We start from the raw sequence: 57399 nt of genomic DNA on the forward strand, positions 1-57399 counted from the left end.
CATGCCGGACACGGGGGAGGCCAGGCCGCGGTAGTCGCGTCCGCCGTCGACCGGGACGACGAGCAGGGCCGAGACGTGGCGCGGCCTCACCCGGGTGAGGGCCACCGGCGGCGGCGTGCCACCCGGCGGACGCCTCGACGTCGCACTCACCGGCGCGCCCCCTCGCGCTCCCGCGTCTTCCGCGCCCCGTGCGGCGCGGACGGCTCCGGCGACCGGTCCGCGGGCCCCTTCTTCGGCCAGATCGCGTACGACAGCGCGATCAGCCCGTGGATGCCCGCCGCCCGCCAGGCCGTGGCCTGCCAGCTCTCCAGCGAGGTGGTCCGGCCCGGGTCGCCCACGTACCAGACGGCGAGCTGGAGCAGACCGGTCGCCACCGCCGCCGCCAGCAGCGTGCCCAGCCAGACCGAGCCCTCGTGGCGGGCGCGGGCCATGCCGTACCGCGGGGGTCCGGCCGGTTTCGGGCCGCCGCCGAGGCGGTGCGCGGCGTGGCCGTCGAGCCACTTCACCGTGCGGTGCCCGTGACCGACGGTGTACCCGATGTACAGCGCCGCCAGGCCGTGCTTCCAGCTCGGATCGGCGCCGTTCTTCAGGTCGACCGCGGTGACGACCAGCAGCACGACCTCCAGCAGCGGCTCGCACAGCAGCAGGGCCAGGCCCGTGCGCGGCATCTTCAGCAGGTAGCGGAAGGTGACACCGGCCGCCAGCAGCACCCAGAAGCCGATCTCGCAGGCGACGATCAGGGTGACGATCACGGTTCGCTCCTCTCGGTCACCCTTCCAGGCTCCCGTGGACGGCGGCCGGATACGTCGTCGCGGGTGACGAACCCGCGGTACATCGAAGGATGCAGTGCGGGACCCTTCCCGGGGATCAGGCGGGCGGGGCGGCCCCCGTGTTGGATGGGTCCATGGCCGTACGACTCCCCCGCCCGCACCGCTTCGACGCCTGTGCCGCGCTCGGCGGGCTGCTCGGCGGAGTGCTGCTGTGGGGCATCGGCCTGGGCACCCGGCCGGCCGACGAGCCGATCGTGCTCTTCGACGGCCGCTGGCCGCTCCTCGTGCCCCTGGCGGTGATGGCCGGGTGCGAGCTGCTGCGCCGGGCCGCCCCGCGCACCGCCCTGCTGACGGCCACGGCCGCCCTGGCGCTCGACACGGTCACGCAGGGCAGCCTGGTCACGGTCCTGATGTTCACCGACGTGATGTACGCGGCCGTCCTGTACGGCCCGCCCGCCTCGGCGCGCCGCATACCGTGGATCACCGGGCTGCTGTCGGTGGCCGCGACGGTGGTGCCGTTCGCGGTGTGGCGGGTGCCCGAGGCGCTGCTGATCGGGGTGGCGGTCGGGGTCGTGGCCTTCGGCCCGGCGGCCACCGGTCTGATCGTCCGCAACCACCGCGAGGCCGCCGACGCCGCCCGGCTGCGCGCCGAGCAGACGGCGCTGCTCGCCGAGATGGACCGCGTCCAGGCGGTCACCGCGGAACGGTCCCGGATGGCGCGCGAGTTGCACGACATGGTCGCCAACCACCTGTCCGCCATCGCCATCCACTCCACGGCCGCGCTGTCCCTGGACGACCCGGCGACGACCCGCCGGGCGCTGGAGGTCATCCGCCAGAACAGCGTCGAGGGACTGGCGGAGATGCGGCGGCTCATCGGCATCCTGCGGGACGCCGGCGGCGCCGGACCGGCCGCCTCCCCCACCCTGGACGGCCTCGGCGCCCTGGTCGACGGTGCCCGCGCCAACGGGCTCGACGTCGTCTGCGAGGCCCGGCACGGTCCCGTCCCGGCCCCGGTGGAACTGGCCGCCTACCGGATCGTGCAGGAGTCGCTGACCAACGCCCTCAAGCACGCCCCACCAGGACCGGTCAGGGTGTCGCTGACCAGCGGCGACGGCCTGCTGGACGTGACCGTCACCAGCCCGTACGGCGACCGGGACACCCCGCGCGCCCCCGGTTCGGGCGCCGGACTGGTCGGCATGCGGGAGCGGGTCGCGCTGCTGCGCGGCACCTTCGAGGCCGGGCCCGAAGCGTCGGCGGACGGCATGATCTGGGCGGTCCGTGCCGCTCTGCCCCTGACCGAAGGAGATCTCCCATGAACCGACCCGTCCGGGTCCTGGTCGCCGAGGACCAGGCCGCCGTGCGCGCCGGGCTGGTGCTCATCCTGGACAGCGCGCCCGACATCGAGGTGGTGGGCGAGGCGGCGGACGGCGAGCGGGCGGTGGCGCTCGCCCGGGCGCTGCGGCCCGACCTGGTCCTGATGGACGTGCAGATGCCCCGGCTGGACGGCGTGTCGGCGACCCGGCAGGTGGTGGCGGAGCAATGGGCCGACGTGCTGGTGCTGACCACGTTCGACCTCGACGAGTACGTCTTCGGGGCCCTGCGCGCGGGGGCCGCCGGATTCCTGCTGAAGAACACCGAGGCCCGGGATCTGATCGAGGCGGTGCGCACGGTGGCACGCGGGGAGGGGATCGTCGCCCCGGCCGTCACCCGGCGTCTGATCGCCGAGTTCGCGGCGGGGGCGGCCGCCCGGGAGTCGTCCGCCGATCCGGCCGTTCTGGAGTCCCTCACACGGCGCGAATGCGAGGTGCTGTCGTGCCTGGGCGAGGGACTGTCCAACGCCGCCATCGCCGACCGCCTGGACATGGCCGAGGCGACCGTGAAGACGCACGTCAGCCGCCTGCTGGGCAAGCTGGGGCTGCGCAGCCGGGTGCAAGCGGCGGTGCTCGCTCAGGAGTTGGGGATCTAGTTCCGCGACCGGAACAAAGGTCCAGACCTATTGACCGGTGGTCCAGACCTTTCTATTCTCGCGGCACTGCGGGCCTGATGCTCAGTCACGCCCACGACATCCCCGCGACATCCCCACATAAGGAGGCGCACCATGCGCTTCAGGCACAGAGCGGCGGCAGGGTTCGCGACCCTGGCACTCCCCCTGGCCGGTCTGGTCGGCCTCGCCAGCCCCGCCCAGGCGGCGACCAGCGCCACGGCCACCTACACCAAGGCATCGGACTGGGGCTCCGGCTTCGAGGGCCGCTGGACGGTGAAGAACACCGGCACCACCGCCATCAACTCCTGGACGGTGGAGTGGGACTTCCCGGCCGGCACCAAGGTCACCTCCGCCTGGGACGCCACCGTCACCAACTCCGGCGACCACTGGACCGCCAAGAACCTCGGCTGGAACGGCACCCTCGCCCCGGGGGCGTCCGTCACCTTCGGCTTCAACGGCTCCGGCACCGGCTCTCCCAGCGGCTGCAAGCTCAACGGCGGAAGCTGCGACGGCACCTCCGTCCCCGGTGACGCGGCCCCCTCCGCGCCCGGCACCCCCACCGCCTCCTCCGTCACCGACACCTCGGTGAAGCTGTCCTGGTCGGCGGCGACGGACGACAAGGGCGTCAAGAACTACGACGTGCTGCGCGACGGCGCCAAGGTCGCCACCGTGACCGGCACCACGTACACGGACACCGGCCTGACCGCCGGCACCGACTACTCGTACTCGGTGCGGGCCCGTGACACCGCCGACCAGACCGGCCCGGCCAGCGGCTCGGTCAAGGTCCGCACGACCGGTGGCGGCACCGAGCCCGGCCCGCAGCCCGGCGAGAAGGTCAAGCTCGGCTACTTCACCGAGTGGGGCGTCTACGGCCGCAACTACCACGTCAAGAACCTGGTGACCTCCGGCACGGCGCCGAAGATCACGCACATCAACTACGCGTTCGGCAACGTCAAGAACGGCAAGTGCACCGTCGACGACACCTTCGCCGCGTACGAGAAGTCCTACACCGCCGACCAGTCCGTCAGCGGCACCGCCGACACCTGGGACCAGCCGCTGCGCGGCAACTTCAACCAGCTGCGCCAGCTGAAGGCGAAGTACCCGCACATCAAGGTGCTGTACTCCTTCGGCGGCTGGACCTACTCCGGCGGCTTCGGCCAGGCCGCGGCCAGCCCCGCCGCCTTCGCCGCCTCGTGCAAGCAGGTCGTCGAGGACCCGCGCTGGGCCGATGTCTTCGACGGCATCGACATCGACTGGGAGTACCCGAACGCCTGCGGTCTGACCTGCGACACCTCCGGGCCCGCGGCCTTCACCAACCTGTCGAAGGCGCTGCGCGCCGAGTTCGGCAAGGACTACCTGATCACCGCCGCGATCACCGCCGACGCCTCCAGCGGCGGCAAGATCGACGCGGCCGACTACGGCGGCGCGGCCCAGTACCTCGACTGGTACAACGTGATGACGTACGACTACTTCGGCGCCTGGGACAAGACCGGACCGACCGCTCCCCACTCGCCGCTGACCTCGTACGACGGCATCCCGAACCCGGCCTTCAACTCGGCCTCCGCCATCGCCAAGCTCAAGGCGAAGGGCGTCCCGGCGAGCAAGCTGCTGCTCGGCATCGGCTTCTACGGCCGCGGCTGGACCGGCGTGACCCAGTCCGCGCCCGGCGGCACCGCCACCGGCCCGGCGGCGGGCACCTACGAGGCGGGCATCGAGGACTACAAGGTCCTCAAGGCGTCCTGCCCGGCCACCGGCACCGTCGCCGGCACCGCGTACGCGCACTGCGGCACCAACTGGTGGTCCTACGACACCCCCGCCACCATCGGCTCCAAGATGGCGTGGGCCAAGAACCAGGGCCTGGGCGGCGCCTTCTTCTGGGAGTTCAGCGGTGACACCGCCAACGGCGAACTGGCCACCGCCGTCGACAGCGGACTGAAGTAAGACGCTGCCGCACACACCGTCTGACATCCGCCCTCCCCGGCATCGTCCGGGGAGGGCGGACGCGGCTCAGGGCCTGTCCGGCACCCACCCGTCGTCCGCCCCCAAGGGCGCGCCGGACGGCAGGCGGGGAGGTGCCGGACAAGCCCTACGCCACGTTCACCCGCTGTCCCGGAGGGGCCGCCTCCAGCCACGCGAGAAAGCCGGTCAGCGCGTCCTCACTCATCGCGAGCTCCAGCCGGGTCCCCCGGTGCAGACAGGCCAGGACCACGGAGTCCGACAGCAGCGCCAGCTCCTCCTCGCCCTCGGGGAGACGACGGCCGGCCACCTCGATCGAGTCGCGCTCCAGGACGCGGCGCGGGCGGGGGGAGTACGAGAAGACACGGAACCACTCGACGCGGTCACCGTTGTAGCGGGCCACCCCGTAGGCCCAGCCCTTGCCGCCGGCGTCGCCCCGCTCGGGCGCGTCCCAGCGCAGGGAGCAGTCGAAGGTGCCGCCGGACCGCTGGATCAGCCTGCGGCGCAGACCGAAGACGAACAGTCCCACCACCACGAGGGCGACGACAATTCCGCACACAGTCAGAGCGAGGACCATCGGCACCGACCTCCTCGTCTCCTAGGTAACGGAACGTAAAAATCACCCACATCTGCCTCAGCCGCGACCGGGTCCGGATCACTCCGGTCCCAGCCGCGGCTGAGTCACGTCATAGCACAGCGCTGTGGGTCAGCGCGCCGCCACCGCACGCAGTCGGACGTCCGCGCGGCGCTCGGCCGCGGTGTCGCCCTCGGCCTTCGCACGCTCGAGCTCCCGCTCCACATGCTGGACATCGATCTCGTCCGACAGCTCGGCGATCTCGGCCAGCAGCGACAGCTTGTCGTCCGCGAAGGAGATGAAACCGCCGTGCACCGCGGCGACGACCGTCCCGCCGTCACTCGTACGGATGGTCACCGGGCCCGACTCCAGCACACCGAGCAGCGGCTGGTGACCGGGCATGACGCCGATGTCGCCGGACGTGGTGCGCGCGATGACCAGGGTGGCCTGGCCGGACCAGACCTCACGGTCGGCGGCGACCAGCGCGACGTGCAGCTCAGCAGCCAAGGGTGGCTCCTCGGGTCACCACCCGGCGGGGGAGCCGGGTGTTGGTTACAAGTCTAGTAGGCGTGAAGGAGGGGGCGGGACGCGCCCGCCCCCTCCTCAAGAGCGCGAGGCTCAGGAGACGCCCAGCTCCTTCGCGTTCTTCTTCAGGTCCTCGATACCACCGCACATGAAGAACGCCTGCTCGGGGAAGTGGTCGTACTCACCGTCGCAGATCGCGTTGAACGCGGCGATCGACTCGTCCAGCGGCACGTCCGAACCGTCCACACCGGTGAACTGCTTGGCCACGTGGGTGTTCTGGGACAGGAAGCGCTCCACGCGACGGGCACGGTGGACGACGAGCTTGTCCTCCTCGCCGAGCTCGTCGATACCGAGGATCGCGATGATGTCCTGGAGGTCCTTGTACTTCTGGAGGATGTTCTTCACGCGCATCGCGGCGTTGTAGTGGTCCGCCGAGATGTAGCGCGGGTCCAGGATCCGGGACGTGGAGTCCAGCGGGTCCACGGCCGGGTAGATGCCCTTCTCGGAGATCGGACGGGACAGAACCGTCGTCGCGTCGAGGTGGGCGAAGGTGGTGGCCGGAGCCGGGTCGGTCAGGTCGTCCGCGGGGACGTAGATCGCCTGCATCGAGGTGATCGAGTGACCGCGGGTCGAGGTGATGCGCTCCTGGAGGAGACCCATCTCGTCGGCCAGGTTCGGCTGGTAACCCACCGCGGAGGGCATACGGCCGAGCAGGGTCGACACCTCGGAGCCGGCCTGGGTGAAGCGGAAGATGTTGTCGATGAAGAACAGCACGTCCTGCTTCTGGACGTCACGGAAGTACTCCGCCATCGTCAGACCGGCCAGCGCCACGCGCAGACGGGTGCCCGGGGGCTCGTCCATCTGGCCGAAGACCAGCGCGGTCTTGTCGATGACGCCCGACTCGCTCATCTCGTCGATGAGGTCGTTGCCCTCACGGGTGCGCTCACCGACGCCCGCGAAGACCGACACACCGTCGTGGTTGTTGGCAACGCGGTAGATCATCTCCTGGATGAGCACCGTCTTGCCGACGCCGGCGCCGCCGAACAGACCGATCTTGCCGCCCTTGACGTACGGGGTCAGCAGGTCGATGACCTTGACGCCGGTCTCGAACATCTCGGTCTTCGACTCGAGCTCGTCGAAGTTGGGCGCCTTGCGGTGGATCGGCCAGCGCTCGCCGTCGTAGCTCTCGTCGACGTTCAGCACCTCACCGAGGGTGTTGAACACCTTGCCCTTGGTGAAGTCGCCGACCGGGACGGAGATGGCCGTGCCCGTGTCGGTCACCGGGGCCTGGCGGACCAGGCCGTCGGTGGGCTGCATGGAGATAGTGCGGACCAGGCCGTCACCCAGGTGCTGGGCGACCTCCAGGGTCAGCGTCTTCAGCTCGCCGGCGTTGGCCGGGTCGGCCACCTCGACGTGCAGCGCGTTGTAGATCTCCGGCATCGCGTCGACGGGGAACTCCACGTCGACGACCGGGCCGATGACCCGCGCGACGCGGCCAGTGGCCACGCCAGCAGGAGCGGTCGGCTCAACAGTGGTGGTCATTAGTTGTCACTCCCCGCGGTCGCGTCGGCCAGAGCGCTCGCGCCACCGACGATCTCGCTGATTTCCTGGGTGATTTCGGCCTGGCGGGCCGCGTTGGCAAGACGGGAGAGCGTGTTGATCAGCTCGCCCGCGTTGTCGGTGGCCGACTTCATCGCGCGCCGCGTGGCGGCGTGCTTGGAAGCGGCCGACTGGAGCAGCGCGTTGTAGATCCGGCTTTCCACGTAGCGCGGCAGCAGGGCGTCGAGAACGTCCTCCGCCGAGGGCTCGAAGTCGTACAGCGGGAGGATCTCGCCCTTGGTGGCGGTCTCCTCCGCGACCTCTTCGAGGCGCAGCGGAAGCATCCGGGAGTCGACCGCCGTCTGCGTCATCATCGAGACGAACTCGGTGTAGACGATGTGGAGTTCGTCCACGCCGCCGTCCGCCGTCTCCGCCTTGATGGCCTCGATCAGCGGGGCCGCGATCTTCTTGGCGTCCGCGTACGTGGGCTCGTCGGTGAAGCCCGTGAACGACTCCGCGATCTTGCGCTCACGGAAGTTGTAGTGGGCGACACCCCGCCGGCCGACGATGTACGTGTCGACCTGCTTGCCCTCGCGCTCCAGGCGCTCGGTCAGCTGCTCCGCCGCCTTGATGGCGTTGGAGTTGAAGGCGCCGGCCAGGCCGCGGTCGCTCGTGAGGAGCAGCACCGCGGCACGGGTCGGGTTCTCCGCCTCCGTGGTCAGCGCATGCCTGGTGTTCGAACCGGTACCGACCGCCGTGACCGCGCGGGTCAGTTCCCGCGCGTACGGCGTGGAGGCCGCCACCTTGCGCTGCGCCTTGACGACGCGCGAGGCGGCGATCATCTCCATCGCCTTCGTGATCTTCTTGGTCGCGGTGACGGATCGGATGCGACGCTTGTAGACCCGGAGCTGGGCTCCCATGAGTCAGGTCCCTTCCTTACGTCACTTGGAGGCGCTGGTCGCCTTCGGAGCGGCCGAGGCTTCCTCGCCGAGCAGCTTGCCGTCGCTCGTCTCGAACTGCTTCTTGAACTCCGCCACGGCGTCGGCGATCGCCTGGATCGTGTCGTCGGACATCTTGGCGCCCTCCTTGATGGAGGTCATCAGACCCTGCTCCTTGCGGTGCAGGTAGTCCAGCAGCTCCTTCTCGAAGCGGCGGATGTCGGCGACCGGCACGTCGTCCATGCGGCCCGTGGTACCGGCCCAGATCGAGACGACCTGGTCCTCGGTGGCCATCGGCTCGTACTGGTTCTGCTTCAGCAGCTCGACCATGCGCTGACCGCGCTCCAGCTGCGCCTTCGACGCGGCGTCCAGGTCGGAACCGAAGGCGGCGAACGCCTCCAGCTCACGGAACTGGGCGAGGTCGACACGCAGACGGCCGGAGACCTGGCGCATCGCCTTGTGCTGCGCGGAACCACCGACTCGGGAGACGGAGATACCGACGTTCAGCGCGGGGCGCTGACCGGCGTTGAACAGGTCCGACTCCAGGAAGCACTGGCCGTCGGTGATGGAGATGACGTTGGTCGGGATGAACGCCGAGACGTCGTTGGCCTTGGTCTCGACGATCGGCAGACCGGTCATCGAGCCGGCACCCATGTCGTCGGAGAGCTTGGCGCAGCGCTCCAGCAGCCGGGAGTGCAGGTAGAAGACGTCACCCGGGTAGGCCTCGCGGCCCGGCGGGCGGCGCAGCAGCAGGGACACGGCGCGGTAGGCGTCGGCCTGCTTCGACAGGTCGTCGAAGATGATCAGGACGTGCTTGCCCTGGTACATCCAGTGCTGGCCGATGGCCGAGCCGGTGTACGGCGCCAGGTACTTGAAGCCGGCCGGGTCGGACGCCGGGGCGGCGACGATGGTCGTGTACTCCAGCGCGCCGTTCTCCTCCAGCGCGCGGCGGACCGACGCGATGGTGGAGCCCTTCTGGCCGATGGCGACGTAGATGCAGCGGACCTGCTTCTTCGGGTCGCCGGTGCGCCAGTTGTCACGCTGGTTGATGATCGTGTCGACGGCCAGGGCGGTCTTGCCGGTCTGGCGGTCGCCGATGATCAGCTGACGCTGACCACGGCCGATCGGGGTCATGGCGTCGACGGCCTTGTAGCCCGTCTCCATCGGCTCGTGCACCGACTTGCGCTGCATGACCGTGGGGGCCTGCAGTTCGAGGGCACGGCGGCCCTCGGTCTCGATCTCGCCGAGGCCGTCGATCGGGTTGCCGAGCGGGTCGACCACGCGGCCCAGGTAGCCCTCGCCCACGGCGACGGACAGAACCTCGCCGGTGCGGGTGACCGGCTGGCCCTCCTCGATGCCGCTGAACTCACCGAGGACGATGGCACCGATCTCGCGCTCCTCGAGGTTGAGGGCGAGGCCGAGGGTGCCGTCCTCGAACTTCAGCAGCTCGTTGGCCATGGCCGAGGGAAGACCCTCGACCTTCGCGATGCCGTCGCCGGCCAGGGTGACCGTACCGACCTCCTCGCGCGAGGCCGCGTCCGGCTTGTACGACTGGACGAAGTTCTCCAGTGCGTCCCGGATCTCCTCCGGCCGGATCGTGAGCTCCGCCATCTGAGTTCCCTGCTCTCCTTGTTGGGCCCGAAGTTTCTTTGGGGGATCTGGGGGCTCCCCCCAGAAACTTTGCATCCTCTGCACGGCCCAACCAGGGCCGTAAGTACGTACTGCGTGTTCTGTTGCCGCGCTGTCGCTAGCTCGCCAGGCGGCGGCCGGCGTCCTCGAGGCGGTCCGCGATGGAACCGTTGATGACCTCGTCGCCGACCTGCACCCGGATCCCGCCGAGGACCTCGGGGTCCACGTCGAGGCTGAGGTGCATCTGGCGGCCGTAGAGCTTCGCCAGGGTGGCGCCCAGGCGCCGCTTCTGCACGTCGCTCAGCGGTACCGCCGACGTGACGACGGCGACCATGCGGTCACGCCGCTCGGCGGCGAGCTTGGACAGGGACTCCAGTCCTGACTCAAGGCTACGTCCCCGCGGCGCGGTGACCAGGCGGGTGACCAGACGCTCGGTGCCCGGCTTGGCCCGGCCGCCGAGCAGACTGTGCATCAGCGCGGTCTTGGCCGAGGCCGTGGCCTTGCGGTCGGTCAGCGCGGCCCGCAGCTCGGTGCTGCCGGAGACGATCCGGCCGAACCGGAACAGCTCGTCCTCGACGTCGTCGAGCGTGCCGTCCTTCTGCGCGGCGGTGAGGTCGGCGGTGTTCGCCAGCTCCTCCAGCGCGTCCACCAGGTCGCGCGACTGCGACCAGCGGGAGCGCACCATGCCGGCCACCAGGTCGGCGGCCGGGCCGCTGACCTGGGTGGCGAGCAGGCGCTGGACCAGCTCGGCCTTGGCCTCGCCGGACTGCGCCGGGTCGGTCAGGACCCGACGCAGCGACACCTCGCGGTCGAGCAGCGCGGTGACGGCGGCCAGCTCGTCGGCGAGCCGCGCCGCGTCCACGGACGTGGAGTCCGTCAGCGCGTCGAGACGCTCGCGCGCGGCTGCCAGGGCCTCGCGGCTCGCTCCGTTCATCGCGTGGCCTCGGCCTTCGTCGCCTTGTCGTCGAGCTCGTCGAGGAACCGGTCGATGACGCGGCTCTGCCGAGCGTGGTCCTCGAGGGACTCGCCGACGAGCTTGCCGGCCAGCTCGGTGGCGAGCTTGCCGACGTCCTGACGCAGCGAGGACGCGGCGGCCTTGCGGTCGGCCTCGATCTGGGCGTGACCGGCGGCGATGATCTCCTCACGCTGCCGCTGGCCTTCCGCGCGCATCTCGGCGATGAGCGCGGCGCCCTGCTCCTGCGCCTCCTGGCGCAGACGCGCGGCCTCGTGCCGGGCCTCGGCGAGCTGGGCCTTGTACTGCTCGAGGACGCTCTGAGCTTCGGTCCGCGCGGCGTCGGCCTGCTCGATTCCGCCCTCGATGGCCTCGCGACGCTGCTCCAGAACCTTGTTGATGTTCGGAAGGAGCTTCTTGCCCAGGACGAAGAAGACGATCGCGAAGGCGATCAGGCCGATGATGAGCTCGGGGATCGCGGGGATGAGAGGGTTCTGTGCCTCTTCCTCGGCCGCCAGCTGTACCAAGGGCGGGATCACATCAGTTCCTTCCGTCGAAGTTTCTCGTCGGCCGGGACCGGATCAGGAAGGCACCGGGTAGACGAAGCCCATGACCAGACCGATCAGGGCGAGCGCCTCACAGAGCACGAAGCCCAGGATCTGGTTCTGGCGGATCAGGCCGGCGGCCTCGGGCTGCCGGGCGAGGGCCTGGGTACCGTTACCGAAGATCACGCCCACGCCGATGCCGGGGCCGATGGCAGCCAGGCCGTAGCCGATCGCAGCGAAGTTGCCCTGGATGTTGGTCGCGGCGAGGGTCTGGAGAGCGGACATGCCGTTTCTTCCTTCTTTATTCATGGGCCGGTGGGGGTTGGCCACCGGATGAACGAGGGTCTGTGGTGCTCAGTGGTGCTCGGCGAGCGCGCCCTGGATGTAGCTGCAGGACAGGAGGATGAAGACGTAGGCCTGGAGCGCCTGGATGAAGAGCTCGAAGACCGTCATCACGATGACCATCACGAACGAGACGGCCGAGTAGGCGATGCCGATGCCATTGAGCAGATACCAGCTGCCGATGGTGAAGATCAACAGCAGCACGTGCCCGGCGAACATGTTGGCGAAGAGTCGGACCGCGTGCGTGAAGGGCCGGATGAGCAGGTTCGACAGGAACTCGAAGAACATGACCATCGGGAACACCGGGCCGAGCGACTTGTCGTAGCCGGTGATGTTCTTCCAGCCCCCGACGAAGCCGTGCCGCTTGAAGGTCAGGCTGACCCACAGGATGTACACCAGGGCGGCGAGACCGGCCGGGAAGGCGATGACCGAGGTGACCGGGAACTGTGCGAGCGGGATGATCGCCCACAGGTTCATGATCCAGATGAAGAAGAACAGCGAGACCATGAGCGGGACGTACTTCTCGCCCTCCCGCTTGCCGATCGTCTCGTAGACGACGCCGCGACGCACGAAGTCGTAGCCGGCCTCGCCGATCATCTGGAGCTTTCCGGGGATGATCTGCGGCTTGCGGAAAGCGGCCCAGAAGAACCCGATGACGACGACAGTGCTCAACAGGGCCAGCAAGATCGGCTTGTTGAACTCGATGCCGGCGACCGTGAACATCGGCTTGAAGAGGAAGGAGTGCAGGCCGGGGGTCGGGAAACCGCACCCTTCGAAGATGTGACAGTCGGTCTCGAAGGCGAGCATCTTGGCGTTACTCACCCGGAGCTCCTTCAGCGTGGCGCATGGGTACGGCAACCTCGATGTGTCGGCGCGGCACACGACCGCGGAACGGCACTGGACTGGACTTGCGGATATGGGGGCGGCGACTGGGCTCCGAGCCGTGAGGCGTCACAGGCACGGCTGCCGCCCGCGCCAGCTCTGCCGCAGTTGTGGCGAGACCATAGCAAATGAGCAGAGGCCTCTTTACACCGGCCCTACAGGTCACGATGTGGTCCGGGCGGAATCCGGCTCGACGTAAAGGATCTTGGCCTTCATATGGGCACGCACCTGGGCCCCGATCCACACCAGGGTGGCGGCGAGCAGCGTGAAGGCGAAGCACTTCGGGTTGAACGCGGACGTGCTCCGCAGCGTGGTCAGGACGACCATCAGCAGCAGGATCTGCGTCGTGTAGACGAGCAGCCCCATCATCTGGAAGAGGTGGGGCAGCGAGCGCGCGGTGCGCAGCAGCACGACGAGACCACTGGTCATGAACAGCACGACGAGCAGAGTGCCGGCCGCGGCGCCGATCGCACCCTTGCCGCCGGCCACGGCGGCACTGACTGCGACTCCCACGGCGCCCGCGGCGACGGTGGGCAATGCGCAGTGCAGGAGCGTTCGAACGTCGTGGGACTGCATGGCGGCAGCTCCTCCGGCGAAGTCTGAGTGGGGATGGTGCGGTCGTCGAGGGACGACCCTAGCCCGAGAACGGAGAGGCGTGCCTCGTCCAGGCGGCCCGCTGGGCGGGCGCCCGACTCTACTCCCGGGGTTCTCGTGAACGGTATCACAAACTATTTGATGAGGTCTTTACCTGAGGGTGTGCTTACCGTCACGCATGAGAGTGACCCCGCGCGTTCGTGCAGAAACACCGCCTCTTTGTGTGCTATTAGGGCAGTTCGTTCCCCCACGACTTGGCAATGCTCTAGTCAGATTCTTACCTTGGCGCTGTCGACGGGCTGTCAGTAACGGGGGAAATCCCGGGCCCGTTTCGCGGCCCGGCTAAGCGCCGCCGCCCCGGCGCGACAGCGGCGGCGGTGCGGGCACCGCGCCGCGGCGAAACCGGGCGCGCACCACCAGATCGCCGACAAGAGGTAAGGGTCCGGCGGGGCGTTGACCGCGAAGCCGGACCGGTCGGGGCGCGGGCGGCCCGCTGCCGGGCACCGGGGTCACGGACTGCCCGGCGGCGTGGCGGCCGCGCCCGCCCGGGTGAGCGGGGAGCCGCGCACGTCACACTGCCGGGCTGCCGGTGGGCCGCGCCTTCCGCTACAGGCCGGCCGACGCCCCCACCTTGGCGATCGCCTCGATGAGGCGCGGCGCCTCGTCGTTGAGGTAGAAGTGGCCGCCGGGGTAGCCGTGCAGCTCGAAGGGGCCGGTCGTGTGCTCGGCCCAGGCCGCCGCCTCCTCGCGGCTGACCCGCGGGTCGTCCACCCCGAAGTGCGCCTGGATCGGCGTGCTGAGCGGCGGGCCGTCGACGTAGCGGTAGGTCTCGGCGGCCTTGTAGTCGCTGCGGACGGCCGGGAGCACCATGCGCAGCAGCTCCTCGTCGGCGAGCACCTCCGCCTGCGTCCCGCTCAGCGCCTTCAGCTCGGCGACGAGCTCGTCGTCGCCGCGGCGGTGCACACCCTCGTCGCGGTGGCGGGAGGGCGCCCGCCGGCCCGAGGCCAGCAGCGCCAGCGGCACGATGCCGCGCCGCTCCAGCCGGCGGGCCACCTCGAAGGCGAGCGTCGCGCCCATGCTGTGGCCGAAAAGCACCAGCGGCCGGTCGGTCACCGGGAGCAGTTCGGCCGTGACCGCGTCCGCGAGCTCGGCGATGGAGTCCGCGCACCGCTCGTCCCGCCGGTCCTGCCGGCCGGGATACTGCACCGCCAGCACGTCGAAGCCGGGGGACAGCGCCTTGGAGACGGGGAAGAAGTACGAGGCGGAGCCGCCGGCGTGGGGCAGGCAGACCAGCCGCACGGCGGCGGTCGGCGCCGGGTGGTACCGGCGGATCCACCGGCTGCCGTCAACGCGGTTGGCACTCACCTTGGAACCTTCCCCCTACAGAGGCCGGACGCTGCGGCCCGTCGGTCGCCGTCTCGGGTCACCATGCTTCGCGGGGCACCCGCCACGCCGCAACCCCCTATTCCTGCCACCCCTAGGAGGGCCTCCCGCTCGGACCAGCCGGGCTCGCGGGGTCCGGCCTGGTCCGAACGGACGTCCCCGGCTCCCTTGCTCCCCCGTGCCATCCACGGATTCCGCCGCTCTCCTCCGGCGCTTCGCCCTCCGCTCGCCGGCCCCGGAGACCCGCCCCGCACCGGGCGGCGGGACCGCCGCGCGACCCCCTGTGGGGTGGGGGCACCCCGACCCCTTGTGGGGTGGCGGCACCTCGTGTCGGGGGTGAGTCAGGGGTTCCCCCGGTGTCGCCGCCCGCCGCAGACTGGCCGCAGGCCGCCGCCACCCTGCGGCCGGAAGCCGTCACGGGGGGAGGGCAGCGGTGAGCCGGGACGAACGCGTCGACGCCATCCGCGCGTCCACCGCCCCGCCGCGCGACCGCTTCCCGGCCGGGCACGACGGGCCGGGCCGGCCCGACCGGACGGGCGCGCCGTCCTGAAGTCCGCCGCCCACGCGCCCCGCACCCCGGACCCGGAGCCATGACCGAGCAGACACCGCCGCCGCCGTACTCCGCCGCCCGCGACGTACACCCCGCCGCGCCGGCCTTGACGCCCCCGCCCGGGGCCGCCCGGGCCGGGGACGGCCGGGTGCGCCACCGCGCGCCCGCGCGCGGAGGGGACCGTGCCCGGCGCGCACCGTCGTCACCGGACGCGCCCGCCGGAGCCCGCCGGACGGTCACGCGCCGCACCGGTCACCGGTCCGCCGCCCGCCCGACCGTCGCGGTACCGCACCCCGCGGCGTGCGCCGCCGCTCCCGCGCGGACATCCCCTTGGAGCGCCGCGCGCCCGCCGGCGCCATGACCGGCTGTGACACCGCGGCGGCGGCCAACGCCCGGCTGCACCACCTCGTCGCCGCCGGTGCCCGGGTGCTGCCGCTCGCCTTCGACCTGGCCACGCTCACCGGCCTCGACTCCGACGCGCCGGCCGCCTGGGGACTGGTCGGCCACCGGGGCGTGCCCGTCGACTCGGTCGACGACATGCGCGTCCTGCTGGGCGGGCTGCCCCTGCACCGGGCCTTCACCGCGCTGGCCGCCGACACCTGCGCGGCCCCCCTGCTCGTCCTGCACCAGCTCGTCGCCGAGGAGCACGGCGCGCCGGTCCGCCGGCTGTCGGGAAGCGTCGGCAACGACGTCCTGAAGGACCTCGTGCTGCACGGGCCCGGCCCGTTCCCGCCCCGGGCCGCGCTGCGGCTGGCCGGGGACGTGGCCGCGTACTGCCTGGCCGAGCTGCCCCGGTGGCGGTTCCTGTCCGTCGCCGGCCACCACCTGGCCCGGGCCGGGGCCGACCCGGCCCGGGAGATCGCCTACACGGTGGCCGCCGGCACCGAGTACCTGCGGGCGGCGCGGACGGCGGGCCTCGATCCGCGGGCCGTCGCGGCCCGCGTGACCCTGTCCCTGGCCCCCGCCGCCACCCGCCGCGCGACCCGGGCGAAGCTCAGGGCGCTGCGCCGCCTGTGGGCGCGCGCGGCCCGGGACGGCCTCGGTCTCCCCCCGGGCCCGGGCCCGCTGCTGCGGGTGGCCGCGCCGATCCCCGGCGGCGGCCCCGCCCCCGGGCGTCACGACCTGTACGCCCCCGGCGACGGCCGTCCGGAGCGGGCCGCCGCCCTGGAGGCCGAGGCGGCCGCCGTGCTGGAGCGGGTGGCGCGGTTCGGCGGGATGCTCGCGGTCGTCGAGGCGGGTATGGGCCCCGGCCTGTTCGGCATCCGCGGTGCCGCCCGGAACGGGTCCCACCCCCGTGTGGCCCGCCCCTGGAGTTCCTCCCGGACCGTCCGGGCCGACCAGACCGAGCGCCTGGCCAAGCTGCGGGCCTGGCGGGTACAGGCGGCCGTCGACGACCGCCTGCGCCGCCTCGGCGGGGCCGCGCGGGGCGACGGGAACGTGCTCCACCCGATACGCGAGGCGCTGGCGGCCAGGGCCACGGTGGGCGAGGTGTGCGCCGCCCTCCGCGAGGCGTGGACCGGCTGACCCCCGGCCCCCGCCGAGACCGCTTCTAGGCGCGCTCCTTCTCCTGCGCCAGGAAGCGCGGGGAGCGTTCCAGCTCGGACAGCGCCGTACTGCCGTGCGCGTGCACGCCGCTGCCGGCGGGCACCGGGGCCGGCGCGGGCGCCGCCTCCGCGGGCACCGCCCGGCGCCGGTAGCGCGGCGGTACGAACCGCTGCGCCCACAGGGGCACGCGGGGCGTGAAGCGCGGCAGCAGGAGCAGGACCAGCCCCACCGCGCTGAGGAAGACCACGCCGAGCACGATCCACATGGACGCGGAGTTGACGGAGTAGGCCAGCGCCCCGAAGCCGATCAGCGCCGACCAGAAGTACATGATCAGCACGGCCCGGCTGTGCGAGTGGCCGATCTCCAGCAGGCGGTGGTGCAGATGGCCGCGGTCCGCGGCGAACGGGGACTGTCCGCGCCAGGTGCGCCGCACGATGGCCAGCACCAGGTCCGCCGCCGGCACGGCGATGATCGTCAGCGGGAGCAGGAGCGGGATGTAGACCGGGACCGTCTGATGGACCGCCGCCTTCTCCGACCCGGTGAACAGGGCCAGCGCGTCCGGGTCGACCTGTCCCGTGATCGAGATCGCGCCCGCCGCCAGCACCAGCCCGATCAGCATCGAGCCCGAGTCGCCCATGAAGATCCGCGCGGGGTGGATGTTGTGCGGCAGGAAGCCCAGGCACATGCCCATCAGGATCGCCGCGAACAGCGTGGCCGGGGCCGCGGCCTCGATCCCGTACGAGTACCAGATCCGGTACGCGTACAGGAAGAACGCGGTCGCCGCGATGCACACCATGCCCGCCGCGAGACCGTCGAGGCCGTCCACGAAGTTGACCGCGTTGATCGTGATGACGACGAGGGCCACCGTCAGCAGCGTGCCCTGCCACTGGGTCAGCGCCACGTTGCCGACGCCCGGGATGGGCAGCCACAGGATGGTCAGGCCCTGTACCACCATCACGCCCGCGGCGATCATCTGGCCGCCCAGCTTGATCAGGGCGTCGATCTCGAACTTGTCGTCGAGGACGCCGATCAGCCAGATCAGCGCGGCCCCGGACAGCAGCGCCCGCGGCTCGTTCGACTCGGCGAAGACCTGGTTGAGGTTGGTGAGATGGTCCGCGACCAGCAGGCCCGCGCACAGGCCGAAGAACATCGCGATACCGCCGAGGCGCGGAGTGGGCTCCCGGTGCACGTCGCGGGCCCGGATCTCCGGCATCGCCCCGGCCACGATCGCGAACTTCCGTACCGGACCTGTCAGCAGATACGTCACCGCGGCCGTGATGCAGAGCGTCAGCAGGTATTCACGCACGGGCTTCCCCACAGGTCTCGCTGGCCATCACAGCCTCACACCCTAGCGACGCGCGCATGGCGATGAGGACTGCCGGGTAGTGACGATGGTTGCACGCGGGCCGTGCGCGGCGGTGCCCGCCCGGGTGTACGCGGGTACGTCCCCTCCCCGCTCAGACCGGATACGGCGGGAACGCACCGGTCAGCTCCCGCACCCGTGCCCGCGCCCCCGCGGGGTCCGTTCCGCCCCGCAGCACGGCCGCGAGCAGGGCGCCGATCCGGGCCATCTCCGCCTGCCCCATCCCCTGGGTGGTCACGGCGGCGGTGCCCAGCCGCAGCCCGCGGGCGTCCCCGTGCGGCAGCGCGCAGCACTCCAGGACGATCCCGGCCGCCGCCAGCCGGCCCCGCGCGGTCCGTCCGTCGACGCCGAGCGGCGCCGGGTCGCAGGTCAGCAGATGGGTGTCGGTGCCGCCGGTGGTGACGGCGAACCCCGCGGCGGTCAGCTCCGCGGACAGGGCGCGCGCGTTGGCGACCACCTGACGGGCGTAGGCGGCGAAGGCGGCCGTGGCCGCCTCCCCGAAGGCGACCGCCTTGGCGGCGATGGTGTGCATCTGCGCCCCGCCCTGGGTGAACGGGAAGACGGCCCGGTCCACCCGCTCGGCCAGTTCGCCGCCGCACAGGATCATCCCGCCGCGCGGACCGCGCAGCACCTTGTGCGTGGTGGCGCACACCAGGTCCGCGTACGGCACCGGACTGGGCGCCGCTCCCCCGGCGACGAGCCCGATGGGGTGCGCCGCGTCGGCGATGAGATAGGCCCCCACCTCGTCGGCGACCTCGCGGAAGAACGCGTAGTCGATGTGCCGGGGGTAGGCGATCGAGCCGCACACGATCGCCTTGGGCCGGCGCGCGCGGGCCAGGGCCCGCACCTGGTCGTGGTCGATCAGCCCGGACTCGGCGTCGACGCCGTACCCGACGAAGTCGAACCAGCGGCCGGAGAAGTTGGCGGGCGAGCCGTGCGTGAGGTGCCCGCCGTGCGGCAGGCCGAGGGCCAGGACGGTGTCGCCGGGGCGCAGCAGCGCGGCGTAGGCGGCCAGCACCGCCGAGGAGCCCGAGTGGGACTGCACGTTGGCGTGCTCGGCGCCGAAGAGGGCCCGGGCGCGGTCCACGGCGAGGGTCTCGGCGACGTCGGCGATCTCGCAGCCGCCGTGGTGCCGGGCCCCGGGGTATCCCTCGGCGTACTTGTTGGCGAGCGGCGAGCCGAGGGCGGCCAGCACGGCCGGCGAGGCGAAGTTCTCGGCGGCGCTCAGCTGGAGCGTGGTGGACTGCCGGTGGCGTTCCGCGAGCAGGATCTCGGCCAGCTCGGGGTCCTGGCGCCGCAGGACATCGGCCTCGACGGCGTGGGTGACCGACATGGTGCGCTCCGGGCGTGCGTCGACGGTGACGTACGTCCAATGTAGGCCCGGGGCGCCGGGGGCGCCCGGCCGCCTACGCCGGCGCGGGCACGCCCGTCAGAGCGGTGACGACCGGGTCCAGCGCCTGGTGTATCTCCTCGCCGATCGACCGGAAGAACGTCAGCGGCGCCCCGTACGGGTCGAGCACCTCGTCGGCCTCCGCGTTCGGCGCGAGCAGCCAGCCGCGCAGCGCGGCGGCGGCGCGCACCAGCGCGCGGGCGCGGGCGACGACGCCTTCCTCCAGGGGCGGCAGGGTGGCCGGGTCGATGGCGTTGACCAGGCGGGTGAACTCCTTCAGCGTGAAGGTGCGCAGGCCCGCCGAGTGGCCCATGGAGATGACCTGCGCCCGGTGGTCGCGGGTGGCGGTCAGCACCAGGTCGGCGCGGATGACGTGCTCGTCGTGGAGTTCACGGCCGGTGAAGCCGGAGGTGTCCGCGCCGAACTCGGCCAGGACGGTCTCGGCGTGGGGCTCCATGGGCGCGCCCTCGTGGCCCCAGGTGCCCGCGCTCTCCACGATCAGGCCGCCGCCCAGCACGCCGAGCCGCTCCGACACGAAGTGCCGGGTCAGCCGTTCGGTGATGGGCGAGCGGCACACGTTGCCGGTGCTGACGTGAAGGATGCGGAAGCTGTCGCGCGGAAGGCCGAACGTCGTCGTCTCCTCCGCGGCCCACTGCCCGATGCCTATGCCACGCCCCGTGTCAGGGGGTGTCAATTGGCCACCTCGAGGTCGGGTACGACCTTGCGCAGCTCGTCCGGTGACAGGGCGCCCTCGCGCAGCAGCACGGGCACGGGGCGGGTGACGTCGACGATCGACGACGGGACGTTGCCGGGGGTGGGGCCGCCGTCGAGGTAGACGGAGACGGAGTCGCCGAGCATCGCCTGCGCGGCGTCGCAGTCCTCCGGCGCCGGGTGGCCGGTGAGGTTGGCGGAGGACACCGCCATGGGGCCGACCTCGGTGAGCAGCTCGATGGCGACCGGGTGCAGCGGCATGCGCACGGCGACGGTGCCGCGGGTCTCGCCGAGGTCCCAGGCCAGGGAGGGCTGGTGCTTGGCGACGAGGGTGAGCGCGCCGGGCCAGAAGGCGTCGACCAGCTCCCAGGCGAGCTCGGAGAAGTCGGTGACGAGCCCGTGCAGGGTGTTCGGGGAGCCGATGAGGACGGGGCTGGGCATGTTGCGGCCCCGGCCCTTGGCCTCCAGCAGGTCGCCGACGGCCTCCGGGGAGAACGCGTCGGCGCCGATGCCGTAGACGGTGTCGGTCGGCAGCACCACGAGTTCGCCCCGGCGGACGGCGGACGCGGCCTCGCGCAGACCGGTCACGCGGTCGGTCGCGTCGTTGGTGTCGTATCGCCGTGCCATGTCTAGCGGGCCTCCTCGTGCACGTACTGCGGCTGCGGGAACTGCGGGGTCTTCGGGAAGGGGGTGGTCGGGGGCGTGCTCACGGCAGCGCCTTGCGGGCGGTGGCGAACCGCGGCCGGTTGTTGAGGTCGGGGTGGTCGGCGGCGTCGGTCCAGCCGCGGTCCTCGGCGAAGATCCACGGCACCTGGCCGCCCTGGGTGTCGGCGTGCTCGACGACGACCACGCCGCCGGGGCGCAGCAGCCGGTGCGCGGTGCGTTCCAGGCCGCGGATCAGGTCCAGGCCGTCCTCGCCGGAGAACAGGGCCATGTCGGGGTCGTGGTCGCGGGCCTCGGGGGCGACGTACTCCCACTCGGTGAGCGGGATGTAGGGCGGGTTGGAGATGACCAGGTCGACCTGGCCGTCGAGGTCCGGGAAGGCCGTCAGGGCGTCGCCCTGGCGCAGGTCGACCCTGGACCCCTCGACGTTCCTGCGGGCCCACACCAGGGCGTCCTCGGACAGCTCCACGGCGTGCACGCGCGAGCGCGGCACCTCCTGCGCGAGGGCGAGCGCGATGGCGCCCGAGCCCGTGCACAGGTCGACGATGCAGGGCTCGACGACGTCCATGGCGCGCACGGCGTCTATCGCCCAGCCGACCACGGACTCCGTCTCGGGCCGCGGCACGAACACGCCGGGGCCGACCTGGAGCTCCAGGTAGCGGAAGTAGGCCCGCCCGGTGATGTGCTGGAGCGGTTCGCGGGCCTCCCGGCGGGCGACGACCTCCCAGTACCGGGCGTCGAAGTCCGCGTCCTTCACGGTGTGCAGCTCGCCGCGCTTGACGCCGTGCACGAACGCGGCGAGCTCCTCGGCGTCGGTGCGCGGCGAGGGCACGCCGGCGTCGGCGAGCCGCTGCGTGGCCTGCGCCACCTCCGCGAGCAGCACGCTGCGGGGGCTTGGGGGTCGCCCCCCAAAGGATTGCTGCACGCGCGTCCTCCGGTGATCGGTGCTTCCTACGGTTCCTGGCTGTCCTGGCGCCGCGTCCTCACGCGGCGGCGAGCTTGGCCGCCGAGTCCGCGTCGACGCACGCCTGGATCACCGCGTCGAGGTCGCCGTCCAGGACCTGGTCCAGGTTGTACGCCTTGAAGCCGACGCGGTGGTCCGAGATGCGGTTCTCCGGGAAGTTGTAGGTGCGGATCTTCTCGGAGCGGTCGACGGTGCGCACCTGGCTGCGGCGGGCGTCGGCGGCCTCCCGCTCCGCCTCCTCCTGCGCCATGGCGAGCAGCCTGGAGCGCAGGATACGCAGAGCCTGCTCCTTGTTCTGGAGCTGGCTCTTCTCGTTCTGGCAGGAGGCGACGACTCCGGTGGGGATGTGCGTGATGCGCACGGCGGAGTCGGTGGTGTTGACGGACTGGCCGCCGGGGCCGGAGGACCGGTAGACGTCGATCCGCAGGTCGTTGGGGTTGATCTCGACGTCGACCTCCTCGGCCTCCGGGGTGACGAGCACGCCGGCGGCGGAGGTGTGGATGCGGCCCTGGGACTCGGTGGCGGGGACGCGCTGCACGCGGTGCACGCCGCCTTCGTACTTCAGCCGGGCCCACACGCCCTGGCCGGGCTCGATCTGCCCGCGGGCCTTCACGGCGACCTGGACGTCCTTGTAGCCGCCCAGCTCGGACTCGGTGGCGTCGATGATCTCGGTCTTCCAGCCGACCCGCTCGGCGTACCTGAGGTACATCCGCAGCAGGTCGCCGGCGAACAGCGCCGACTCGTCGCCGCCCGCGCCCGCCTTGATCTCCAGGATGACGTCCTTGTCGTCGCTGGGGTCGCGCGGGACGAGCAGCAGGCGCAGCTTCTCGGTGAGCTCCTCACGCTGCTTGTCCAGCTCCTTGACCTCGGCGGCGAAGTCGGGGTCGTCGGCGGCCAGCTCGCGCGCGGTCTCCACGTCGTCGCCCGTCTGCCTCCAGGAGCGGTACGTGGCGACGATCGGGGTGAGCTCGGCGTAGCGCTTGTTCAGCTTGCGCGCGTTCGCCTGGTCGGCGTGGACCGACGGGTCGGCGAGCTTCTTCTCCAGGTCGGCGTGCTCGGCGACGAGTTCCTCGACGGCCTCGAACATCTTGGGGCTCCTGATACTGCGATGAGGGGGAAGGCGGGCGACCAAAAACGCCGGTCCCGGCGCTCCCCCGGCTGGGGGCGCGGCCATGGACCGGCGGTCTGGGGCTCGCTACTTCTTGGAGCCGGCGGCAGCCTTGCCGAAGCGGGCCTCGAAGCGGGCCACACGGCCACCGGTGTCGAGGATCTTCTGCTTGCCCGTGTAGAACGGGTGGCACTCGGAGCAGACCTCGGCCCGGATGGTGCCGGACTCGATGGTGCTGCGGGTGGTGAACGACGCGCCGCAGGTGCAGCTGACCTGCGTCTCGACGTACGCGGGGTGGATGTCGCGCTTCAAGGTGTCTCCTAGGTTCCGGGAGGGCGCCGGGTCGCAGCCGCGGGTTGCGGAGGCGTGAACCGGAGCCGACGTACCAGTCTGCCAGGACTGGGGCCATCACCCAAAACCGGGGGTTGCCGTCGTTTGTTCCCCGGGGCCGGAGCGGTCGTCCCGCCGGTGTGCCACCTGACCGCCGTGGGCGGCCGCGGGCGCCGTCAGGGCGCGCCGACCACGTCGCCGGCCTCGCCGGTGGCCGTGCCCTCGGTGGCCGCCCTGGGGACCGGCCGGTCGTTCTTCAGCGCGTTCCAGACCTGCCGGGCCTTGGCCTCCTGGACGAGGACGCGGTTGCCGTCGGCGGGGTCGTACCGCACCGGCATGGTGACCATGTGCAGGTTCGAGGAGTCGATGCCCTTGAGCCCGCTCGCGAACGCCATGAGGGAGTTCACCGAGCCCAGGCGGGAGTCGGTGGTGACGGTCCCGGTGGCGGTGTCGGCGAGGTCGTAGAGCTTCTTGGGGCTGGTGAGGACGCCGATGTCCTTCACCTGGGCGACCAGGGCCCTGACGAAGGCCTGCTGGAGCTGGATGCGGCCGAGGTCGGAGCCGTCGCCGACGCCGTGCCGGGTGCGGACCAGGCCGAGGGCCTGCGCGCCGCTCAGCCGGTGGGTGCCGGCCTTCAGGTCGAGATGGCTGTCGGGGTCCCGGATGTCCTCGGTGGTGGTGACCCGGACGCCGCCGAGCTCGTCGACCAGCCGCTGGAAGCCGGCGAAGTCGATCTCCAGGTAGTGGTCCATGCGCAGGCCGGTGAGGGACTCCACGGTCTTCACGGCGCAGGCGGCGCCGCCGGTGGAGTACGCCGAGTTGAACATCACCTGGTGCGCGGCGGGGTACTGGCGGCCGGCGGTGTCGGTGCAGGCGGGACGGTCGATGAGGGTGTCGCGCGGCACGGAGACCACGCTGGCCTTCCGGTGGCCCTCGTGGACGTGCACGATCATCGCGGTGTCGGAGCGGGCGGTGCCGTCGTCGGCGCCGCCGCCAATCTTCCCGTTGCCGCCGGAGCGGGTGTCGGAGCCGAGGACGAGGATGTTCTCCGAGCCGTTGCCGGCCTTGCCGGGCCGGTCGGTGCCGAGGGCCTGGTCGATGTCGACGCTCTTGAGGTTCCCGTTGAGCGTGAAGTACAGGTAGCCGGCTCCGGAGCCGCCGAGGACGACGATGCCCGCGGCGGTCCACGCCACGACGAGCAGGCCGGTGCGCCGCCTGCTGCGCGGCTTGCGGCGGCGGCCCTTGGCGCGGTGGCGCGGGCGCCTGCCGGGCGCGCCCGGTATGCCGGGGCCCGGCGTGCTGTCGGCGGGCATGTGCTCCTCGGTTCTCCTACGGATCCATCATCGCTCTGACAGGTCTGACGGGTGAACTCCGCGAGAAGTTGCGCTTCCCCGCATGTCCGCCCTGTGGTGATTCGCACAGACGGCACGCACAGGCAGCACGCGCGAGCGGTACGCGCAGGCCGCACCCGCGGGCGGGCACGCGAAGGGCCGCCTCCGGTGAACGGAGGCGGCCCGGGGCGCCCCGGTCGGGCGCGGAGTGCGTGCCGTGCGGCACCAGCGGATCAGCCGAAGAGGTTGAAGGCTCCCCAGCCGCCGCCGACCCTGATCCGGGTGCCGAACGGCGCCGAGGAGACGCCGCGGCCCTGGTACAGCCACAGCACGCCGGAGCCGTCGCGGGCCAGCAGGTCGGCCTTGCCGTCGCCGTTGATGTCACCGGTGGCGGCGTAGGCGTTGTAGTTCCAGCCCCCGCCGACCTTGACGCGGGTGCCGAAGGCGGGCGACGCGACGCCGCGGCCCGGGTACAGCCACAGCACCCCGGAGGTGTCCCGGGCCAGCAGGTCGGCCTTGCCGTCGCCCGTGTAGTCGCCCTTGCCGGCGATGGTGAGGCTGCCCCAGCCGCCGCCGACCCGGACGCGGGTGCCGAAGCGGCCGTCGCCCTTGCCGGGGTAGAGCCACAGGACCCCGGACTTGTCCTGGCCGATCAGGTCGGGCAGGGCGTCGCCGGAGAGGTCGCCGGGGACGACGATGTTCTTCATCGCGTTCCAGCCGCCGCCGACGCGGGTGGTCTCGTAGCGGTCGACGCCGTTGAACGCGAGGCGGTACAGGACGCCGTCGGAGGCACGCCGCAGGTAGTCCTGGTAGAAGTCCCGGTCGAGGTCGGCCTGCCGGACCAGGGTGTTCCCGCTGAAGTCGCCGAGGGCGAGGCGGTCGCCCAGCCACGGCGCCTTGCCGAGGGAGTAGTACTCGTAGGCCTGCCCGCCGGGCGTGCGGACGAACAGGTCGGCCCGGCCGTCGAAGTCGAGGTCGGTGTCGTCGATCCGCGCGTTGAGGGCGCCGACGTAGGTGCGGGTCTTGGCGTAGACGCCGCGGGCGCCCGTCGCGACGCAGTCCTCCACGCCCCACGACACGACACCGGCGATCCGCCCGTTGACCACCAGCGGGCCGCCGGAGTCACCGTTGCACGGGGAGACCGTCCCGGCGTCCTGGCCGGAGGCCGGGTCGCCGGCGCAGGCCATCTGGCCGGGCACGAAGGCGGATCCGAAGTACGAGGCGCAGGCGGAGTCCGACCGCATCGGGACGGACGCCTTCTTCAGGGTCGGCGAGATGTCGTCGCTGGTGGAGCTGGTGCGCCCCCAGCCGTAGACCGTCGCCGGGGTGCCGTTGCCGTACGAGGCGGTGTCCGTGCTCGACGTCACCTGGAGCGTCTTGTACGGCAGCGGCTCGGTCAGCGTCAGCACCGCGAGGTCGCCGCCCGCGGTGGTGGCGTTGTTGTACGTGGGGTTGATCCACTGGCGAAAGACGCCGACGGCCCGGCCGCCGTGCAGGTCCGCGCCGTCCGCCGCCCGGCTGGTGCCGGCGACGACGGTGCCCTTCCTGGTCCAGTCCAGGCCGTAGACGCAGTGCGCGGCGGTGAGGACCTTCGCCGGGGCGACCAGGGTGCCGCCGCAGAAGTAGCCGTCCCTGTGGTACAGCTGCACCATCCACGGCGCCTCGGTGATGGTCGCGTCCTTGCCCCCGATGATCTTCGGATCGACGGTGCCGGAGGTGGCCTCGGGGCGGGCGGTGGGCTTCGGCTGCGCCGCCGGGGCGGCGGTGAAGTCGTCCTTGAGCGCTTCCTGGGCGTCCTGGACGCGCTGGAGCAGTTCCGCCTGGGAGGCGCTGGGCAGCCCTCCGACGGTCGTCTGCCGGGCGGCCGGGACCGGGGGCGCCTCGGTCGCCTCGGCCGGAGCGGCCGCCAGGACGGCGCCCGACAGCGCGAGCGCGGCCGCGGCCGCGGGGAGAGCTCGGTGCGCTCTCCGGGAAGTAGATGTCACTCAGATCTCCTGTCGAAAGGCAGCGCGGCGGCGCACGCGATCGGTGCGGGCGCGACGCCGGGCGGTTTCGCGCGCAGGAGAGAGAAGGACCACCGGTGCGGGCGGGCCCGAGGGCGGCCCGGAGCATCCCGGTGGCGTATTGGAAAATACGTTCCCCCCACTACGGCTCGGTGATCTTACAAAGCAGAAAGTCCGCCCCGTCACTCGGGTGACGGGGCGGACTTCCGGAAAGCGCCGCGGACGCGGCCGGCCGAGGGCTCAGTCGCCGTTGCCGGGCGCCGGCGTCGTCTTCTGGATCTGCATCAGGAACTCGACGTTCGACTTGGTCTGCTTCATCTTGTCCAGCAGCAGCTCGATCGCCTGCTGCTGGTCGAGGGCGTGCAGCACCCGGCGCAGCTTCCAGACGATGCCCAGCTCCTCGGCGCCCAGGAGGATCTCCTCCTTGCGGGTGCCGGAGGCGTCGACGTCGACGGCCGGGAAGATGCGCTTGTCGGCGAGCTTCCGGTCGAGCTTGAGCTCCATGTTGCCGGTGCCCTTGAACTCCTCGAAGATCACCTCGTCCATGCGGGACCCGGTGTCCACCAGGGCGGTGGCGAGGATGGTCAGCGAGCCGCCGTCCTCGATGTTGCGGGCCGCGCCGAAGAAGCGCTTGGGCGGGTACAGGGCGGTGGAGTCGACACCACCGGACAGGATGCGGCCGGAGGCCGGGGCGGCGAGGTTGTACGCACGGCCCAGACGCGTGATCGAGTCCAGCAGCACGACGACGTCGTGACCCAGCTCCACCAGGCGCTTGGCGCGCTCGATGGCGAGCTCGGCGACCGTGGTGTGGTCCTCGGCCGGGCGGTCGAAGGTCGAGGAGATGACCTCGCCCTTGACCGACCGCTGCATGTCGGTGACCTCTTCCGGACGCTCGTCGACGAGGACGACCATCAGGTGGCACTCGGGGTTGTTGTGGGTGATCGCGTTGGCGACCGCCTGCATGATCATGGTCTTGCCGGTCTTCGGCGGGGCCACGATCAGACCGCGCTGGCCCTTGCCGATGGGCGAGACCAGGTCGATGATCCGGGTGGTCAGCACGCCCGGGTCCGTCTCCAGGCGGAGGCGGTCCTGCGGGTACAGCGGCGTCAGCTTGTTGAACTCCGGGCGGCCGCGGCCGTGTTCGGGGGCCATGCCGTTGACGGAGTCCAGGCGCACCAGCGCGTTGAACTTCTCGCGGCGCTCGCCCTCCTTGGGCTGGCGCACGGCACCGGTGATGTGGTCGCCCTTGCGCAGGCCGTTCTTGCGGACCTGGGCGAGGGAGACGTACACGTCGTTCGGGCCGGGCAGGTAGCCGGAGGTGCGGATGAACGCGTAGTTGTCGAGGATGTCGAGGATGCCCGCGACGGGGATCAGGACGTCGTCCTCGGCGATCTGCGGCTCGGAGGCGATGTCGTCGCGGCCGCGGCGACCACGGCGGTCGCGGTAGCGGCCGCGACGGCCCCGCCGCCCGCCGGCCTCGTCGTCGTAGTCGTCCTGGCGGTCCTGCCGGTCCTGCCGGCCGCCGCCCTGCTGCTGACGCTGCTGGTTGCCCTGCTGCTGGTCGTCGCCCTTGCCGCGGCGGTCGCGATCGCGGTCCCGGCCGCGCTCGCGCCGGTCACGGCGGCGGCCCTCGCCGCCCTCGCCGCCCTCGGACCGGCCCTCGCCCTGGTTCTGCTGCTGGGGCTGCGCCTGCTGCGCGGGCGTCTCGGCCTTCGGCTCGCTCTTGGCCTCGGCGGCGACCGTCTCGGGGGCGGCGGCCGGGCTACCGGCGTCGGCGGTGGCGCGGCGACGACGGCGCTCGGAGGGGGCGTCGTCACCGGCGGCGCCACCCTGCTCGGCCGGAGCCGAGAGCTTGGGGGACGGCTGGCCGGGGATCTCGATCTGCTGCTGGGTCGCGGCCTTGTCGGCGGGGGCGTCGGCGGACGCCTTGTCGGCCTTCTTCTGGGCCTTCCCGGCCTTCTCGCCCTTCTCGGCGGCGGCCTCCTCGCCCGTACGGGCCCGGGAGGTGGCGCGGCGCTTCGGCTTGGTCTCGGTGGCGGCCTCGGCCTTGGCCGGGGCGGCCCCGCCGGCGGCCTGCGCCTCCTTGATGACCTCGATCAGCTGGCTCTTGCGCATGCGCGCGGTGCCCCTGATGCCGAGGCCGGATGCGACCTGCTGCAGCTCGGCCAGCACCATGCCCTCGAGGCCGGTACCGCGGCGCCGCCGGGAGCCGGCACCGGTGGCAGGCGCGGCAGCGTCCGTGGCGGGCGCGGCAGCGGTCTCCTCGACACGTGCGCCCATCAGATCGGTGGTGTCGCTCACGAAGGGTCCTTCCCTGGAGCGGGCGTCGGCCTGTCTGGCTCGGCGACCGGTTGTGCTGTCCGGCTTCGGTCCTTGCTGTGCGGACCGTGCCGGGGCGGTAATCCGCCGAAACGGCGGAAGAGATATCTGGTGATGGCGCTTCCTTGAGCCGTGGCACCCAGTGTCTGTGTCACGCGGCGTGGTCGCACCGGTTCCGGAGCGTGCCCGGCGGACCGCTCAGTGCCTGTGTACGCCGTACTGCCCGCGTTCGGCGTGCACCACACAAGGCGGCTTGGGAGGCTCCCGGAAGAATGTCTGTCCCGGACGGGGACACGAGGCACCTCGCCATGGTGGGGTCGGGTGCAGACTTGAGGTTAACACTACCGGATCCAACAAACATTCCCCCTCTCCAATCCGGCAACCGTGTGTCAGGTCGCGAGCGGCAGCACGCTCGCACCCCGCAGATCGAGGCTCAGCCGGTTGGCGGCCCAGTCCTGGCCCGCCAGCGCCTCGACCTTGTCGGCCGTGCCCACGTCGGCCAGCGCCATCACCGTGGGCCCGGCGCCGGAGATCACCGCGGGGATGCCGTCGGACCGCAGCCGCTCCACCAGCGCCGCGCTCTCGGGCATCGCGGGGGCGCGGTACTCCTGGTGCAGGCGGTCCTCGGTGGCGGGCAGCAGCAGCTCGGGGCGCCGGGTGAGGGCCTCGACGAGGAGGGCGGCGCGGCCGGCGTTGGCGGCGGCGTCCGCGTGCGGCACGGTGCGCGGGAGCAGTCCGCGTGCCGTCTCGGTCAGCACCGGCTTTCCGGGCACGAAAACCACCGGAACGATGGAATCGGCGGGCTCCATCCTGATCGCCCGGGCGGCGCCGGCCTCCATCCAGGACAGGGTGAAGCCGCCCAGCAGGCAGGCCGCCACGTTGTCGGGGTGGCCCTCGATCTCGGTGGCGAGGTCGAGCAGCGCCGCGTCGTCGAGGCGGGTGTCGCCGCCTATGGTCACCGCGCGGGCGGCGACGAGGCCGGCGCAGATGGCGGCGGAGGAGGAGCCGAGGCCGCGGCCGTGCGGGATGCGGTTGGCGCAGACGATCTCCAGGCCGCGCGGCTGTCCGCCCAGGGCGTCGAAGGCGGTGCGCAGGGAGCGGACCAGGAGGTGCTTCTCGTCGCGCGGGAGCGTCTGGCTGCCCTCACCCGCGATGTCGATGTGCAGCCCGGAGTCGGCCACCCGGACGACGACGTCGTCGTACAAGCCCAGCGCCAGGCCGAGGGCGTCGAAGCCCGGGCCGAGGTTGGCGCTGGTGGCGGGGACGCGCACCCGGACGGCGGCGGCGCGGAACGCTGGACCGGCCATCGCTCGATGACTCTCCTTGAGCTGCGTGGTCGAATGACATGCGGGGACGTACGAACCCGGGGACCGCTGCCGGCCTGGCGGGCCGACCGTTTCCGGTCCACTTCCGTTCCGCTTCGGTCCGCTTCCGGTCCACGAAAGGCGGCGCGGCCCGTGCCGTATGCGCGGCATATGCGGCGGGCGGGTTCGGTACAGCCTATCGAAGGTAGGTTCTGTGGCGACATAGGGCGCACGGGAGGCGCACGATGCGTGTCGCAAGCCCCCTGTGACACCCCTGCGAGGAACTTCCCCAGGTAAGCGACCTCTTACGCCTTCCCGTGCCGCGCGGCGCCGGGCGGGCGGGGGCTCGGCGGGGTGGTCCGCGCCGGCCGGGGCGGGCGGCGCGCGCCGGGGCGCCCCGGGGAGCGGGGAGCGGCCGGAAGCGGCACGGCCTCTTCCGGCCGGATCGCGCGGAGCGGGCGCCGGCCGGGCGCCGGGGGCGCCGGACCCCCGCGTCCCCGCCCGGTCACGCCGTACGGGCACCTGCCCGGCCGCCCGGCAGTGGGAACCGCCGCCCGCGGAGCGGCCGGGACCGGCTAGACCAGGCCGAGCCGTTCCGCCGCCGTCGCCGCGTCGACCGGGACGGTGACCGGCTGCGGAGCGCCGGCGACGGCCCAGTCGGGGTCCTTCAGGCCGTTGCCGGTGACGGTGCACACGATGCGCTGCCCGGGGTCGACCCTGCCCTGCTCGGCCGCCTTCAGCAGACCGGCGACGGACGCGGCGGAGGCGGGCTCGACGAAGACGCCCTCCTGCGCGGCCAACAGCCGGTAGGCGCGCAGGATCTCACGGTCCGTCACCTCGTCGATGAGGCCGCCGGACTCGTCCCGCGCGGCGAGCGCGTACTGCCACGAGGCCGGGTTGCCGATCCGGATGGCGGTGGCGATGGTCGACGGGTCCTTGACGACCTCGCCGCGCACGATGGGCGCGGAGCCGGAGGCCTGGAAGCCCCACATGCGGGGGGTCCCGGAGGCGACGCCGTCGGCGGCGTACTCCTTGTACCCCTTCCAGTACGCGGTGATGTTGCCCGCGTTGCCGACCGGCAGCACATGGATGTCGGGGGCGTCGCCCAGCATGTCCACGATCTCGAAGGCGGCGGTCTTCTGCCCCTCGATACGCACCGGATTGACCGAATTGACCAGTGCCACGGGGTAGTTCTCACTCAGGCCGCGCGCCAGCGTGAGGCAGTCGTCGAAGTTGCCGTCGACCTGGAGGATCTTGGCGCCGTGCACGAGCGCCTGGCCCATCTTGCCGAGCGCGATCTTGCCCTGCGGGACGAGCACGGCGGAGACCATCCCGGCGCGCACGGCGTACGCCGCGGCGCTCGCGGAGGTGTTGCCGGTGGAGGCGCAGATGACGGCCTTCGCGCCCTCCTCCTTGGCCTTGGTGATGGCCATGGTCATGCCGCGGTCCTTGAAGGACCCGGTGGGGTTCGCGCCCTCCACCTTCAGGTGGACCTCGCAGCCCGTGCGCTCGGAGAGCACCTGCGCGGGCACGAGCGGCGTGCCGCCCTCACGGAGCGTCACGACCGGCGTGGTGTCGGAGACCGGCAGCCTGTCCCGGTACTCCTCGATGATTCCGCGCCACTGGTGGGTCATTGCTGGTTACTCTCCTTCAACCCGCATGATGCTGGCGACACCCCGCACGGTGTCGAGCTTGCGCAGCGCCTCGACGGTCCCGCTCAGGGCGGCGTCGGACGCGCGGTGGGTGACGACGACGAGGGAGGCCTCGCCGTCCTTGCCCTGCTGGCGCACGGTGTCGATGGAGACGCCGTGCTCGGCGAAGACCGTCGCGACCTGGGCGAGCACGCCCGGCTTGTCGGCGACGTCGAGGCTGATGTGGTAGCGCGTGACGACGTCCCCCATCGGCGACACGGGCAGCGCGGCGTAGGCGGACTCGCCGGGTCCGGTGGTGCCGCTGAGCCGGTTGCGGCAGACGGCGACGAGGTCGCCGAGGACGGCGGAGGCCGTCGGGGAACCGCCGGCGCCGGGACCGTAGAACATGAGCTGCCCGGCCGCGTCCGACTCGACGAACACGGCGTTGTAGGCGCCGCGCACGGAGGCGAGGGGGTGGCTGAGCGGGATCATCGCGGGGTGCACGCGCGCGGTGACCGAGGCCCCGTCCGCGGCCCGCTCGCAGATGGCGAGCAGCTTGATGGTGCAGCCCATCTCCTTGGCGGAGGCGAAGTCGGCGGCGGTGACCTCGGTCATGCCCTCGCGGTAGACGTCGTCCAGGCGCACGCGCGTGTGGAAGGCGATACCGGCGAGAATGGCCGCCTTGGCGGCGGCGTCGAAGCCCTCGACGTCGGCGGTCGGGTCGGCCTCGGCGTACCCGAGCGCGGTGGCCTCGTCGAGCGCCTCCTGGTACCCGGCGCCCGTGGAGTCCATCTTGTCGAGGATGAAGTTGGTGGTGCCGTTGACGATGCCGAGCACCCGGTTGACCTTGTCGCCGGCGAGGGACTCGCGCAGCGGGCGGATCAGCGGGATGGCGCCGGCGACGGCGGCCTCGTAGTACAGATCCCGGCCGTGCTCCTCGGCGGCGGCGTGCAGGGCGGCCCCGTCCTGGGCGAGCAGCGCCTTGTTGGCGGAGACGACGGAGGCGCCGTGCTCGAAGGCGGTCGTGATGAGGGTCCGCGCGGGCTCGATGCCGCCGATGACCTCGACGACCACGTCGAGGTCGCCGCGTTTGACCAGGGCGGTGGCGTCGGTGGTGACGAGCTCTGCGGGGACGCCCTCGCGCAGCCGGTCGGGCCGCCGCACGGCGACCCCGGCCAGCTCCACCGGGGCCCCGATCCTGGCGGCGAGGTCGTCGGCGTGCGTCGTCATGATGCGCGCCACCTCTGAGCCGACCACTCCACAGCCCAGCAGCGCCACCTTCAGCGGACGCGTACGCATCATCCGACCTCGTTTCCTCTTACCGTCTGCGGTGGGACCAGTCTCACTCACCGGACGGGATTTTCTGCATATCGTCCGGATCGTGAGACATTTATTTCATTTTCCGCGGAACAACGGACGGAAGATCTTCCGTCCGGGCCGCTCCCGGCGCTCGCCGGCTCACCCGACGTCCAGGCGCAGGAGGTCCTCCTCCGTCTCCCGCCGGACGATCACGCGCGCCTCGCCGTCCCTGACGGCGACGACGGGCGGGCGCAGCACGTGGTTGTAGTTGCTGGCCATGGACCGGCAGTACGCCCCGGTGGCGGGGACGGCGATGAGGTCGCCGGGGGCCAGGTCGCCCGGCAGGAAGGCGTCCTTGACCACGATGTCGCCGCTCTCGCAGTGCTTGCCGACGACGCGGACGAGCATCGGCTCGGCGTCGGAGGCGCGGGAGACGAGGGCGACGCTGTACTCCGCGTCGTACAGCGCGGTGCGGATGTTGTCCGACATGCCGCCGTCGACGGAGACGTACGTCCGCAGCCCGTCGAGGGGCTTGACGGTGCCGACCTCGTACAGCGTGAACGCGGTGGGCCCGACGATGGCCCGCCCGGGCTCGACGGAGATGCGCGGGGTGCGCAGCCGGGCCGTCTCGCACTCCCTGGTCACGATCTCGGTGAGCGCCTTGGCGATCTCGTGCGGCTCACGGGGGTCGTCGTCGCTGGTGTACGCGATGCCGAGCCCGCCCCCGAGGTCGATCTCGGGCAGTTCGACCCCGTGCTCGTCCCTGATGTCCTTCAGCAGCCCGACCACGCGGTGCGCGGCGACCTCGAACCCGGACATGTCGAAGATCTGCGAGCCGATGTGGGAGTGGATCCCGATGAGCTCGATCCCGTCGAGCCGCAGCGCCCGCCGTACGGCCTCGGCGGCCTGCCCGCCCGCCAGCGGGATGCCGAACTTCTGGTCCTCGTGGGCGGTGGCGATGAACTCGTGCGTATGCGCCTCGACGCCGACGGTGACCCGGATCTGCACGCGCTGCCGCTTGCCGAGCGACTGCGCGATGTGGGCGACCCGCACGATCTCCTGGAAGGAGTCGAGGACGATCCGCCCGACCCCGGCGCGCACGGCCCGCTCGATCTCCGCCTCGGACTTGTTGTTGCCGTGGAAGGCGATCCGGTCGGCGGGCATGCCGGCCGACAGCGCGGTGGCGAGCTCGCCGCCGGAGCACACGTCGAGGTTGAGCCCTTCCTCCGCCAGCCATCGCACGACGGCCCGGGACAGGAAGGCCTTCCCGGCGTAGAAGACGTCGGCGTCCTGGCCGAAGGCGGTGCGCCAGGCCCGCGCCCGGGCCCGGAAGTCGGCCTCGTCGAGGATGTACGCCGGGGTGCCGAACTCCTCGGCGAGCCGGGTGACGGGAAGGCCCGCGACGGTGACGACGCCGTCCTCGCCCCGGCCGACGGTGTGTGCCCACACCTTCGGGTCCAGGGCGTTGAGGTCGGCGGGCGGGGCGGCGTAGTGGCCCTCGGGGAGAACGTCGGCGTGGCGGGGCCCGGCGGGGTGTGCGGATCGGCTCATGGCTCTACGGAACTCTCTGTTCGCTCTAGAGGTGGTCGGGTGCGTCGATGCCGAGCAGGGACAGGCCGCCGGCCAGCACCGTCCCGGCGGCTTCGGCAAGGGCGAGCCGGGCACGGTGGGCGGCCGAGGGTTTCTCCTCCCCGCGCGGGAGGACGGCGGGCAGATACGGAAGGACGGCGTCGGCGACGGCGACCAGGTGCCGGGCGAGACGGTCGGGGGCGCGGTCGCGGGCGGCGGCGCCCAGCACGCGCGGATGGTCGGCGAGCACGGCGAGCAGCTCGCGGCTTCCCGGCGCACCGGCCACGTCACCGGCTTCGGGGCCGAAACCGAGGTCGGCCGCGTTGCGGACGAGGGCCCGGGTGCGGGCGTGGGCGTAGCGGACGCGGAAGAGCGGATTGCCCTCCCGCTGCACGAGGTGCTCGCCGCCGATCCGGGGCCGGTCGTGGGCGGCGGGGTACAGCAGTGCCCAGCGGCCGGCGTCACGGCCGAGCGCGAGGGGGTCGGCGGGCGCGGGCACGGGCCGGACGACGACGTCCTGACCGGAACCGTCCGCGACGCCCCGACCGGGACCGTCCGCCCCTCGCGCACCGTCGTACGCCGCCACATCGGCGGGCACCCCCAGCACGGCGCCCCACACGTCCCGAGGCCGGCCCTCGCACCCGATCCGTACGGTCACACCCTGTGAACGCAGCAGACGGGCGACGGCGTCCGCGACGACGAGCGCGCGCACCTCCCGGGGACAGCGCAGCCGGGTGCGGTCGGCACTCCCCGCGTCGACGTGTCCGTACCGGACCCCCCGCCGCAGGATCTCCCCGACCAGGGCGGCGGGGGCACCCCCGCGCAGACTGATGTTGAGGAACCCCGGCCCGGTGACGACGACCTCGCCGATGCCCTCGGCGCCGGCGAGCCGCGGCCGGAGGATCTCGGCGACACGGCGGGGCGTCTGCCCGGACGGCCGGGCGAGCTGGAGGGCGATGTTGGTGGCGTAGTCCCCGCATCCCCCGGGCCCCGGCACCGTGACCACGGCACGCTCGGGGACCGTCACCCGGAGCTCCCCCGCGTCCACGGCGCGACGCACCGCGTGCAGCACGGTGCGGGAGAGCTCGACGGGAGTCACGGGACAAGCGTAGGGGAGGAGGGGGGTGGGTAGGCGAACCGATTCGGCGGGGTCCCGCGATGTGGACGGCGGGGCCGGGCGCGGAGGCCCCGGCCTCTCTCGGAGCACCCGTCGCCCCCCGCCTACCCCGCGCGCTCGGACGCCTGCGCGGAGGGCGCGGAGGACTCCGCCTCGTCGGCCGCGCCCGGCTCGCCCTCGGCCGCGGGGCCGTTCCCCTCGTCCTCGGCGTCGCCGCTCCCCGGGCTCCCCCGCCGCGCCTTCCGCTCCACCAGCTGCCTCACCAGCCCCACCAGCTCACTGGGCTCGAACGGCTTGGCCAGGAAGGCGTCGACGCCGGCACCGAGGCCGGCGTCGACCTCGTGCTGCGTAGAGGCGCTCACGATGGCGACGGGCAGATCACGCGTCCGCGGATCGGCACGCAGCCGCGCCGCGGTGGTGAGCCCGTCCAGCCGCGGCATGACGACGTCCAGGGTGACGGCATCGGGTCTCACCCGATGCACGACTTCCAGACACTCGGCACCATCCGCCGCGGTCACCACCTCGAAGCCCTCCAGCTCGAGGTTGACCCTGATCAACTGCCGGATGACCTTGTTGTCGTCCACAACGAGGACCCGGCCCGACGCGCCTGACACAACTTGAGAGTAGGTCCAGACCGGCCACCGCGTCCGGGTTTTCGCCACTTCCACCCCGTGCGGGGGACGCCACCCCCGGCACCCGGCTCCCCGGCACGGCCAGACCCCGCGGAAACCCGTTCATGACCACCCCGAAAGAGCTGGTAGGGTTCTACCCGTCGCCGCGAACACCGCGACCGACACGCCCCCGTAGCTCAGGGGATAGAGCAACGGCCTCCGGAGCCGTGTGCGCAGGTTCGAATCCTGCCGGGGGCACCTCGAAGAAGGTGCCCGAAGACCCCGTCGCCAGCGGAAACGCTGAGGCCGGGGTCTTCGCGTATGTGCGGGTGTGTGCCGTTCGGAGCGGCCGTACGTCGGGGTCTGCGGACGAGGCGTGGGCGGGATCTTGGAGCATCGCCGCAGGTGAGGTTCAAGAAAAGGCGAGGCCGTACCACCGCCGGCCAGCCCCGCCCGGTACGAATCGTCACGCCATGGGGGCCACCAGCAGGGTCTACGAGGACTGCCAGCACCACACTGGGCCACTGGCTCAGGCCTGGGCCCAAGCCTGACGATGACGAGCGACGCTGTACACCTGCTCCACCTGGTCGGCCGTGAGCACGCCTGAGAGCGGAGCGAGTGCCGCTACTTGGCGCTCCTCGTAGACCCGGACACTGAGCTGCGTAGCAACCACCTTCAGCTCGGAGACGCCGACGAAGACGAGCACCGGCTCCACCGGTACCGGGAAGTCGCAGTAGCGCTCAAGCACTCGGACGACTCGTTTGGCCTCCGCCCGGCTCTTGCGTGTGTAGGGTGCCGGTTTCCCGTGATCGACCTTCACGGAATCATCCCCGACCCATACGGCCCTCTTGTGGTGATGCTTCGTATTGATGCTGAACACCCCACCAGGCCCGATCAGTAAGTGATCGATGTCCACTTTGTTGGCCAAGGGGATGGAATGCCGGACACGCCAGCCGTGGCGCCCTAAGCGGTTCAGCTCGGCTCCCACTCGCCGTTCCCCCGCCACCCCCTTCCGCCAGGAGTCCCACTCCGTGGGTCGCCGAAGAACCCGCGAGATCACTCGCTCCAACAGTCCCGGTCCGGATGCATCGAGCAGATCACGCAAGGAGGCCCCGGGAGGGTTCACGGCCAGATCATCCGCCGGTGTCAGTGGGGGCAGCGTCGGACGCGCTGTGGCTCCCGGCGTCCTGTCTGGCAGGACCGACTCCATGAGCTTCTGGAGTTCTGGGTGAGCACCGCGATCACGTCATCGTGGCACTCGGCCCGCAAGACCGTGATGTCCCCGTGGTGACGTCCGACCAACCGACCGGGGTGCCATCGGGCAGGTTGGCGTACAGGCGATCATGTCCGTACCGCTTCCACCGCGTGACGCGCAGCTCCACAAGGCCCCCTGTGCTCTCGCGTTGACGTTGCCGACATGCCAGCAGCAAGCGAGATGAGGCCACAAGAGCGCAGGGCAGGCCGCACGTCTCGGCTTGCCGGTTACGAAGCGAAGCATCGGCGCAGGTAGGGCCGAAACGAGGGAGGCCCCAGGCGGCATGCCTGAGGCCTCAGTGTCGGTGCAGGTTGTCTCACTCGTACTCCGCGGAGCAAGTCCTCGATACGCCGCCGGTTGGCGACGTCCTGCCGTCCGTCGAGGCACTTCGCGTAGCGGGTCAGCAGGACCTCAACGCTGTTGCCAGCACGCTCGGCAACTTCGGTGGGACCCACCCCCGCATTGAGCCACGTCGACAGCGCCGAGCGCCGAAGGTCGTACGGCCTGCTTGCGAGCAGCGAAGCTGCGACGGCCGATGGGAGCGCCAGAAGACGAGCTCCCTGTCGCACGCGGTAACAGATCAAGTTCTCTACTCTCCTGCCATGACATCAGACCTAACGCCCCAACGAGTCCTCCGACAGTGGCTGTTGATGACGCTGGGCGAACTAGGAGGCAGCGCGCCAACAGCTCAGGCCCTTCGAGAGATGGAACGGCGCTACGGCTCTCATCTAACGCCCGGCGACTGGGAAGGAACGGAACGCGACGATGAGCCCAAATGGCATAACAGGACCAGGTTCGAGCGGAAGAAAATGGAACGCGAGGGCCTGCTCGTACCCGCCCGGGAGTCACGAGGGATATGGACGCTGACGGAAACCGGCTCGGACGAGTACAGACGACACCAAGGTCCCATAGCGCCTCCTCCGCAGCCAACGGTGACGAGGGAACGAAGCATTGATCCACTACAACCAGACGGCAACCAATCTCCGACGCGTGTCGAGGTAACCACTCAACGCATAGTCCGAAGCACCGCAGTTGCCGAGTACGTGAAGCGCATTCACGACAACACTTGCCAAATATGTGGCACTCGACTCTCCACGCCGACAGGCGCCTATGCGGAGGCCGCCCACATACAACCATTGGGCCGCCCGCATGAAGGCCCTGATGTGCCATCGAACGTGCTATGCCTATGCCCCAATCACCACGTGCTCTTCGATCTTGGAATGTTGCACATCACTAACGATCTTGTCGTCATCGATCAGCATTCAGGAACGCCTATAGGGCGACTTGCAGAGCGCCCCGGGCATCAGGTCGAACGCCGCTACCTGGAATACCACCGGGCTCAGCATGGGTGAGACGGCAAAAGAGATCAGTGAGAGGGAAACCTGCCTACGTGTGCACAACGAGATGTGATCACCAGTGAGCGTCCTAGCGACGCGCTCAGCGCTGGAGCAGCTTCACCAGCAATAACGAGGCCCCTTGGCAGATTGCCAGGGGGCCTCGGCTTCGGACAGGTCATGTCACTCGTACTCGCGGAGCAGGTCCTCGATGCGCCGGTTGGCGACGTCCTGCCGTCCGTCGAGGCACTTCGCGTAGCGGGTCAGCAGGACCTCAACGCTGTTGCCAGCACGCTCGGCAACTTCGGTGGGTCCCACCCCCACATTGAGCCACGTCGACAGCGCCGACGAGTGCCGGAGATCGTACGGCCTACTCGCGAGCGGCGAGGCGGCGACGGCTGGCGGGAGCGCCAGGAGTCGAGCCTCCTGCCACACGCGGTAGTAGGTCGAGGACGGGACGACCGAGCCCTTCTCACCGAAGAAGAGCCGCCCGTCTTCCGCCGTGCCGAACGTGGCCAGGTGCTCGCGCAGCACGGCGACGAGCTGGGGCGGGATGGGCACTCGCCGAACGTCCTCAGTCGGTCGATTCTTGAGCCCACGGTCGTCGTGGGTCTCCCCCGAGTCCGTCCACTGCTTGCCGACCGAAGGACGGGTGCGGTGGAGCAGCGCCGATCCCCAGCCCTGCTCAGGAAGGACAAGGTCAGTTCCAACCAGGCCGACCGCCTCAGCGGGCCGGAGGCCACCGAAGTACATCGCCGCGAACAGCCCGACGAGACGCCGGCCGCGAGCACGCCGGCACCCGCCCACATAGGAAACCGCCGCCAGGAGATTCCGCGCCTGCTCCGGGTTGGCGACAACCCGCGGGGCGACCTGGTTGGACACCTTCGGCTTCTGCCAGCGGACAGCCGTAATGGGGTTCTCACGCAGCTCCCCCAGATCAACAGCGTAATTTGCGGCATTGACGAGCGTTCGACGCTTACGCCGCACCGTCTCCGCCGCTGCCGCCGTGCCGTCGAGCTTGAGCTTCAGCGAGTCGAGGACCGCGCGGACCGTGGCCGGTTCAGCAAGATCGGCGAGCGATCGGGACGCCTTGGACACCCAGTGGAGAACGTTCCGCACGTCCTCCGGGACATCCCGGTCATCGGGCCCTGGCAGCACGAAGGCCCAGTTGCGCAGTGCTCTGCGGATCACCTCGTCGGAGGGCCGTCCGGCGCGCTCGTCGAGGAGTTCCAGCGTCACACTGGTGACGGCTTCGTTGATGCCGTCCCGTGTGTTGGGGGCGGCATGGGGCCACTTCATGGCGAGGTACCTGAGAGCGAGGGCGTACCACGACACGGCCGACTTCTTCTCTTCCATCGAGGCTGGAAGGACCGAATCCGTGTCGAACTCCTCGCCGTCGCGCATCGCGCGCATGAGCTTCGTCCGGTAGTGGTCGGCAAGCGCCTTGGTCCGGAAGGACTCCGAGAAGACGTTGCCCGCAACAGACCAGCGAACCCCGTACGAGGGCGTCTTGGTGTCTCGCTTACGGACGCCCCACACCTTCACGTCGAAAGACTTCACGCCGCCGTCTCCAGCTGCCGCAACGACGTGGTGAAGTCACTCCGCCACACCCGGAGTTCCCCGTTGGGCAGTTTGAAGGCAGTCCCTGGCCTAGCTCGCGCCACCGGTAGAAGGTACGCCGGGACACCCCGCCCAGCTCAGCGAGGATCTGCGGAACGGTCATCAGCTCGTCGCGTCGGTGCTCCATGCCGGTTCTCCTTCCGTGTCGTCGTCTTCCGGGACTGCGGGCGCGGGGATGCCGTGAGCGATGAGGTGTTCTGCGGCCGTCAGACCGGTGCTGGCGAAGACCCAGTGGGAGAGAACGAGGACGGTGTCCGGGTCGGGCAGCGGGTGGCCGGCCTCGGCCGCGCGTGCGCGGGCCAGGGCTTCGTTGTGGTCGGCGCGTTCCTGGCGGAGGGCGCCGAGGGTTGGTGGAGTAGGCGCGGGACTTGGTGGAGAAGTGGCCGCGGAAGCCGAGCATGTGGGCCCACTTGCGCAGGCGCAGGTCTTCGAGTACCGGCAGGGCGCCGAGGTGCCAGCAGGCGAGGATCATGCCGGTGGGACCGCGTCCGCCACCCTCTGCCACGCGTTCGCCGATAGCCGAGCGTTGTCCTAAAGGTTTTCTGACGTGCTGGATAACCTACAGGAGGCACTGGATGCCGTGGTAGTCAAACTCTTTTCAGAGATGCCAGACTCCACCTCATGACCACCAGCAACGACATCGACCAGACGGTAGCGACCATCGACACCGCACGGGCGCTACTGAAAAGCTTCGGTTTCGACGCACAGCGGCACAATGTCCGCAGTGCCGTTACGCTGCTCGCGCTCGCCGGCCTGAAGCCTGGAGACCACTGGGCCGACTCGGCCACCCCGCGTCTTGGCGTGCAGAAGATAATGGATTGGTCTGGCGCCTATTGGGCCAAGCCCTATGCAACCGGCAGCCGGGAAGATTTCCGTAAGAAGACGCTGCGCCAGTGGGTTGACAACGGATTCGCAATCCTCAACCCGGACAACTTGAATATTGCCACAAACTCGCAACTGAACGAGTACTGCCTGTCCGAGGAGGCGGTTCAAGCAATCCGGTCATACGGCACGGACTCTTTCGAGAACGCTCTTGTGGATTTTCTCAATAAGGCGTCGGAGGTAGTGAGAGCGCGAGCGGCAGCTCTGCACGCCGCGATGATCTCTGTCGATCTTCCGGACGGGGATGAGTTTCTACTCTCCCCCGCTGGGCAGAACCCGTTGTTGAAGAAAATGGTCGAGGAGTTTTTGCCGCGCTTCGCACCCGGTGCCAAGGTACTCTACCTCGGAGACACCCGAGGGAAGCACACTCTCTTCGAGAAAGAGATTTTCGAGCAGGCGCTTGGGCTGACTTTCGATCCCCACGGGCGAATGCCGGATCTCGTCCTTCACGACGAAGTACGCAAGTGGCTCGTCCTTATGGAGGCCGTAAAAAGTAAGGGTCCGTTCGATGACGAGCGCCACCGTACCCTGCGGGAACTATTTGCGACGCCTGCAGCGGGACTTGTATTCGTGAATTGCTTCGAGAACCGTGAGGCGATGCGTCAGTGGCTGCCTGAGCTCGCTTGGGAGACTGAGGCATGGGTGGCGGACGAACCTGATCATCTTATTCACTTCAACGGCTCACGCCTCCCAGGTCCTTACGAGCGCTAGCCTCGATCTTGGGCCGTCGGTTCCTCGGTGGACTGCTTCGTCCTTAGCGTTTCCCGGAAGGCGGCCCGACTGATGCGTCGGTTCGGGGTGGTGCTGTTTGCGAGGGGCGTGACCGTGCTGATCGGCCAGGGTTCGGGACCGCGAGCCGCTGTGCCGGTTCCGTCGGCGGTCGCTGGAGGCGGATTCCCAGAGTCGTCGGCCCTGGAGGCGAGCCGCCTGCGAATCAAAGGGCGGGCTCTTGCATGGACGCGTCGGTGACGTCCGCGCCGCCGATGGTCTTGCCGCGCCTGGGTCGTGCGATCCCTTCGGCTCCCCGGCGGGGCCCCAGGCCGAGGTCGACGCGCCACAGCCGGGTGCCAGCCAGCTTGATGCCGTCGACGATCGTGTTGCCGGTGCAGCCGGACTGGGAGCTGTCCTTGGCGTTGGTCGGCCGCCGCTTCAGGACGATGCCGAGGGCGCCGTCACCGTCGAGGTCGCCGACGGAGGCGTCGTTGGCCTCGTAGGTGTACGCGCCACCCCGTCGGGGTGGCGCCGCCGGCCGGCGAGCCCGTCGCCGGTGTCGCCCAGGGCCGCCGCCTGGACGCGTACGGCGGGGGCACCGCCAACGGAACCGAGGTGGTCCTGGGGGATTGCGACGGCGGATCCAGCCGGCGGTGGGCCCTCGGTTAGAGCGCCGCGAGCCGGGGGCGGTCCGGGACGGCCAGGTCAGATGGCCTGTTGCACCTTCCACATCAGGTCGTCGAACTCCGCGGCGAGCGCGGTGTTCGGACGGCCGGCGTTGCAGACGGCGCTCCAGGCGCGGCCGTCGGACGGCCGGACCAGGATCGCCTGGGTGCCGGGCAGGGTGCCGTCGTGCCAGATGGTTCCCACGTTGTTGACCGCCCATCCTCGGGCGTAGCCCGTCGTGGTGGGGGTGACCGGGCGGACCGTGGACGCGGTGGTCATCGCCGTTCGTGTCGCGGGCCGCAGCAGGTCGGGGGGCGTGGGCAGGCCGTCGACGGAGAAGACGAAGCGGAGCACCTCGGACGGCGTCATGACCCAGCCGCCATGAGCGTCCATCCGGTCGACCCGGATCTCGTAGGGCGCTTCGCGGTTGAGGCCGAAGTACATCGCCTCCCGGCCGTGCCGGTCCGCCGCGGTCGCGCCGGCCAGGACGGACTGGCCGGCGTTGCTCGGCTCCATCACGGACTGGTCGACGAACTGCGCGTACGACAGCCCGCTCACCCGCTCGATGATCCGGCCGAGCAGGCAGTAGCCGAAGTTCGAGTAGGCGTAGGTGGTGCCGGGGTCCGTGGCGAGCGGCCTGTTGTCGAGCGTCCAGGAGATGAGCGCGTCCTGCCCCAGCTGCATCTGCTGGAACATCGGGTCGTTGCTGTCGTTGGCCCAGCCGCCGGCGGAGTGCTCCAGCAGGTGCCGCAGTCGCACGGCGGCCACCCGGGCGCTGTAGGGCTGTGTCCCGTACGTGGTGCCCAGCAGTGCCCCCGTGCCGAACACCTTGTCCGTCAGGGCGAGGCGGCCCTGGTCGATGAGCAGGTGTACGGCGGTGGAAGTGATGGGCTTGGCGACACTCGCGACGCGGAAGCGGTGGTTCGGCGTGGCGATCTCGCGGGTGATGCGGTTGGCGTAGCCGAAGGCGCCGGTGGCCCGGATCGCGCCGTTGCGGGCGAGCGCGAAGGAGAAACCCGGCACGGCCCACTTCTGCATGAAAGGCACCACCAGTCTCGCCGCGGCGCTCGCGCTCGGGCTGGTCTCCGGCGTTGACTCCCAGATCGTGGTGTAGCGCGCCGAAGTGCCGTCCCTGGCGCCGCTCACGTCGACCAGGCGCAGCCGCGCGGCCGAATTGGCGTCGAACTGGCCCTGGTATTCGGCGTGCGGCAGGCCGTGGACCGCGTTCCCCGGATGACCGGGGGAATTCTCCCAGATACCCGCATACCGGATCTGGCCGCCGATCGGGTAGCCGACCACTCGCACCAGACGAAAGCCGCGCTGTTTCTGCGCGTCGTATTCGTTCTGGTATTCCTGTGCCGTCATACCGTGTCGGGCCGCCCACGGGGGGCCGGCGTAACGGTCCCAGACGCAGGCGAAGCGCGCGCCGCTCTGGTCCTCATAAGGGGACACACAGCGCAGGCGGAAGCCCTTGTTCGACAGATCGGTGAACAGGGCTTGGTACTCGTCTCCGGTCAGCCCGTGGCGGGCGACCCACTCCAGGCCCTTCTCCTGTTCCCAGATCGCGCTGAACAGGACGGCGTTCCCCGAGCGGAACACCGACAGGTCGACCGGGCGGAAGCCCTCGCCGCTCAGCGCGGTCACCGCTGCCTGGTAGTCGTTGGCCGAGATGCCATGCCGGGCCCGCCAGGCGCTCCCGCCCTGGATCGCCCAGATACTGGCGAAGCGCGGGGTGCCGCCCAGCTCATAGCCCGCGATCTTGAGGAGTCGGTAGCCTCCGCCGGTGAGCCGATCGAACTCGGCTTGATGCTCCGCCGCGGTGAGGCCGTGACGGGCTTGCCAGTCGGTGATGATCACAATCAGCTCCAGTGCTCGGATCGCCCCGTCCGGGTGGAAGGCGCGGGCCGGCGAGGAGCGATTCGCGCGCTGTCGTTCGGCTCGCTGACGAACAAGCCGCGTGAGGGGAGAGGGCCGGTCGTACGTCCCGGATCCAGAGGGCCGGTCGTACGTCCCGGGTCCGTCGTGCGACGGCGCGTGCGGAGGGACGGGTACTCCGGCGTCACCGGCCGCCGCGGCTCGGTGTGATGTTCATTCCCCCGGCGGCCTCCACGGCATGGTCATGCGGGGAGAAGGCCCTAGTAACAGGCTCTTGCGGCGCGGGGGGAACCGCAACCGGGCGGACCGGCCCCGGCGAGGACACGAAAGGCGTACCTTTCGCGGTGATCGGCCGGCGCTCGTCGAACTGGCCGGTGTTCGCGGTGGCGGCGGCTGGAACAGTTGTTCCGGTTCGGCGGGCACGGGCCCGTGGCACCGGTGGCGCCGGAGAGGGCCGCGTGGCCGTTTCCGGTTTCCTTCGGGGCGCTTCACCGGATTCGCCGGACCCCGGTGTCGTCGGCGGTCTACTGTACGGACACGCCGCGGTCGCCCGAGGAGGTTCCTGTGTCGTCACCTTGTGACCCCGAGCGTGCTCCCGCCGGTGATGTGAGCGCGGCGCTCATGATGATCGACTCGCGGCTGAAGGCCGTCTACGACGGCAAGCCCGGGACCGATCCCGACCACCGGGCGCTGGTCGAGCAGTTCGCCGCTTCCCTGGGTCCCGGGGGAGTCGACGACGTACTGGACGGCACCTGCACGCTGATTTACATGTACATGCAATGGCTGCGGATGGCCTACGAGGATCACGACGAGGACGTCATCGAGTGCGTGGTGCCCAACTTCGTGGCGTCCCTGCGCATGATGCCCAAGAGCGTCCCCGCGGAGGTCATTCCCACGATGGCCGGCCTGCTCATCGCCGCGGGCACCGGCTTGAGCCCCAACCTGTGGCGCAAGCAGTACGGATACTGGACCGAGGAGGAGCTGACCCCGCTGGAAGCCACCGCTCTCCTGCTGGCGGAGCACATCAACCGCCTCACCGACGACCCCGACTTCGCCACTCGCCTGATCACCAAGGCCCTGACCCAGTCGGACGCGGACTGACCTGCCGCGTGCCGCGTGTCGCTGCCCCGGTCCGTCGTCCCTGTCGGACCCGCGGGCCCGCACTCACTTGAGCGAACCTTCGCCAGTGAACACTACGTTTCGCCCCAGGGTTCCGCAGAAGTCGTGGAACGCTGAGCGCCCTTCTTCGACCAAGAACAGAACGTCCGTACATTTGCTCCAGTTGCCTCTCTTAGGCGAGCCGCGCCTCGGCGTCGCCGTCGGTGCCGCTGTTCGGTGCCGCCGTTCGGTGCCGTCGCGGTGGCTCTGGTCGCCGTAGCGGTGGGCGGCTTCGGGTGGTGCTGCCGCGGGGCATCGTTTCGCCGCTGGTCACGGCCGCTGTCGTGGCTCGGCTTCCGTCCGGGACGGAAGGCGCGGTCACGGGCCCGATGCGGGGGCGGGGCTCGCCGGGGGCGGAGGGACGGTGGCGGTCGCGGCCGGGCGCGCGCCGCGTTGGGGGGCGATGGCGGGGGCGGGGCTCCAGCGGCCCAGGACCATCTCGGCGGTGATGCCGGGGCCGAAGCCCGCGAGCAGGCCGGGGGCGTCCTGGTGGGTGCCGCCGGCGGCGAGGAAGCGGTCCAGGGCGTCGAAGACGACGGAGCTGGCGATGTTGCCGCGTTCGGTCAGGGTGGCGCGGCTGAAGCGGAAGAGGCGGTCGTCCACGTCGAGGTAGTGGCACAGGTCGTCGAGGATGCGGGGGCCGTCGGCGTGGACGATGAGGAAGTCCAGGTGCCGGCCTCCCAGCCGTGGGCCGCGGTCAGGGCGCGCAGGGCGGGGGCGAGCATCCGCATGGTGCCGGGGACGCGTTTGTCCAGCAGGAAGTGGAAACCGGTCTCCCGTACCGCGTAGGAGATCCAGGACTCGGTGTCCGGGACCAGATGGGAGGCGTTGCGTTCCAGCCGCATGCCGGTGCCGCGCACCACGGCGGCGGACAGGGCGTCCCCGAACAGGCCGTTGGAGAGCAGGGAGCCGACGCCCAGGTCCGTGGGCTGGTACAGCAGCGAGCAGAACTCGCAGGAGACGATGAGGACGTTGGCCGTGGGGTAGGCGGTGCAGAAGTCGTGCGCCCGGCTGACCGCCGCACTGAGCTGGGGGTGGCCGGCTGCGTACGGCGGGCCAGTTCCAGCGTCTCTTCCTGGGTGATCACGTGCTCCGGCACGGCCACCGCGGGACGGCACAGAATGGGCATGTCGGGACTCGTCTCTCCAGGGAGGGTGCCGTCACCAGGACACCGGTAAGGCGAGCGGGTGACGCCAGATCGACGTGGTGTTCCACCGGATGTCTTCCGCCGGCACCGCGAGCCGGAGGCCGGGGAAGCGGGTGAGCAGTGCCTCCAGCGCCACCCGCATCTCCATCTCGGCCAGGGGGGCGCCCAGGCAGTGGTGGGATCCCCAGTCGAAGGTCATGTGCGGCACGGCGGGCCGCGTCAGGTCGATGTCGTGCGGGTTCGGGAACTTCTCCGCGTCCCGGTTGGCCGTGAGGTAGGAGACGTGCACCACGTCGCCGGCTCGGATGGTCACGCCGCCCAGCTCCACGTCCTCCGTGGCGACCCGCGGGATGCCGACCCCCTAGCGGAACGGGATGTGGCGCAGCATCTCGTCCAGTGCCCGGGGCAGCAGGTCCGGCCGGTCCCGTAGCGCGGCCAGCAGGTCGTCACGCGTCAGGAGGAGGTAGCTGAGGTTGGCGATCTCGTAGGTGGTGGTGTCCTGGCCGGTGATGAGGAGCACCATGGCCATCACCGCCAGTTCCCGGTCGTCCAGCAGGTCGTCGCCGACCCGGGCGGTGGCCAGGGAGCTGATCAGATCCTGGCCCGGGGAGCGGCGGCGCTCGGCGGTGAGCTCGGTGAAGTAGGCGCGCAGTTCCGCCTTGGCGCGTACGGCGGCTTCCTTGGCGGCGGCGCCGATGTTCATCATCGTCAGCGCGTTGTACCGCAGCCGTTCCCGGTCGGGCTCCGGGATGTCCAGCACCTCGCAGATGGTGTGCATCGGCAGCGGGGAGGCGAGGTGGGCGAACAGGTCGGGGGCGTCGGAGGCGGCCATGGCGGTCAGCAGGTCGTCCACGACGCGTTCGGTGCGCAGCCGCATCCGCTCCACCTGGCCGGCGGTGAATCCTTTGGCCACCAGACCGCGCAGGCGCGTGACGGCGGGCGGATCCATCAGGTTGATGGCCTCCGACTGCACGATGGGCTCGGGTGTCATGCGCGGGAAGTCGCGCCCGCTGACCGCCTTGCGGCTGAACCGCCGGTCGGTGGTGACCGTACGCACGTCGTCGTACCGCGTCACCAGCCACGCCTCACCCTCGCCGTACGGCATGGTGATCCGGGCTACGGGGTGTTCTTCCAGTAATTTCCGGAGAAGCGGATCGAATTCGAGCGCTTCCGCGAAGTCGAACGGGCAGGACCAGACGGCTTCCGCTGCTTCCACAGGGGCTCCAGAGACGGGTGACTTCTCCCGCCTCACCCAGCGGGACGAGTACGTCGTGTCCCGGGCGACGCTCCGCAACCACCGGCACCGGCCGATTCGCCGGTTCGAGGGAGCGCGCGGCGAGGGGTGTACGTCCATGGCGGCGCCAAGGCGGAACCGATGGTGACAGTGGTGGGCGTGCGTGCCCGCGTGCGGTCGGCGCCCGGCCTCGCTCGCTCCCGCACCGGCGGCACCCGCGGCCGGCGGCCTGCCGGGGCGATGACCTGCCAGGTCGGTGGCGGTCACCGGCGGCCGGTCGTGGTCTCCGGCGGCCGCCCGTGGCCGACGACCCTGGATGAGCGGATGATACGAAGAGTCCGGGAGAATGGTCCCGGCCGCTGGTGGTCGGTTTCGCGCGTTGCGATGATCGAGCGGAGGCCGGCTCCCGCCTGCTTCCCCACCGGGGCGGTCGCCCGCGACCCGTGCACGAGGAGGAGAAAGGGACCGTGACCACTCTGGGGCCCGGCGGCGGTGACCCGCCGGGAGAACCGGAGGGGACGACGCCGCACGTCCCCGATGAGGTCTGGCAGAAGTTCCTGGCCGACAGCGAGGACGCCATCCGCGACTCCGCCCCCCGGGAGCCCTCCGCCCGGGACCGCGTGCCGGGCGGGTGGCCCGGTCCGCTGCCGGACGCGGCGGGAGTGGTGCGGGGGTCGGAAGGGCCGTACGGGAACAACCACAGGTGCATCTCGTACGGCGGCCTGGACTACGGCTCGTGCGGCGGGCAGGCGCATGCCGTGGCGGGTGCCGGTGATCCGGTGGCGGGTGCCGTCGGGGATCTGTGGCAGCCGGACGATCCGGGGAGCGGGCCGGGCTGGCGGGAGCTGGACCGGCGGGCCCGGCTGCAGCGCGTGGGCCGGGTGGCCGGTACGGCCGCCGCGGTCGTCCTGGCCGTGGCGGTGTGGTCCCTGGTGCCGGCCGGTCCGGGCGCGCCGGGCGGCGGGCCGGGACCGTCGACCGTGCAGCAGTTGGAGGACGCTCCGCGGGAACTGCCGGCGGCGACCGCGCGCCCGGCCGGGGCGGGCGACGCCCGTTGCGCACCGACCGTTTCCTGGTCGTCGCCGTCCCGGCGGCCGGAACCGTGGAGTTGCGGGTGAGCGCGGCGCCCGGCCGGCCCGGGCGGGTGCGGGTGACCGCGGCGGCTCGTGTCAGGCGCTGCGCCTGCGGGACGCCGTCTTCTTCGCCGCCGTCTTCTTGGCGCCGGATGCCGTCTTCTCCCCGGACCCGGAGGCCGTCTTCTTCGCGGTGCTCTTGGCCGTCGTCTTGCGCGCGGACGCCGTCGGCTTCTTCTCCCCGGACGCCGTCTTCTTCGCCGCCGTCTTCTTCGCCGTGGACGTCGACTTCTTCCCGCCGGTCTCCTTGGGCGTCGCGCGGGACGGGGTGCCGCGCCGCGGAAGCGCTCTGACCTCGGCCTCTTCCGCGCGCTCCGCCGGTCCCCCCTCGCCCCGGGACTCGCGCGCCGCCCGGACGCTGTTCTCCAGGGCCGCCATCAGGTCCAGCACCTTGCCCGGCACCGCCGGCTCGGGGCTCTCCGGGGGCGCCTCGCCGGCGGCCTTCGCGGCGACGACCTCCTCCAGGGCCTCGCGGTACTCGTCGTGCAGGTCGTCGAGGTCGATCTCGCCGAGGGTGTCCATCAGGGCGTCCGCGAGATCCAGCTCCTGGTCGCGCACCGTGACGTTGGTGTCCGGGGCGACGCCCTCGGGCGCGCGGACCTCGTCCGGCCACAGCAGGCCGTGCATGGCGATCGCGTCGCCGACCACGCGCAGCATGCCCAGGCGTTCCCGGCCGCGCAGCGCGAACTTGGCGATCGCGACCCGGTTGCTGCGTTTGAGGGCCTCGCGCAGCAGGGTGTACGGCTTGGCGGCGGGGGCGCCGCTCGCGGCGAGGTAGTACGCGGCGTCCATCTGGAGGGGGTCGATGCGGTCGGCCGGGACGAACGCCACGATCTCGATCGTCTTGGCGGTCGGGATCGGCAGATGGGCCAGGTCCTCCTCCGTGATCGGGATCATCGAGCCGTCCGCGTCCTCGTACGCCTTGCCGATCTCCGACTGGGTGACCTCGCGGTCCTCCAGTTCGCACACCTTGCGGTAGCGGATCCGTCCGCCGTCCTCCGCGTGGATCTGGCGGAAGGAGACGGCGTGGCTCTCGGTGGCGTTCACCAGCTTGATCGGAATGCTCACCAGGCCGAACGAGATGGCGCCGTTCCAGATGGATCTCACGTGCAGCACCTTTCCGGTCGGTGGCTGTCCGGTGACGGCCGGTGGCCGTTCACCCTCTACTGGATGGGTCTATCGGTCGTTTTGACATGGTTTCGTGAGATTCTCATCGTATGGCGCCTATCACGGAGGTGGAGGGGCGGAGGGTCGCGCTCAGCAATCTGGACAAGGTGCTGTATCCCGCGGCCGGCTTCACCAAGGGGGAGGTACTGCACTACTACGCGACGGTCGCCGACGTGCTGCTGCCGCACCTGCGGGACCGGCCGGTGTCCTTCCTCAGGTATCCGGACGGGCCGGACGGCCAGCTGTTCTTCACCAAGAACGTGCCGCCGGGTACGCCCGAGTGGGTCACCACGGCCGAGGTGGACCGGACGGAGGGGCCGACGCGGATGGTGCTGGTGCAGGACCTGCCGAGCCTGATGTGGGCGGCCAACCTCGTCACCGAGTTCCACACCCATCAGTGGGTGGCCGGCGCGCCCGGCGAGGCCGACCGGCTGGTGTTCGACCTCGACCCCGGGCCCCCCGCGACCGTGGTCCACTGCTGCGAGGTGGCGCTGTGGCTGCGCGAGCGGCTGGCGGCGGACGGGATCGAGGCGCACGCCAAGACCTCCGGGGCCAAGGGGCTGCACCTGCTGGCGGCCGTGCGCGGATCGTCGTCCGAGCGGGTGACGGAGTACGCCAAGGCGCTGGCGGTGGAGGCGGAGCGGACCATGCCGAAGCTCGTCGTGCACCGGATGACGAAGAGCCTGCGGCCGGGGAAGGTGTTCGTCGACTGGAGCCAGAACGCCGCGCGGAAGACCACGGCCACCCCCTACACGCTGCGGGCGCGGGCCGAGCCGACGGTGTCGGCGCCGGTGACGTGGCAGGAGGTCGAGGAGTGCCGGACGGCCGGGCGGCTGGTGTTCCGGGCGGGGGACGTGGGACCGCGGGTGCAGGACTACGGCGACCTGCTCGCACCTCTGTTCGAACGACGGCGGGCGGGCGTGCTGCCGTGAGCCCGCACCGCCGGGCGGGGCGCGGCCGCCCCCGGCGGTCTCACAGGCGCGCCCAGGTGTGGCGGTCCCGGGCCATCGCGTGCAGCGCCTCCACGTCGGCCGGCTTGAGCACCCCGCCCTGGCGGGCCAGCCCGGCCAGCTCCTCGTCCCGCAGGACGCGGACCCCGCGCGGCGGCACCGTGACCGACACCTCCGCCGGGCCGACGAGGGCCAGCACGGCGCGGACCTCGGCGGTCAGGGCGTAGGACGCCCGGTCGGCGTCGGCGCGGACCCGGCGCAGCAGCGGCCGCGGTGCGCGGCGGCCCAGCGTGACCAGCGGGTCGGCGACCCGGACCCGCTGCCTGCGGGCGTACAGCGCGTGCACGGCGAAGAGGCCGCCGGGCCCGATCAGCAGGTGGTGGACGCGGTCGCCGCCGGGCAGCGGCAGGGAGTGCAGGGCGTGCCACCCGGCGCCGTCGAGGCGGTCCAGGGCCTCCCCCACCGTCTCCTCCGCGGCCAGCGCCCGGCGGCGCGGGTCGGGACGGAAGCGGCGGGCCGGGCCGGGGTCGCGGTCCAGGGCGATCAGGTGGGCCTCGCCGGGCCGGTTGGGGGCCAGGTCGTCGTCCGGGTGGAGGGACAGGCGGGCCAGCTCGGCCGGGGTGGGCACCGGGGGCGGGCCCACCGTGACCGGGCCGGTGAGGAAGGGGCCCAGGGCTTCCAGGACGTCGTCCCTGCGGTCGTCGCCGAGGACGTTGACCCGGGCGGCCTCCCGGTCGTACCACGCGATGTTCCTGCCGTCCGGGAGGCAGACGTAGAGCCGCTCCCGGCCGTGCCGCCAGGCCGGTACGACGCGCATTCCAGTCATGCACCATCACCCCATGACCATGGGAACAGGACGGGTGCTCCAGGGGCAAGAACCCGGCTACCGTGGACGGCAGGTGGCAGGGGATAGGGGATCGTGGGGAGGCGCCGTTGCGGACCCCTGGGAGGCGGCCCGACGTACCGGCACCGGACAGTCCGTGGAGCGAGATCGTGCCGGGGCTGTGGATGGGCGGGCACGAGTTCCGGAAGGACTCCGGGCAGCTGGAGTTCGCCGTGGTGCGGGACGAGTTCGACCTGGTGCAGACGCTGCTGCGCCTGCCCGGGCACGGACCGGACCCGGACATCGAGCATCAGTGCTGGCCGATCCCCGACGGGCCGCTCGACGGGACCCAGCTCGCGGGCGTGATGCGGCTGGCCGAGGCCGCGTGCGCGGCCCTGGACGCGGGCCGCCGGGTCCTCGTCCGCTGTTACCACGGCTACAACCGCTCCGGCCTGGTCGTCGCGCAGGCGCTGATCCGGCAGGGCAGTACCGCCGAGGAGGCCATCCGCCTGATCCGGGCCCGCCGCTCGCCCTGGGCGCTGCACAACGAGCTGTTCACGGAGTACCTGCGGGTGGGGCTGTCCACGGCCCGGCTGCTGGAGGAGCTGGCCGAGTAGGCGGCGGCCCCGCCCCGGGGCCGCGGGGTCCTGCCCCGGGGCCGCGGGGTCCTGCCCCGGGGCCGCGGGGTCCTGCCCCGGCCGTGCGGGCGCGGGGCCCGCCGTCGGCCGGCGAGCACCCGGTCCCCGCCCCCACACCCGCAAAAAGGACGTCCGCGCGAATAAGGTGTACGCGGCCCCCGACGCCCCGACCCCCAGGAGTGCCGTGCCTCCCCGTCGCCACCGGCGCGCAGCCCGCCGTACGGTCCTCGCCGCGCTCGTCCTCACGGCCGCGGCCGGCTGCGGTGACGCGGGCGGACTCCAGGGCGCGGGCGCCACGCCCACCGCGGTCAGCCCGGCGCGGCTGTGGCCGGACCTGCCCCCGGCGTCCACTCCGGCCTGGGACTTCGACGAGGCCGACACCGAGACCGTCAAGGGCGTGACGGTGCCGGGCGGCGGCATCCGCACCGTGGATCCGGCGGCGGTGGTGCGGGCGGAGATCGCGGCGCACCCGGACGACTACGCCGGGAGCCGGGCGCCGTACCGGGAGACGGCGCGCCGGATGGACGGCTGCCGCCCCGGCGGCGACCGCGACCGGTGCCCGCTGCTGGAGCCGTACTACCGCGACCTGACCGGCGACGGGCGCGAGGACATGACGCTCGGGTTCCGGCTGCCGCCGACCAACCAGACGGCCGTGCGCGTCTACACCGTCGCCGGTCACCGGCTCGTCCAGGTCATGTCCAACAACGACGCCGTCAGCGCGGTGGAGCTGGCCGGGCGGTCGGTGATCATCCGCTCGCCGTCCGACCTGGCCGGATACGAATACCGCGTGCAGTGGACCTGGGACCCGGACCAGCGCGCGATGCTCCTGACGCACGACGAGATGCTGCGCACCGGGGAGCGGACGCCCGCCTCCCGCCCGTCCGTCTCCTCACCCGCCTCGGCCGCACGCTCGCCGTCGCCCTCGTCACCCTCGTCCTCGCTTCCGTCCTCCGCGAGCGGGCGATGAGGCTCCGCCCCGGGCGCCTGCTGCCCCAGTGGGCGGGCACGCTGGCGGTGAAGGCGGCCGCCTTCATCACGGTGATGTGCTGCGCGCTCGCCGCCCTGCTCGGCGCGCTCGTCCATGTCTCCGTGACGCATCAGACCGTCGGCCAGGCCCGCGACCGGGCCCTGCAACGGCTGGCGGAGGTGACCGAGGACTACGAGGCCGGGGACCCGCTCCGGCGGGGCGCGGGCCTCGATCCGCCGGGGCTGCCCGGGCCGCTGCGGAAGATGGCGGCGGGCGGCGGGCGGGGCACGATGGTCGCCGAGCACCGCGGGCGGCCCACGATGTGGGCGGCGGGCCCCGCCGACGGCGGCCGGGCCCTCGCCGTGGGGATCGACTACTCCCAGCAGGCCCGCACCATCGACGGGCTCGACCGGGCGATCGTATGGTCGTCCGCGCTGGCGATCGGGGCGACGCTGCTGGTGGGCGCGTTCGCGGTGACCCGGGTGACGAGGCGGCTGCACACCACGGCCCGGGTGGCGCGGCGGATCTCCGCGGGCGACCTGGACGCGCGCGTCGGCGACCCCCGTACGAAGGATCCGGCCCGGCCGCAGGACGAGGTGGCGGCGGTCGCCGCGGCGCTGGACACGATGGCGGCCTCCCTCCAGGGCAAGCTCCTCGCCGAGCAGCGGTTCACCGCCGACGTGGCGCACGAGCTGCGCACCCCGCTGACCGGGCTGCACGCGGCGGCGGAGCTGCTGCCGCCGGGCCGGCCCACCGAGCTGGTCCGGGACCGGGTGGCCGCGCTGCGCACGCTCACCGAGGACCTGCTGGAGATCTCCCGGCTGGACACCGGGCGGGAACGGCTGGACGCGGACACCGAGCAGCTCGGGCCGCTGGCCGAGCGGGTGGTGCGGGCGGCGGGGGTCGCGGGCGCCGGGACCACGGAGGTGAGGGTCGTCCGGGACATGGCGGTGGAGACGGACCGGCGGCGGCTGGAGCGGGTGCTGGGCAATTTGGTCGCCAACGCGCACCGGCACGGGCGGGCGCCGGTGGTGCTGACCGTGGACGGGCCGGTCGTCACCGTGCGCGACCACGGGGACGGCTATCCGGAGTACCTGCTGGCCCACGGTCCCCAGCGGTTCCGTACGGAGGGCGGGACGAAGGGGCACGGCCTGGGACTGACGATCGCGCTCGGCCAGGCGGAGGTGCTCGGCGCGCGGCTGGAGTTCGCCAACGCGCCGGACGGCGGGGCGGTGGCCACCCTGACGCTGCCGCGGCGGCCCTGACAGCGCGCGGCCCCGCCACCCCCGCCGGCGCGTGACGCGTCCTCAGCCGACGCCCCCGCCTCCCTCTCCCCCCGGCCTCACGCCTCCCCCTCCCCTATGGCGCACTGCGACGCGCGCTCCCCGGACCCCGCTCCTAATGTGGCGATGAGTCACCTGATGTGCCTTTCGGCACCTTCCGCGCAACATCCCTCAGGAGGTACTCCCATGTCCCCGCACTCCTCCCGCGCCGCCGTCCGCCGTCTGGCCATAGCTCTCGCCGGCGGCGCGCTCGCCGCCGCGGTCGTCGTCACGCCCGCCGCCGCGCACACCGACCCCAGGGACGGCCTCGGGACCGCCGGCCAGAGCGCCGGGAACGGCCGGGACAACGGGCAGAACAATGGGCAGGACAACGGCCGGGACGACAGTCGTCGCGACGACCCCCGCGACTCGGGCCGGTACAGAGGCGTGGTGACGGCCGACAAGCTCGCCCTGCGCAGCGCGCCGAACCGCGGCTCGCGCGTCATCCGGTACGCCCACCGGGGCGAGGTCGTCTCCATCTACTGCAAGACCCCCGGCGACTCGGTGAAGGGCAACCCGCTCTGGTACCTCCTCACGGACGGCACCTGGGCCTGGGGCGCGGCCCGGTACATCGACAACATCGGCCCCGCGCCGCGCTGGTGCTGATGCCGAAGGCGCGCACAACACGTCATTTGGGTAAGTTCCGGGCATGACGAACGCCGGATCCGGAATCACCGCGGCAGCGGCGGCGGACCCGCCCGCCGCCGCTGCCCGCCTCCCCCGGCGCCGCGGCGTCGAGCTCTCCCTGCTCGTCCTGGCCGTCCTGCTCTGCGTGCTCGGCTACTGCGACGTGGGCCTCGCCCAGCACGGCACCATCCCGCCCGGCGCCGCCGGTTACGGCGCCGGGCTCGGCGTGCTCGCGCTGCTCGCGCACCTCGCGGTGCGGCTGCGCGCGCCGTACGCCGACCCGCTGCCGCTGCCCATCGGGGTCCTGCTCAACGGGCTGGGCCTGGTGCTGATCTACCGGCTCGACCTGGAGACGCCGGGCGACCGGGCCGCCCCCACCCAACTGGTGTGGTCGACGCTGGGGGTGGCGCTGTTCATCGTCGTCGTCCTGGTCCTGCGCGACCACCGTCTGCTCCAGCGCTACGCGTACGTCTGTGTCGCCGCCGCGCTGGTCCTGCTGACGGTGCCGATCCTGTTCCCGGCCGTGAACGGGGCCCGCATCTGGATCCGGATCGCCGGTTTCTCCATCCAGCCGGGCGAGTTCGCGAAGGTGCTGCTGGCGGTGTTCTTCGCCGCCTACCTCGCCGCCAACCGCAGCGCGCTGGCGTACGCGGGCCGCCGCGTGTGGCGGCTCCAGCTGCCCACGGGCCGGGTCCTCGGGCCGATCGTCGCGGTGTGGCTGGTGAGCGTGGGCGTGCTGGTCCTGGAGCGGGACCTCGGCACCTCGCTGCTCTTCTTCGGCCTGTTCGTCGTCCTGCTGTACGTGGCCACCGGCCGCACCGGATGGATCGCCGTCGGACTGCTGCTGGCCGCGCTGGGGGCCGTCGCGGTGGGCCGGCTGGAGCCGCACGTGCACGGCAGGATCGAGGACTGGCTGCACCCGTTCGCCTCGATCGAGGCCGGGCAGGGCCCCAGCCAGCTCGCCCAGTCGCTGTTCTCGTTCGCGGCGGGCGGGGTGACCGGGACGGGGCTGGGGCTCGGCCACTCCGTGCTCGTCGGCTTCGCCACCAAGTCCGACTTCATCCTGGCCACGGCCGGGGAGGAGCTGGGCTTCGCCGGGCTGAGCGCCATCTTCCTGCTGTACGCGCTGCTCGTGGAGCGCGGCTACCGGGCGGGCCTGCTGCTGCGCGACCCCTTCGGCCGGCTGCTGGCGGTGGGGCTCGCCTCGATCGTGGCACTCCAGGTGTTCGTCATCGCCGGCGGGGTCACGGGGCTGATCCCGCTGACCGGCATGGCGATGCCCTTCCTGGCCCAGGGCGGCTCGTCGGTCGTCACCAACTGGGCGATGGTCGCGCTGCTGATCCGGGTCAGCGACTCGGCGCGCCGCCAGTACGACGGGCGGGTGGCACCGTGAGAGGCGGGGAGCCCCCATGACCCGGTACATCCGGCATGCCGCCGCCTTCTGCGTCCTGCTGCTGGCCGCCCTGCTG

The 57399-nt window shown here is 71.6% G+C and carries 48 protein-coding genes, 1 tRNA gene and 6 pseudogenes (1 of these 55 only partly in view); 16 read left to right on the forward strand and 39 right to left on the reverse strand.

Features of this window, described 5'->3' with window-relative positions; translation table 11 throughout:
* Nucleotides 1–146: 146 nt before the first annotated feature.
* Entirely contained in the window at nucleotides 147–752 is a 606-nt protein-coding gene (locus AB0L74_RS01900) for a hypothetical protein (RefSeq protein WP_365644511.1), read from the reverse strand.
* A gap of 152 nt (nucleotides 753–904) precedes the next feature.
* Between AB0L74_RS01900 and AB0L74_RS01905 the strand changes: the two genes are divergently transcribed.
* The 3 genes from AB0L74_RS01905 to AB0L74_RS01915 all read left to right on the forward strand — a co-directional run bounded on the left by AB0L74_RS01905 (nucleotide 905) and on the right by AB0L74_RS01915 (nucleotide 4695).
* Nucleotides 905–2086 carry a histidine kinase gene (locus AB0L74_RS01905; RefSeq protein WP_365644514.1) on the forward strand — a complete coding sequence of 394 codons (1182 nt, stop codon included), beginning with the start codon at nucleotides 905–907 and terminating at the stop codon, nucleotides 2084–2086.
* Nucleotides 2083–2736, forward strand: a complete 654-nt coding sequence (locus AB0L74_RS01910; RefSeq protein WP_365644517.1) for a response regulator transcription factor — start codon at nucleotides 2083–2085, stop codon at nucleotides 2734–2736. Before AB0L74_RS01905 ends, AB0L74_RS01910 begins: the two co-directional genes overlap by 4 nt.
* Nucleotides 2737–2868: 132 nt before the next feature.
* Nucleotides 2869–4695, forward strand: a complete 1827-nt coding sequence (locus AB0L74_RS01915) for a glycoside hydrolase family 18 chitinase (RefSeq protein WP_365644520.1) — start codon at nucleotides 2869–2871, stop codon at nucleotides 4693–4695.
* A 145-nt stretch (nucleotides 4696–4840) separates the two neighbouring features.
* Here AB0L74_RS01915 and AB0L74_RS01920 read toward each other — a convergent pair whose 3' ends face one another.
* The 11 genes from AB0L74_RS01920 to AB0L74_RS01970 form a co-directional block, all read right to left on the reverse strand.
* Nucleotides 4841–5287 (reverse strand): DUF2550 domain-containing protein, encoded by a 447-nt coding sequence (locus AB0L74_RS01920; protein ID WP_365644523.1) that lies wholly within the window; start codon nucleotides 5285–5287, stop codon nucleotides 4841–4843.
* Between the two features lie 129 nt (nucleotides 5288–5416).
* The gene (locus AB0L74_RS01925) at nucleotides 5417–5791 is read right to left on the reverse strand and encodes a F0F1 ATP synthase subunit epsilon (protein ID WP_365644526.1); all 375 of its coding nucleotides are present in this window, start codon (nucleotides 5789–5791) and stop codon (nucleotides 5417–5419) included.
* 111 nt (nucleotides 5792–5902) lie between these two features.
* Entirely contained in the window at nucleotides 5903–7351 is a 1449-nt protein-coding gene (atpD, locus tag AB0L74_RS01930; RefSeq protein ID WP_365644529.1) for a F0F1 ATP synthase subunit beta, read from the reverse strand.
* The gene (locus AB0L74_RS01935) at nucleotides 7351–8268 is read right to left on the reverse strand and encodes a F0F1 ATP synthase subunit gamma (RefSeq protein WP_365644532.1); all 918 of its coding nucleotides are present in this window, start codon (nucleotides 8266–8268) and stop codon (nucleotides 7351–7353) included. Before AB0L74_RS01935 ends, atpD begins: the two co-directional genes overlap by 1 nt.
* A gap of 21 nt (nucleotides 8269–8289) precedes the next feature.
* Nucleotides 8290–9897, reverse strand: a complete 1608-nt coding sequence (gene atpA, locus AB0L74_RS01940) for a F0F1 ATP synthase subunit alpha (protein ID WP_365644535.1) — start codon at nucleotides 9895–9897, stop codon at nucleotides 8290–8292.
* Nucleotides 9898–10033: 136 nt separating this feature from the next.
* Nucleotides 10034–10849 carry a F0F1 ATP synthase subunit delta gene (locus tag AB0L74_RS01945; protein ID WP_365644538.1) on the reverse strand — a complete coding sequence of 272 codons (816 nt, stop codon included), beginning with the start codon at nucleotides 10847–10849 and terminating at the stop codon, nucleotides 10034–10036.
* Nucleotides 10846–11403, reverse strand: coding sequence for a F0F1 ATP synthase subunit B (locus AB0L74_RS01950; protein WP_365645061.1), 558 nt, complete (start codon nucleotides 11401–11403; stop codon nucleotides 10846–10848). Before AB0L74_RS01950 ends, AB0L74_RS01945 begins: the two co-directional genes overlap by 4 nt.
* 45 nt (nucleotides 11404–11448) lie before the next feature.
* On the reverse strand, nucleotides 11449–11697 hold the full coding sequence (locus AB0L74_RS01955; RefSeq protein WP_029382919.1) for an ATP synthase subunit C: 249 nt from the start codon (nucleotides 11695–11697) through the stop codon (nucleotides 11449–11451).
* A gap of 69 nt (nucleotides 11698–11766) precedes the next feature.
* Nucleotides 11767–12561, reverse strand: coding sequence for a F0F1 ATP synthase subunit A (gene atpB, locus AB0L74_RS01960; RefSeq protein ID WP_365645063.1), 795 nt, complete (start codon nucleotides 12559–12561; stop codon nucleotides 11767–11769).
* A gap of 237 nt (nucleotides 12562–12798) precedes the next feature.
* Nucleotides 12799–13212, reverse strand: a complete 414-nt coding sequence (locus AB0L74_RS01965; protein WP_365644541.1) for a hypothetical protein — start codon at nucleotides 13210–13212, stop codon at nucleotides 12799–12801.
* 624 nt (nucleotides 13213–13836) lie between these two features.
* Nucleotides 13837–14595, reverse strand: a complete 759-nt coding sequence (locus tag AB0L74_RS01970) for an alpha/beta fold hydrolase (protein ID WP_365644543.1) — start codon at nucleotides 14593–14595, stop codon at nucleotides 13837–13839.
* A gap of 925 nt (nucleotides 14596–15520) precedes the next feature.
* Here AB0L74_RS01970 and AB0L74_RS01975 point away from each other — a divergent pair.
* Nucleotides 15521–16687, forward strand: a complete 1167-nt coding sequence (locus AB0L74_RS01975) for a methylmalonyl-CoA mutase family protein (protein ID WP_365645065.1) — start codon at nucleotides 15521–15523, stop codon at nucleotides 16685–16687.
* Nucleotides 16688–16712: 25 nt separating this feature from the next.
* Here the strand turns inward: AB0L74_RS01975 and AB0L74_RS01980 are convergent, their stop codons facing one another.
* The 16 genes from AB0L74_RS01980 to AB0L74_RS02055 form a co-directional block, all read right to left on the reverse strand.
* Nucleotides 16713–18014, reverse strand: a complete 1302-nt coding sequence (locus AB0L74_RS01980) for an MraY family glycosyltransferase (RefSeq protein WP_365644546.1) — start codon at nucleotides 18012–18014, stop codon at nucleotides 16713–16715.
* Nucleotides 18015–18165: 151 nt separating this feature from the next.
* Nucleotides 18166–19404 (reverse strand): serine hydroxymethyltransferase, encoded by a 1239-nt coding sequence (glyA, locus tag AB0L74_RS01985; protein ID WP_365644548.1) that lies wholly within the window; start codon nucleotides 19402–19404, stop codon nucleotides 18166–18168.
* A 73-nt stretch (nucleotides 19405–19477) separates the two neighbouring features.
* Complete coding sequence (locus AB0L74_RS01990) at nucleotides 19478–20155, reverse strand: protein-tyrosine-phosphatase (RefSeq protein ID WP_365644551.1); 678 nt, start codon at nucleotides 20153–20155, stop codon at nucleotides 19478–19480.
* Nucleotides 20152–20799, reverse strand: coding sequence for an L-threonylcarbamoyladenylate synthase (locus AB0L74_RS01995; protein WP_044383916.1), 648 nt, complete (start codon nucleotides 20797–20799; stop codon nucleotides 20152–20154). Before AB0L74_RS01995 ends, AB0L74_RS01990 begins: the two co-directional genes overlap by 4 nt.
* Before the next feature lie 79 nt (nucleotides 20800–20878).
* Complete coding sequence (prmC, locus tag AB0L74_RS02000; RefSeq protein WP_365644555.1) at nucleotides 20879–21718, reverse strand: peptide chain release factor N(5)-glutamine methyltransferase; 840 nt, start codon at nucleotides 21716–21718, stop codon at nucleotides 20879–20881.
* A gap of 100 nt (nucleotides 21719–21818) precedes the next feature.
* Nucleotides 21819–22886: a peptide chain release factor 1 gene (gene prfA / locus AB0L74_RS02005; protein WP_365644558.1), complete on the reverse strand. Its 1068-nt coding sequence runs from the start codon at nucleotides 22884–22886 to the stop codon at nucleotides 21819–21821.
* A gap of 108 nt (nucleotides 22887–22994) precedes the next feature.
* Entirely contained in the window at nucleotides 22995–23219 is a 225-nt protein-coding gene (gene rpmE / locus AB0L74_RS02010; protein WP_014675000.1) for a 50S ribosomal protein L31, read from the reverse strand.
* A 194-nt stretch (nucleotides 23220–23413) separates the two neighbouring features.
* Entirely contained in the window at nucleotides 23414–24550 is a 1137-nt protein-coding gene (locus AB0L74_RS02015) for an LCP family protein (RefSeq protein WP_365644561.1), read from the reverse strand.
* Nucleotides 24551–24801: 251 nt separating this feature from the next.
* Nucleotides 24802–26553: a trypsin-like serine protease gene (locus tag AB0L74_RS02020; protein ID WP_365644564.1), complete on the reverse strand. Its 1752-nt coding sequence runs from the start codon at nucleotides 26551–26553 to the stop codon at nucleotides 24802–24804.
* Between the two features lie 258 nt (nucleotides 26554–26811).
* Nucleotides 26812–28872, reverse strand: coding sequence for a transcription termination factor Rho (gene rho / locus AB0L74_RS02025; protein WP_365644566.1), 2061 nt, complete (start codon nucleotides 28870–28872; stop codon nucleotides 26812–26814).
* A gap of 407 nt (nucleotides 28873–29279) precedes the next feature.
* Complete coding sequence (gene thrB, locus AB0L74_RS02030; RefSeq protein ID WP_365644569.1) at nucleotides 29280–30197, reverse strand: homoserine kinase; 918 nt, start codon at nucleotides 30195–30197, stop codon at nucleotides 29280–29282.
* 572 nt (nucleotides 30198–30769) lie between these two features.
* Nucleotides 30770–31828, reverse strand: a complete 1059-nt coding sequence (gene thrC / locus AB0L74_RS02035) for a threonine synthase (protein ID WP_365644572.1) — start codon at nucleotides 31826–31828, stop codon at nucleotides 30770–30772.
* Nucleotides 31829–31834: 6 nt separating this feature from the next.
* Nucleotides 31835–33127 (reverse strand): homoserine dehydrogenase, encoded by a 1293-nt coding sequence (locus AB0L74_RS02040; RefSeq protein WP_365644575.1) that lies wholly within the window; start codon nucleotides 33125–33127, stop codon nucleotides 31835–31837.
* Between the two features lie 156 nt (nucleotides 33128–33283).
* Nucleotides 33284–34675: a diaminopimelate decarboxylase gene (gene lysA / locus AB0L74_RS02045; RefSeq protein ID WP_365644578.1), complete on the reverse strand. Its 1392-nt coding sequence runs from the start codon at nucleotides 34673–34675 to the stop codon at nucleotides 33284–33286.
* 25 nt (nucleotides 34676–34700) lie between these two features.
* Complete coding sequence (nrtL, locus tag AB0L74_RS02050; protein ID WP_365644581.1) at nucleotides 34701–35792, reverse strand: ArgS-related anticodon-binding protein NrtL; 1092 nt, start codon at nucleotides 35790–35792, stop codon at nucleotides 34701–34703.
* Between the two features lie 122 nt (nucleotides 35793–35914).
* Nucleotides 35915–36472, reverse strand: a complete 558-nt coding sequence (locus AB0L74_RS02055; RefSeq protein ID WP_365644584.1) for a response regulator — start codon at nucleotides 36470–36472, stop codon at nucleotides 35915–35917.
* Between the two features lie 135 nt (nucleotides 36473–36607).
* Here AB0L74_RS02055 and AB0L74_RS02060 point away from each other — a divergent pair.
* Nucleotides 36608–36679, forward strand: a tRNA-Arg gene (locus AB0L74_RS02060).
* Nucleotides 36680–36950: 271 nt separating this feature from the next.
* Here AB0L74_RS02060 and AB0L74_RS02065 read toward each other — a convergent pair.
* On the reverse strand, nucleotides 36951–37409 hold the full coding sequence (locus AB0L74_RS02065; RefSeq protein ID WP_365644587.1) for a nuclease-related domain-containing protein: 459 nt from the start codon (nucleotides 37407–37409) through the stop codon (nucleotides 36951–36953).
* Nucleotides 37410–37903: 494 nt separating this feature from the next.
* Nucleotides 37904–38251: pseudogene (locus AB0L74_RS02070) on the reverse strand (hypothetical protein); the annotation flags it as partial.
* Between the two features lie 234 nt (nucleotides 38252–38485).
* Between AB0L74_RS02070 and AB0L74_RS02075 the strand changes: the two are divergent.
* Entirely contained in the window at nucleotides 38486–39028 is a 543-nt protein-coding gene (locus tag AB0L74_RS02075) for an HNH endonuclease (RefSeq protein ID WP_365645067.1), read from the forward strand.
* A gap of 165 nt (nucleotides 39029–39193) precedes the next feature.
* Here the strand turns inward: AB0L74_RS02075 and AB0L74_RS02080 are convergent, their stop codons facing one another.
* From AB0L74_RS02080 to AB0L74_RS02090, 3 genes and pseudogenes are all read right to left on the reverse strand, one after another.
* Nucleotides 39194–40570, reverse strand: coding sequence for a site-specific integrase (locus tag AB0L74_RS02080; protein WP_365644590.1), 1377 nt, complete (start codon nucleotides 40568–40570; stop codon nucleotides 39194–39196).
* Nucleotides 40567–40733: pseudogene (locus AB0L74_RS02085) on the reverse strand (excisionase). The gene AB0L74_RS02080 and the pseudogene AB0L74_RS02085 overlap by 4 nt, the downstream one beginning before the upstream one ends.
* Nucleotides 40733–41102, reverse strand: a pseudogene (locus AB0L74_RS02090) (replication initiator); the annotation flags it as partial. The pseudogenes AB0L74_RS02090 and AB0L74_RS02085, both read right to left, overlap by 1 nt.
* 149 nt (nucleotides 41103–41251) lie before the next feature.
* On the opposite strand from AB0L74_RS02090, the gene AB0L74_RS02095 reads away from it, so the two are divergent.
* A complete protein-coding gene (locus AB0L74_RS02095) occupies nucleotides 41252–42223 on the forward strand; it encodes a BsuBI/PstI family type II restriction endonuclease (RefSeq protein ID WP_365644593.1) in 972 nt (323 codons plus the stop codon).
* A gap of 328 nt (nucleotides 42224–42551) precedes the next feature.
* Here the strand turns inward: AB0L74_RS02095 and AB0L74_RS02100 are convergent.
* Both AB0L74_RS02100 and AB0L74_RS02105 read right to left on the reverse strand, forming a co-directional pair.
* Nucleotides 42552–42765, reverse strand: a pseudogene (locus AB0L74_RS02100) (rhamnogalacturonan lyase); the annotation flags it as partial.
* A gap of 163 nt (nucleotides 42766–42928) precedes the next feature.
* Nucleotides 42929–44746, reverse strand: coding sequence for a serine hydrolase (locus AB0L74_RS02105; RefSeq protein ID WP_365644596.1), 1818 nt, complete (start codon nucleotides 44744–44746; stop codon nucleotides 42929–42931).
* Between the two features lie 582 nt (nucleotides 44747–45328).
* Here AB0L74_RS02105 and AB0L74_RS02110 point away from each other — a divergent pair.
* Nucleotides 45329–45865: a hypothetical protein gene (locus AB0L74_RS02110; protein ID WP_365644599.1), complete on the forward strand. Its 537-nt coding sequence runs from the start codon at nucleotides 45329–45331 to the stop codon at nucleotides 45863–45865.
* A 375-nt stretch (nucleotides 45866–46240) separates the two neighbouring features.
* On the opposite strand, the pseudogene AB0L74_RS02115 reads toward AB0L74_RS02110, so the two are convergent.
* A pseudogene (locus AB0L74_RS02115) lies at nucleotides 46241–47051 on the reverse strand (hypothetical protein).
* Nucleotides 47052–47082: 31 nt separating this feature from the next.
* Nucleotides 47083–48285 (reverse strand): annotated as a pseudogene (locus tag AB0L74_RS02120) (cytochrome P450).
* Nucleotides 48286–48770: 485 nt separating this feature from the next.
* Between AB0L74_RS02120 and AB0L74_RS02125 the strand changes: the two are divergent.
* Nucleotides 48771–49421, forward strand: a complete 651-nt coding sequence (locus AB0L74_RS02125; RefSeq protein WP_365644602.1) for a hypothetical protein — start codon at nucleotides 48771–48773, stop codon at nucleotides 49419–49421.
* Nucleotides 49422–49472: 51 nt separating this feature from the next.
* Here AB0L74_RS02125 and AB0L74_RS02130 read toward each other — a convergent pair whose 3' ends face one another.
* Complete coding sequence (locus AB0L74_RS02130) at nucleotides 49473–50543, reverse strand: Ku protein (RefSeq protein ID WP_365644605.1); 1071 nt, start codon at nucleotides 50541–50543, stop codon at nucleotides 49473–49475.
* A 110-nt stretch (nucleotides 50544–50653) separates the two neighbouring features.
* On the opposite strand from AB0L74_RS02130, the gene ligD reads away from it, so the two are divergent.
* Nucleotides 50654–51535, forward strand: a complete 882-nt coding sequence (ligD, locus tag AB0L74_RS02135) for a non-homologous end-joining DNA ligase (RefSeq protein WP_365644608.1) — start codon at nucleotides 50654–50656, stop codon at nucleotides 51533–51535.
* Nucleotides 51536–51575: 40 nt separating this feature from the next.
* Here ligD and AB0L74_RS02140 read toward each other — a convergent pair whose 3' ends face one another.
* Nucleotides 51576–52379 carry a nuclease-related domain-containing protein gene (locus tag AB0L74_RS02140; protein ID WP_365644610.1) on the reverse strand — a complete coding sequence of 268 codons (804 nt, stop codon included), beginning with the start codon at nucleotides 52377–52379 and terminating at the stop codon, nucleotides 51576–51578.
* A gap of 107 nt (nucleotides 52380–52486) precedes the next feature.
* On the opposite strand from AB0L74_RS02140, the gene AB0L74_RS02145 reads away from it, so the two are divergent.
* The 6 genes from AB0L74_RS02145 to AB0L74_RS02170 form a co-directional block, all read left to right on the forward strand.
* On the forward strand, nucleotides 52487–52993 hold the full coding sequence (locus AB0L74_RS02145) for a protein phosphatase (protein ID WP_365644613.1): 507 nt from the start codon (nucleotides 52487–52489) through the stop codon (nucleotides 52991–52993).
* 205 nt (nucleotides 52994–53198) lie between these two features.
* Complete coding sequence (locus tag AB0L74_RS02150; RefSeq protein ID WP_365644616.1) at nucleotides 53199–53981, forward strand: hypothetical protein; 783 nt, start codon at nucleotides 53199–53201, stop codon at nucleotides 53979–53981.
* On the forward strand, nucleotides 53978–55246 hold the full coding sequence (locus AB0L74_RS02155; protein ID WP_365644619.1) for an ATP-binding protein: 1269 nt from the start codon (nucleotides 53978–53980) through the stop codon (nucleotides 55244–55246). The genes AB0L74_RS02150 and AB0L74_RS02155 overlap by 4 nt, the downstream gene beginning before the upstream one ends.
* A gap of 204 nt (nucleotides 55247–55450) precedes the next feature.
* On the forward strand, nucleotides 55451–55909 hold the full coding sequence (locus AB0L74_RS02160) for an SH3 domain-containing protein (RefSeq protein ID WP_365644622.1): 459 nt from the start codon (nucleotides 55451–55453) through the stop codon (nucleotides 55907–55909).
* Nucleotides 55910–55952: 43 nt separating this feature from the next.
* Entirely contained in the window at nucleotides 55953–57323 is a 1371-nt protein-coding gene (locus AB0L74_RS02165) for an FtsW/RodA/SpoVE family cell cycle protein (RefSeq protein ID WP_365644625.1), read from the forward strand.
* 16 nt (nucleotides 57324–57339) lie between these two features.
* Nucleotides 57340–57399 carry the 5' portion of a penicillin-binding transpeptidase domain-containing protein gene (locus AB0L74_RS02170; protein ID WP_365644628.1) on the forward strand. The gene runs 1398 nt beyond the window's last position, so the window shows 60 of its 1458 coding nt (coding positions 1–60); its start codon is at nucleotides 57340–57342; its stop codon lies beyond the right edge, outside the window.

It is taken from the genome of Streptomyces sp. NPDC052020, assembly GCF_040680575.1.
GTDB lineage: Bacteria > Actinomycetota > Actinomycetes > Streptomycetales > Streptomycetaceae > Streptomyces.

What these genes read in the sequence shown, in the direction of transcription:
- AB0L74_RS02160 (WP_365644622.1), top strand. Translation starts at nt 55,451, where the DNA reads ATGTCCCCGCACTCCTCCCGCGCCGCCGTCCGCCGTCTGGCCATAGCT.
- prfA (WP_365644558.1), bottom strand. Translation starts at nt 22,886, where the DNA reads ATGTTCGAGGCCGTCGAGGAACTCGTCGCCGAGCACGCCGACCTGGAG.
- AB0L74_RS01945 (WP_365644538.1), bottom strand. Translation starts at nt 10,849, where the DNA reads ATGAACGGAGCGAGCCGCGAGGCCCTGGCAGCCGCGCGCGAGCGTCTC.
- ligD (WP_365644608.1), top strand. Translation starts at nt 50,654, where the DNA reads ATGGCGCCTATCACGGAGGTGGAGGGGCGGAGGGTCGCGCTCAGCAAT.
- AB0L74_RS01975 (WP_365645065.1), top strand. Translation starts at nt 15,521, where the DNA reads ATGACCGGCTGTGACACCGCGGCGGCGGCCAACGCCCGGCTGCACCAC.
- lysA (WP_365644578.1), bottom strand. Translation starts at nt 34,675, where the DNA reads ATGAGCCGATCCGCACACCCCGCCGGGCCCCGCCACGCCGACGTTCTC.
- AB0L74_RS02095 (WP_365644593.1), top strand. Translation starts at nt 41,252, where the DNA reads ATGACCACCAGCAACGACATCGACCAGACGGTAGCGACCATCGACACC.
- atpA (WP_365644535.1), bottom strand. Translation starts at nt 9,897, where the DNA reads ATGGCGGAGCTCACGATCCGGCCGGAGGAGATCCGGGACGCACTGGAG.
- AB0L74_RS02140 (WP_365644610.1), bottom strand. Translation starts at nt 52,379, where the DNA reads ATGACTGGAATGCGCGTCGTACCGGCCTGGCGGCACGGCCGGGAGCGG.
- thrC (WP_365644572.1), bottom strand. Translation starts at nt 31,828, where the DNA reads ATGACCCACCAGTGGCGCGGAATCATCGAGGAGTACCGGGACAGGCTG.
- AB0L74_RS01955 (WP_029382919.1), bottom strand. Translation starts at nt 11,697, where the DNA reads ATGTCCGCTCTCCAGACCCTCGCCGCGACCAACATCCAGGGCAACTTC.
- AB0L74_RS01935 (WP_365644532.1), bottom strand. Translation starts at nt 8,268, where the DNA reads ATGGGAGCCCAGCTCCGGGTCTACAAGCGTCGCATCCGATCCGTCACC.
- AB0L74_RS01995 (WP_044383916.1), bottom strand. Translation starts at nt 20,799, where the DNA reads ATGGCACGGCGATACGACACCAACGACGCGACCGACCGCGTGACCGGT.
- AB0L74_RS01915 (WP_365644520.1), top strand. Translation starts at nt 2,869, where the DNA reads ATGCGCTTCAGGCACAGAGCGGCGGCAGGGTTCGCGACCCTGGCACTC.
- glyA (WP_365644548.1), bottom strand. Translation starts at nt 19,404, where the DNA reads ATGTCGGTCACCCACGCCGTCGAGGCCGATGTCCTGCGGCGCCAGGAC.
- AB0L74_RS01965 (WP_365644541.1), bottom strand. Translation starts at nt 13,212, where the DNA reads ATGCAGTCCCACGACGTTCGAACGCTCCTGCACTGCGCATTGCCCACC.
- AB0L74_RS02165 (WP_365644625.1), top strand. Translation starts at nt 55,953, where the DNA reads ATGACGAACGCCGGATCCGGAATCACCGCGGCAGCGGCGGCGGACCCG.
- AB0L74_RS01910 (WP_365644517.1), top strand. Translation starts at nt 2,083, where the DNA reads ATGAACCGACCCGTCCGGGTCCTGGTCGCCGAGGACCAGGCCGCCGTG.
- AB0L74_RS02015 (WP_365644561.1), bottom strand. Translation starts at nt 24,550, where the DNA reads ATGCCCGCCGACAGCACGCCGGGCCCCGGCATACCGGGCGCGCCCGGC.
- AB0L74_RS01920 (WP_365644523.1), bottom strand. Translation starts at nt 5,287, where the DNA reads ATGGTCCTCGCTCTGACTGTGTGCGGAATTGTCGTCGCCCTCGTGGTG.
- thrB (WP_365644569.1), bottom strand. Translation starts at nt 30,197, where the DNA reads ATGGCCGGTCCAGCGTTCCGCGCCGCCGCCGTCCGGGTGCGCGTCCCC.
- atpD (WP_365644529.1), bottom strand. Translation starts at nt 7,351, where the DNA reads ATGACCACCACTGTTGAGCCGACCGCTCCTGCTGGCGTGGCCACTGGC.
- atpB (WP_365645063.1), bottom strand. Translation starts at nt 12,561, where the DNA reads ATGCTCGCCTTCGAGACCGACTGTCACATCTTCGAAGGGTGCGGTTTC.
- AB0L74_RS02075 (WP_365645067.1), top strand. Translation starts at nt 38,486, where the DNA reads ATGGAACGCGAGGGCCTGCTCGTACCCGCCCGGGAGTCACGAGGGATA.
- AB0L74_RS02040 (WP_365644575.1), bottom strand. Translation starts at nt 33,127, where the DNA reads ATGATGCGTACGCGTCCGCTGAAGGTGGCGCTGCTGGGCTGTGGAGTG.
- AB0L74_RS02155 (WP_365644619.1), top strand. Translation starts at nt 53,978, where the DNA reads ATGAGGCTCCGCCCCGGGCGCCTGCTGCCCCAGTGGGCGGGCACGCTG.
- AB0L74_RS01905 (WP_365644514.1), top strand. Translation starts at nt 905, where the DNA reads ATGGCCGTACGACTCCCCCGCCCGCACCGCTTCGACGCCTGTGCCGCG.